General features: G+C 72.2%; 58 protein-coding genes (2 of these 58 only partly in view). 27 read left to right on the forward strand and 31 right to left on the reverse strand.

Annotated elements, in window-relative coordinates:
• From FHX82_RS31340 to FHX82_RS31355, 4 genes are all read right to left on the reverse strand, one after another.
• On the reverse strand, nt 1-939 hold the 5' portion of the coding sequence (locus FHX82_RS31340; RefSeq protein ID WP_145933820.1) for a putative bifunctional diguanylate cyclase/phosphodiesterase. The gene continues 882 nt to the left of window position 1, outside the view; 939 of the gene's 1,821 nt are visible here — the first part of the coding sequence; the start codon lies at nt 937-939; its stop codon lies beyond the left edge, outside the window.
• A gap of 489 nt (nt 940-1,428) precedes the next feature.
• The gene (locus FHX82_RS31345) at nt 1,429-2,853 is read right to left on the reverse strand and encodes a cytochrome P450 (protein WP_229880296.1); all 1,425 of its coding nucleotides are present in this window, start codon (nt 2,851-2,853) and stop codon (nt 1,429-1,431) included.
• Between the two features lie 69 nt (nt 2,854-2,922).
• Nucleotides 2,923-3,948, reverse strand: coding sequence for a ribonucleotide-diphosphate reductase subunit beta (locus FHX82_RS31350; protein ID WP_261377164.1), 1,026 nt, complete (start codon nt 3,946-3,948; stop codon nt 2,923-2,925).
• Between the two features lie 5 nt (nt 3,949-3,953).
• The gene (locus FHX82_RS31355; protein WP_145934507.1) at nt 3,954-6,713 is read right to left on the reverse strand and encodes a ribonucleoside-diphosphate reductase subunit alpha; all 2,760 of its coding nucleotides are present in this window, start codon (nt 6,711-6,713) and stop codon (nt 3,954-3,956) included.
• A gap of 260 nt (nt 6,714-6,973) precedes the next feature.
• On the opposite strand from FHX82_RS31355, the gene FHX82_RS31360 reads away from it, so the two are divergent.
• The 9 genes from FHX82_RS31360 to FHX82_RS31400 all read left to right on the forward strand — a co-directional run bounded on the left by FHX82_RS31360 (nt 6,974) and on the right by FHX82_RS31400 (nt 16,695).
• Entirely contained in the window at nt 6,974-7,756 is a 783-nt protein-coding gene (locus FHX82_RS31360; RefSeq protein WP_145934508.1) for a TIGR03084 family metal-binding protein, read from the forward strand.
• Nucleotides 7,753-9,429 (forward strand): acyclic terpene utilization AtuA family protein, encoded by a 1,677-nt coding sequence (locus FHX82_RS31365; RefSeq protein WP_145934509.1) that lies wholly within the window; start codon nt 7,753-7,755, stop codon nt 9,427-9,429. Before FHX82_RS31360 ends, FHX82_RS31365 begins: the two co-directional genes overlap by 4 nt.
• Nucleotides 9,426-10,565: an acyl-CoA dehydrogenase family protein gene (locus FHX82_RS31370; RefSeq protein WP_229880295.1), complete on the forward strand. Its 1,140-nt coding sequence runs from the start codon at nt 9,426-9,428 to the stop codon at nt 10,563-10,565. Before FHX82_RS31365 ends, FHX82_RS31370 begins: the two co-directional genes overlap by 4 nt.
• Nucleotides 10,562-12,160 (forward strand): acyl-CoA carboxylase subunit beta, encoded by a 1,599-nt coding sequence (locus FHX82_RS31375; protein WP_183176939.1) that lies wholly within the window; start codon nt 10,562-10,564, stop codon nt 12,158-12,160. Before FHX82_RS31370 ends, FHX82_RS31375 begins: the two co-directional genes overlap by 4 nt.
• A 7-nt stretch (nt 12,161-12,167) precedes the next feature.
• Entirely contained in the window at nt 12,168-14,045 is a 1,878-nt protein-coding gene (locus FHX82_RS31380; protein WP_145934511.1) for an acetyl/propionyl/methylcrotonyl-CoA carboxylase subunit alpha, read from the forward strand.
• The gene (locus FHX82_RS31385; protein ID WP_145934512.1) at nt 14,042-15,199 is read left to right on the forward strand and encodes an acyl-CoA dehydrogenase family protein; all 1,158 of its coding nucleotides are present in this window, start codon (nt 14,042-14,044) and stop codon (nt 15,197-15,199) included. The genes FHX82_RS31380 and FHX82_RS31385 overlap by 4 nt, the downstream gene beginning before the upstream one ends.
• A gap of 9 nt (nt 15,200-15,208) precedes the next feature.
• Nucleotides 15,209-15,865, forward strand: coding sequence for a TetR/AcrR family transcriptional regulator (locus FHX82_RS31390; RefSeq protein ID WP_145934513.1), 657 nt, complete (start codon nt 15,209-15,211; stop codon nt 15,863-15,865).
• A 64-nt stretch (nt 15,866-15,929) separates the two neighbouring features.
• Entirely contained in the window at nt 15,930-16,166 is a 237-nt protein-coding gene (locus tag FHX82_RS31395) for a hypothetical protein (protein ID WP_183176940.1), read from the forward strand.
• Between the two features lie 100 nt (nt 16,167-16,266).
• A complete protein-coding gene (locus FHX82_RS31400) occupies nt 16,267-16,695 on the forward strand; it encodes a hypothetical protein (protein ID WP_145934514.1) in 429 nt (142 codons plus the stop codon).
• On the opposite strand, the gene FHX82_RS31405 is transcribed toward FHX82_RS31400, so the two are convergent.
• From FHX82_RS31405 to FHX82_RS31415, 3 genes are all read right to left on the reverse strand, one after another.
• The gene (locus FHX82_RS31405; RefSeq protein WP_145934515.1) at nt 16,692-17,144 is read right to left on the reverse strand and encodes a nucleoside deaminase; all 453 of its coding nucleotides are present in this window, start codon (nt 17,142-17,144) and stop codon (nt 16,692-16,694) included. The genes FHX82_RS31400 and FHX82_RS31405 overlap by 4 nt on opposite strands.
• Nucleotides 17,145-17,154: 10 nt before the next feature.
• Nucleotides 17,155-18,240 (reverse strand): epoxide hydrolase family protein, encoded by a 1,086-nt coding sequence (locus FHX82_RS31410; protein WP_145934516.1) that lies wholly within the window; start codon nt 18,238-18,240, stop codon nt 17,155-17,157.
• A gap of 90 nt (nt 18,241-18,330) precedes the next feature.
• Nucleotides 18,331-18,879: a TetR/AcrR family transcriptional regulator gene (locus tag FHX82_RS31415; RefSeq protein WP_145934573.1), complete on the reverse strand. Its 549-nt coding sequence runs from the start codon at nt 18,877-18,879 to the stop codon at nt 18,331-18,333.
• Nucleotides 18,880-19,017: 138 nt separating this feature from the next.
• Here FHX82_RS31415 and FHX82_RS31420 point away from each other — a divergent pair, with 138 nt between their 5' ends.
• From FHX82_RS31420 to FHX82_RS31430, 3 genes are all read left to right on the forward strand, one after another.
• Nucleotides 19,018-19,770, forward strand: a complete 753-nt coding sequence (locus FHX82_RS31420; protein WP_145934517.1) for an SDR family oxidoreductase — start codon at nt 19,018-19,020, stop codon at nt 19,768-19,770.
• Nucleotides 19,767-20,552 (forward strand): SDR family oxidoreductase, encoded by a 786-nt coding sequence (locus FHX82_RS31425; RefSeq protein ID WP_145934518.1) that lies wholly within the window; start codon nt 19,767-19,769, stop codon nt 20,550-20,552. The genes FHX82_RS31420 and FHX82_RS31425 overlap by 4 nt, the downstream gene beginning before the upstream one ends.
• An 86-nt stretch (nt 20,553-20,638) precedes the next feature.
• Nucleotides 20,639-21,226: a TetR/AcrR family transcriptional regulator gene (locus FHX82_RS31430; RefSeq protein WP_145934519.1), complete on the forward strand. Its 588-nt coding sequence runs from the start codon at nt 20,639-20,641 to the stop codon at nt 21,224-21,226.
• A 24-nt stretch (nt 21,227-21,250) separates the two neighbouring features.
• Here FHX82_RS31430 and FHX82_RS31435 read toward each other — a convergent pair whose 3' ends face one another.
• The 7 genes from FHX82_RS31435 to FHX82_RS31465 all read right to left on the reverse strand — a co-directional run bounded on the left by FHX82_RS31435 (nt 21,251) and on the right by FHX82_RS31465 (nt 27,788).
• A complete protein-coding gene (locus tag FHX82_RS31435; protein ID WP_145934520.1) occupies nt 21,251-22,351 on the reverse strand; it encodes an acyl-CoA dehydrogenase family protein in 1,101 nt (366 codons plus the stop codon).
• Nucleotides 22,348-23,529 (reverse strand): acyl-CoA dehydrogenase family protein, encoded by a 1,182-nt coding sequence (locus tag FHX82_RS31440; RefSeq protein ID WP_145934521.1) that lies wholly within the window; start codon nt 23,527-23,529, stop codon nt 22,348-22,350. The genes FHX82_RS31435 and FHX82_RS31440 overlap by 4 nt, the downstream gene beginning before the upstream one ends.
• Complete coding sequence (locus FHX82_RS31445) at nt 23,526-24,743, reverse strand: acyl-CoA dehydrogenase family protein (protein ID WP_145934522.1); 1,218 nt, start codon at nt 24,741-24,743, stop codon at nt 23,526-23,528. Before FHX82_RS31445 ends, FHX82_RS31440 begins: the two co-directional genes overlap by 4 nt.
• Before the next feature lies 1 nt (nt 24,744).
• A complete protein-coding gene (locus FHX82_RS31450) occupies nt 24,745-25,764 on the reverse strand; it encodes a phosphotransferase family protein (protein WP_145934523.1) in 1,020 nt (339 codons plus the stop codon).
• A gap of 71 nt (nt 25,765-25,835) precedes the next feature.
• The gene (locus tag FHX82_RS31455; protein WP_145934524.1) at nt 25,836-26,288 is read right to left on the reverse strand and encodes a MaoC family dehydratase; all 453 of its coding nucleotides are present in this window, start codon (nt 26,286-26,288) and stop codon (nt 25,836-25,838) included.
• Nucleotides 26,289-26,292: 4 nt separating this feature from the next.
• Nucleotides 26,293-27,054 (reverse strand): beta-ketoacyl-ACP reductase, encoded by a 762-nt coding sequence (locus FHX82_RS31460; protein WP_145934525.1) that lies wholly within the window; start codon nt 27,052-27,054, stop codon nt 26,293-26,295.
• An 89-nt stretch (nt 27,055-27,143) separates the two neighbouring features.
• On the reverse strand, nt 27,144-27,788 hold the full coding sequence (locus FHX82_RS31465) for a DUF998 domain-containing protein (RefSeq protein ID WP_145934526.1): 645 nt from the start codon (nt 27,786-27,788) through the stop codon (nt 27,144-27,146).
• Nucleotides 27,789-27,842: 54 nt separating this feature from the next.
• Between FHX82_RS31465 and FHX82_RS31470 the strand changes: the two genes are divergently transcribed.
• A complete protein-coding gene (locus FHX82_RS31470) occupies nt 27,843-28,448 on the forward strand; it encodes a histone deacetylase (RefSeq protein WP_229880294.1) in 606 nt (201 codons plus the stop codon).
• Nucleotides 28,449-28,458: 10 nt separating this feature from the next.
• Entirely contained in the window at nt 28,459-29,436 is a 978-nt protein-coding gene (locus FHX82_RS31475) for an aldo/keto reductase (protein ID WP_145934528.1), read from the forward strand.
• A gap of 56 nt (nt 29,437-29,492) precedes the next feature.
• On the opposite strand, the gene FHX82_RS31480 is transcribed toward FHX82_RS31475, so the two are convergent.
• Nucleotides 29,493-29,942, reverse strand: coding sequence for a MarR family winged helix-turn-helix transcriptional regulator (locus FHX82_RS31480; protein WP_145934529.1), 450 nt, complete (start codon nt 29,940-29,942; stop codon nt 29,493-29,495).
• 54 nt (nt 29,943-29,996) lie between these two features.
• On the opposite strand from FHX82_RS31480, the gene FHX82_RS31485 reads away from it, so the two are divergent.
• Nucleotides 29,997-30,389, forward strand: a complete 393-nt coding sequence (locus FHX82_RS31485; RefSeq protein ID WP_373308549.1) for a DUF5313 family protein — start codon at nt 29,997-29,999, stop codon at nt 30,387-30,389.
• Between the two features lie 5 nt (nt 30,390-30,394).
• On the forward strand, nt 30,395-30,967 hold the full coding sequence (locus FHX82_RS31490; RefSeq protein ID WP_145934531.1) for an alpha/beta fold hydrolase: 573 nt from the start codon (nt 30,395-30,397) through the stop codon (nt 30,965-30,967).
• On the opposite strand, the gene FHX82_RS31495 is transcribed toward FHX82_RS31490, so the two are convergent.
• The gene (locus tag FHX82_RS31495) at nt 30,964-31,356 is read right to left on the reverse strand and encodes a YkvA family protein (RefSeq protein WP_145934532.1); all 393 of its coding nucleotides are present in this window, start codon (nt 31,354-31,356) and stop codon (nt 30,964-30,966) included. The genes FHX82_RS31490 and FHX82_RS31495 overlap by 4 nt on opposite strands.
• A 99-nt stretch (nt 31,357-31,455) precedes the next feature.
• Entirely contained in the window at nt 31,456-32,028 is a 573-nt protein-coding gene (locus FHX82_RS31500; protein WP_145934533.1) for a hypothetical protein, read from the reverse strand.
• Nucleotides 32,029-32,164: 136 nt separating this feature from the next.
• On the opposite strand from FHX82_RS31500, the gene FHX82_RS31505 reads away from it, so the two are divergent.
• Complete coding sequence (locus FHX82_RS31505) at nt 32,165-33,055, forward strand: universal stress protein (RefSeq protein ID WP_145934534.1); 891 nt, start codon at nt 32,165-32,167, stop codon at nt 33,053-33,055.
• A gap of 4 nt (nt 33,056-33,059) precedes the next feature.
• Here FHX82_RS31505 and FHX82_RS31510 read toward each other — a convergent pair whose 3' ends face one another.
• Nucleotides 33,060-34,793, reverse strand: a complete 1,734-nt coding sequence (locus FHX82_RS31510) for a sensor histidine kinase (RefSeq protein WP_183176941.1) — start codon at nt 34,791-34,793, stop codon at nt 33,060-33,062.
• Nucleotides 34,794-35,003: 210 nt separating this feature from the next.
• On the opposite strand from FHX82_RS31510, the gene FHX82_RS31515 reads away from it, so the two are divergent.
• Entirely contained in the window at nt 35,004-35,726 is a 723-nt protein-coding gene (locus tag FHX82_RS31515; RefSeq protein WP_145934535.1) for a GAF and ANTAR domain-containing protein, read from the forward strand.
• On the opposite strand, the gene FHX82_RS31520 is transcribed toward FHX82_RS31515, so the two are convergent.
• A complete protein-coding gene (locus FHX82_RS31520) occupies nt 35,720-36,124 on the reverse strand; it encodes a hypothetical protein (protein WP_145934536.1) in 405 nt (134 codons plus the stop codon). The two genes, FHX82_RS31515 and FHX82_RS31520, sit on opposite strands and share 7 nt — an antisense overlap.
• 126 nt (nt 36,125-36,250) lie before the next feature.
• Nucleotides 36,251-36,673: a DUF6292 family protein gene (locus FHX82_RS31525; RefSeq protein WP_145934537.1), complete on the reverse strand. Its 423-nt coding sequence runs from the start codon at nt 36,671-36,673 to the stop codon at nt 36,251-36,253.
• A gap of 169 nt (nt 36,674-36,842) precedes the next feature.
• On the opposite strand from FHX82_RS31525, the gene FHX82_RS31530 reads away from it, so the two are divergent.
• Nucleotides 36,843-38,066 (forward strand): MFS transporter, encoded by a 1,224-nt coding sequence (locus FHX82_RS31530; protein ID WP_229880292.1) that lies wholly within the window; start codon nt 36,843-36,845, stop codon nt 38,064-38,066.
• A gap of 3 nt (nt 38,067-38,069) precedes the next feature.
• Here the strand turns inward: FHX82_RS31530 and FHX82_RS31535 are convergent, their stop codons facing one another.
• From FHX82_RS31535 to FHX82_RS31550, 4 genes are all read right to left on the reverse strand, one after another.
• A complete protein-coding gene (locus FHX82_RS31535) occupies nt 38,070-39,119 on the reverse strand; it encodes an aldo/keto reductase (protein ID WP_145934538.1) in 1,050 nt (349 codons plus the stop codon).
• Between the two features lie 16 nt (nt 39,120-39,135).
• Entirely contained in the window at nt 39,136-39,354 is a 219-nt protein-coding gene (locus tag FHX82_RS31540; RefSeq protein ID WP_145934539.1) for a hypothetical protein, read from the reverse strand.
• 109 nt (nt 39,355-39,463) lie between these two features.
• Nucleotides 39,464-40,591 (reverse strand): DUF6297 family protein, encoded by a 1,128-nt coding sequence (locus FHX82_RS31545; RefSeq protein ID WP_145934540.1) that lies wholly within the window; start codon nt 40,589-40,591, stop codon nt 39,464-39,466.
• A 92-nt stretch (nt 40,592-40,683) separates the two neighbouring features.
• The gene (locus tag FHX82_RS31550; RefSeq protein ID WP_145934576.1) at nt 40,684-41,292 is read right to left on the reverse strand and encodes an ABC transporter ATP-binding protein; all 609 of its coding nucleotides are present in this window, start codon (nt 41,290-41,292) and stop codon (nt 40,684-40,686) included.
• Nucleotides 41,293-41,359: 67 nt separating this feature from the next.
• Between FHX82_RS31550 and FHX82_RS31555 the strand changes: the two genes are divergently transcribed.
• Together FHX82_RS31555 and FHX82_RS31560 are read left to right on the forward strand one after the other, a co-directional pair.
• Nucleotides 41,360-41,842 (forward strand): hypothetical protein, encoded by a 483-nt coding sequence (locus tag FHX82_RS31555; protein WP_145934541.1) that lies wholly within the window; start codon nt 41,360-41,362, stop codon nt 41,840-41,842.
• Nucleotides 41,843-41,899: 57 nt separating this feature from the next.
• Nucleotides 41,900-42,112 (forward strand): hypothetical protein, encoded by a 213-nt coding sequence (locus tag FHX82_RS31560; RefSeq protein ID WP_145934542.1) that lies wholly within the window; start codon nt 41,900-41,902, stop codon nt 42,110-42,112.
• Between the two features lie 40 nt (nt 42,113-42,152).
• Here FHX82_RS31560 and FHX82_RS31565 read toward each other — a convergent pair whose 3' ends face one another.
• Nucleotides 42,153-42,587 carry an Hsp20/alpha crystallin family protein gene (locus FHX82_RS31565; RefSeq protein WP_145934543.1) on the reverse strand — a complete coding sequence of 145 codons (435 nt, stop codon included), beginning with the start codon at nt 42,585-42,587 and terminating at the stop codon, nt 42,153-42,155.
• Between the two features lie 118 nt (nt 42,588-42,705).
• The gene (locus FHX82_RS31570) at nt 42,706-43,929 is read right to left on the reverse strand and encodes a threonine synthase (protein ID WP_145934544.1); all 1,224 of its coding nucleotides are present in this window, start codon (nt 43,927-43,929) and stop codon (nt 42,706-42,708) included.
• A gap of 76 nt (nt 43,930-44,005) precedes the next feature.
• Here FHX82_RS31570 and FHX82_RS31575 point away from each other — a divergent pair, with 76 nt between their 5' ends.
• Entirely contained in the window at nt 44,006-44,356 is a 351-nt protein-coding gene (locus FHX82_RS31575) for a nitroreductase/quinone reductase family protein (RefSeq protein WP_145934545.1), read from the forward strand.
• Between the two features lie 4 nt (nt 44,357-44,360).
• On the opposite strand, the gene FHX82_RS31580 is transcribed toward FHX82_RS31575, so the two are convergent.
• Complete coding sequence (locus FHX82_RS31580; RefSeq protein ID WP_145934546.1) at nt 44,361-44,741, reverse strand: MarR family winged helix-turn-helix transcriptional regulator; 381 nt, start codon at nt 44,739-44,741, stop codon at nt 44,361-44,363.
• A gap of 85 nt (nt 44,742-44,826) precedes the next feature.
• Here FHX82_RS31580 and FHX82_RS31585 point away from each other — a divergent pair, with 85 nt between their 5' ends.
• A complete protein-coding gene (locus FHX82_RS31585; RefSeq protein ID WP_145934547.1) occupies nt 44,827-46,281 on the forward strand; it encodes an MFS transporter in 1,455 nt (484 codons plus the stop codon).
• A 6-nt stretch (nt 46,282-46,287) separates the two neighbouring features.
• Here the strand turns inward: FHX82_RS31585 and FHX82_RS31590 are convergent, their stop codons facing one another.
• Nucleotides 46,288-47,757 (reverse strand): SulP family inorganic anion transporter, encoded by a 1,470-nt coding sequence (locus tag FHX82_RS31590; protein WP_221216780.1) that lies wholly within the window; start codon nt 47,755-47,757, stop codon nt 46,288-46,290.
• An 87-nt stretch (nt 47,758-47,844) separates the two neighbouring features.
• A complete protein-coding gene (locus FHX82_RS31595) occupies nt 47,845-48,234 on the reverse strand; it encodes a MerR family transcriptional regulator (RefSeq protein WP_229880291.1) in 390 nt (129 codons plus the stop codon).
• 142 nt (nt 48,235-48,376) lie between these two features.
• Between FHX82_RS31595 and FHX82_RS31600 the strand changes: the two genes are divergently transcribed.
• Complete coding sequence (locus FHX82_RS31600; protein WP_145934549.1) at nt 48,377-51,190, forward strand: penicillin acylase family protein; 2,814 nt, start codon at nt 48,377-48,379, stop codon at nt 51,188-51,190.
• A 5-nt stretch (nt 51,191-51,195) separates the two neighbouring features.
• Here FHX82_RS31600 and FHX82_RS31605 read toward each other — a convergent pair whose 3' ends face one another.
• Complete coding sequence (locus tag FHX82_RS31605; RefSeq protein WP_183176942.1) at nt 51,196-51,351, reverse strand: hypothetical protein; 156 nt, start codon at nt 51,349-51,351, stop codon at nt 51,196-51,198.
• Nucleotides 51,352-51,493: 142 nt separating this feature from the next.
• Here FHX82_RS31605 and FHX82_RS31610 point away from each other — a divergent pair, with 142 nt between their 5' ends.
• A complete protein-coding gene (locus FHX82_RS31610) occupies nt 51,494-51,910 on the forward strand; it encodes a hypothetical protein (protein ID WP_145934550.1) in 417 nt (138 codons plus the stop codon).
• A 6-nt stretch (nt 51,911-51,916) separates the two neighbouring features.
• Here FHX82_RS31610 and selD read toward each other — a convergent pair whose 3' ends face one another.
• Nucleotides 51,917-52,909, reverse strand: coding sequence for a selenide, water dikinase SelD (gene selD, locus FHX82_RS31615; RefSeq protein ID WP_145934551.1), 993 nt, complete (start codon nt 52,907-52,909; stop codon nt 51,917-51,919).
• 79 nt (nt 52,910-52,988) lie between these two features.
• On the opposite strand from selD, the gene selA reads away from it, so the two are divergent.
• Together selA and FHX82_RS31625 are read left to right on the forward strand one after the other, a co-directional pair.
• Nucleotides 52,989-54,269, forward strand: coding sequence for an L-seryl-tRNA(Sec) selenium transferase (selA, locus tag FHX82_RS31620; RefSeq protein WP_145934552.1), 1,281 nt, complete (start codon nt 52,989-52,991; stop codon nt 54,267-54,269).
• Nucleotides 54,257-55,472, forward strand: the 5' portion of a protein-coding gene (locus FHX82_RS31625; protein ID WP_145934553.1) for a selenocysteine-specific translation elongation factor. It continues 491 nt past the right edge of the window; only the first 1,216 of its 1,707 coding nucleotides appear in the window; its start codon is at nt 54,257-54,259; the stop codon falls past the right edge of the window. Before selA ends, FHX82_RS31625 begins: the two co-directional genes overlap by 13 nt.

Consider the following 55,472-nt stretch of genomic DNA (forward strand, 5'->3'; position numbering starts at 1 on the left):
GTCCTCGGGCCCGCCGTCGCCGACGTCGCGCACGACGATGCCGACGCTGGCGCTCACGCCGATCCCGTGGTCGCCGATGTAGATCGGCTCGCCGAGCTCCTCCAGCGCCTGCTCGACGAGCCCGATCACGTCGCTCGGGTTCAGCTTGCCGCGCAACAGAATGCCGAACCCGTCGCCGGAGAGCCGGGCGACGAGCGTGTCCGGGCCGGCGAAGACCTCCTTGAGCTTGCGGGCGATGCCGCGCAGGACCTGGTCGCCCACGCCGGCGCCGAGCCCGTCGTTGATGACCTTGAACCCGTCGATGTCCAGGTACACCATGGCGATCTGGTCGCGGGCGGACGGGCTGAGCGCGGATTCCAGCAGCGTGTTGAAGCGGGAGCCGTTGGACAGGCCGGTGAGCGCGTCGTGCACGCTCTGGTGGCGCAGGGTCTCCTGCAGGGAGTGGACCTCACCGGCGTCCAGCACCATCAGCACGGGGAACGTCGAGCCCGGGCGGTCGCCGGGCAGCGTGGTGAGCGTGACGTCGGCCCAGGTGCCCGCATCGTCGGCGTGGATCAGCTGGAGGCGTTCGCGGTGCTGCTCGGAGTCGGTCTCTTCGAGCTCTTCGAGGCCGTTGCGCAGGCCTTCGACGTCCCGGCGGGAGAACCCGAGCTCCGTGAGGTGCCGGCCGAGCAGCTCTTCGGGCTTGTAGCCGAGGAGCGCGCCGAGCGCCGCGTTCACCTCGACGATCTGTCCGGCGGGGTCGGCGAGCGCGATGCCCATCGGCGAGGTGGAGTAGAGCGCGCTGAACCGCCGGATGGCCGCCTCCCGCGCCGCCTCGACCGGCTGCACCACGTCGCGGACGACGTCGTGCAGCAGCTCCTCCAGCCGGTCGGCGGAAAGACCTACCCCATCCGTGTGAGCGAGCTGCGCCGCCCACCGTCGGACGGCTTCTCCCAAGCCTGGCGCCCCACCAGGTTCCGGCACGCTTCACCTCTTGTTGAACGGACAAAGGCCAGGTCAGCCGCAGTGCGCACGCCGCAGCGCCCGCACCGGACCTCCTCCGGCCCTGAGTGATGCCACGCCATCACCTGCCGTCGGCACTGTCTACCGGCTGAACGAGTGATGATCAGTGTAGATGTGGTCACTTCGCGTGATGATCCGCCCCACCGCGGTGTAGAGCAGGGCAGGTCGAGAAGGCAGGAACGCGGCAATGCACCAGAAGGGCCAGGACCACCGCCCGGATCTCCCCCGCCCCTCGTCCCCAGCTGCACTTGGCGGTTGACTCGGCGGGTCAAGGGTCGCGCAGCGATCGCGAAGCGACGCCGAAGGCGCCCTTGAGGCGGCGAGGCAACCGTCGAACACTCAACGGCGAGGGGCGGGGGTGGGCCGGGCAAGGAGGGCGGCCACGCCCGGCCCACATCGAGCGACCCACTGCGAAACGAGCGGTCAGCGTCGCTCCAACGTCACCGGCAACCCGTCCACCGGAACGGGCAGGGAGACGTAGTCCCACCGCATCCGGTACTGCTCCGGGACCGACCAGCGGTACGCGCGCAGCAGCTCGTGCAGCACGGCCTTCACCTCGAACGTCCCGAAGTGCAGGCCGATGCACTTGTGCGCGCCGCCGCCGAAGGGCATCCACGCGTAGCGGTGCGAGCGGTCCTCCCGGCGGCCCTCGGCGAAGCGCTCCGGGTCGAACTCGTGCGGGTTGGTCCAGTGGTCGGGCGAGAAGTGGTTGGTGTTGGGCGAAACGCTCACGAGCGTGCCCGCCGGGACGTAGTGGCCCAGCACCGCGACGTCCCGCAGCGCCTTGCGCGGCAGTGACGGGACCGGCGCCGTGAGCCGCAGGGACTCCTTGATCACCAGGTCCAGCGTCTTCAGCTCGTCGAGCGCCGCGAGGTCCGGCAGGTCGTCGCCCAGCGCCAGGGACTCCGCACGCGCCCGTTCCTGCCACTCGGGGTGCTTCGCCAGGTGGTAGGCCGCCGCCGTGCTGGTGATCGTCGTCGTGTCGTGGGCGGCCATCATCAGGAAGATCATGTGGTTGACGACGTCCTCGTCGCTGAACTGCTCGCCGTCCTCGCCCGTCGCGTGGCACAGCGCGGAGAACAGGTCGTCCCCGCGGGAACGGCGTTTCGCGGGCAGGTTCTCCGAGAAGTACTGCTCCAGCGTGCGGCGGCCCGCGAGCCCCGCCGCCCAGCGCCCGCCGGGCACCGGGAAGCGCACGAGGGCCGTCGCCGCACGGACCGAGTCCACGAACGCCCGGTTGATCCGCGCCGCGTTGTCGCCGCTCGGCATGCCCATGAACACGCGCGTCGCGACGTCGAGCGTCAGCCGCTTGAGCGCCCAGTACAGCCGGGGCCTCCCGCTGGCGCCCCAGCTGCCGACGCCCTCGCGCAGCGCCGGGCCCCACTGCCGCGCGTAGCTGGCCAGCCGGTCCCGCGTGAACGCCTCCTGCATGATCCGCCGGTGCAGGTGGTGCTCCTCGAAGTCCAGCAGCATCAGCCCGCGGTGGAAGAACCGCTCGATGAGGAAGTGCCAGCCCTCCTGCGAGAACACCTTGTCCTTGTTCACCAGCGCGAACTGCGTCGCCTCCGGCCCGCCGAGCACGACGAACCGCGTGCCGAGCGAGCCCATCCACGACACCGGCCCGAACGTCTCGTACCGCTGCAGCGCGAAGTCCACGCCGAACCGCATCGAGTCGAAGGTGTGCCCGATGAGCGGTGGCCCGTCGTCGCCGAGCACCGGGGCCAGCCCGCTGCCGGGCGGCGGCGAGGCGAGCTCCTTGACGGGCCACCGCTTGCCCAGCAGCCGCCGGTCGACGGCCGCGGGCAGCGGGAGCGAGGTGAGGGGCGGAACCCGGTCGCGGATCGTCACGATGCCTCCTTGCACGTGTCGAGCTGATCCCAGGTTGCCGCCCCTCGCCCCAACTGGCAAGCCCCGTTGTCAGTCCCAGTCGAGCGAGCCGCCGGTCTGGTACTCCGTCACCCGGGTCTCGAAGAAGTTCTTCTCCTTCTTCAGGTCCATGGCTTCCGACATCCAGGGGAAGGGGTTGCCGGTCTCCCCGAAGATCGGGGCGAGCCCGATCTGCTGGGCGCGCCGGTCGGTGATGAAGTGCATGTACTGCTCGCACTGCGCGGCCGAGAGCCCCAGCATCCCGCGCGGCATGGTGTCACGGGCGTAGGCGACCTCCAGCTCGCACGCCTCGACGAGCATCCCGCGGACCTCGGCCTGGAACTCCGGCGTCCACAGGTGCGGGTTCTCGATCTTGATCTGGTTGATGCAGTCGATGCCGAAGTTCAGGTGGATCGACTCGTCGCGCAGGATGTACTGGTACTGCTCGGCGATGCCCACCATCTTGTTGCGCCGCCCGAGCGAGAGGATCTGCGCGAACCCGGTGTAGAACCACATGCCCTCGAACACGACGTAGAACGCCACGAGGTCACGCAGGAAGTCCTGGTCGTCGGTCGCGCCGGTTTCCAGGTTCTGCGTGTACTTCAGCGCCCACGCGTCCTTCGCGGTGATCGACGGGACCTCCCGGTACATGTTGAACAGCTCGCCCTCGACGAGGCCGAGGCTTTCGCAGATGTACTGGAAGGTGTGCGTGTGCACGGCTTCCTCGAACGCCTGGCGCAGCAGGTACTGGCGGCACTCGGGGTTGGTGATGCGCCGGTAGACCGCGAGCACGAGATTGTTGGCCACCAGCGATTCGGCTGTCGCGAAGAACCCGAGGTTCCGCTTGAGCATCGCGCGTTCGTCCTCGGTCAGGCCGCCGGGGGACTTCCACAGCGCGAGGTCGGCCTGCATCGAGACCTCGGTGGGCATCCAGGAGTTGCTGCAGCCGGCGAGGTACTTCTCCCACGCCCAGTGGTACTTCAGCGGCAGCAGCTGGTTGACGTCCGCGCGGGCGTTGAGCATCGCCTTGTCGTCGATGCTCACGCGGGCGGCGCCGCTGTCGATCAGGGGGCTCACGCTGGTCACTGGCAGGCCTCGCAGTCGGGGTCGTCGATGCGGCAGGCGGCCGGTTCCGGTGCGGCGACCGGAACGGCCGGGACGGCGTTGAGCTTGCCGTCGGTGCCGCGCAGGGTGCTCTTCTCCACGCTGGTGGCGGCGCGGGCGCGCAGGTAGTAGGTGGTCTTGAGGCCCTTGTGCCAGGCGTAGCGGTAGAGCTCGTCGAGCTTGCGGCCGCTGGGCGCGTCCACGTACAGGTTGAGCGACTGGGCCTGGTCGATCCACTTCTGCCGCCGCGACGCCGCGTCCACGAGCCACTTCGGGTCGATCTCGAACGCGGTGGCGTAGCGGCGCTTGAGGTCCCCGGGTACGCGGTCGATCTGTCCGAGGCTGCCGTCGAAGTACTTCAGGTCCGAGACCATCGCCTCGTCCCACAGGCCGCGGGCCTTGAGGTCGCGCACCAGGTGCGGGTTGACGACGGTGAAGTCGCCGGACATGTTGGACTTGACGTACAGGTTCTGGAACTGCGGTTCGATCGACTGGCCGACGCCGCAGATGTTGGAGATGGTCGCGGTGGGGGCGATCGCCATGACGTTGGAGTTGCGCATCCCGTTGATGCGCACCCGTTCCCGCAGCGCATCCCAGTCCATTGTGGACGAGTAGTCGACGTCGAGCGAGTCGCCCTGGCGGGCCGCGGCGAGCAGGCGCAGGGAGTCGATCGGCAGGATGCCCTGGCTCCACAGGGAACCGTCGAAGGACTCGTACCGGCCGCGCTCGGCGGCGAGGTCCGAAGACGCGGAGATAGCGTAGTAGCTCAGGTGTTCCATGCTGCGGTCGGCGAACTCGACGGCTTCCGGGCTCGCGACCGGGAGCCCGAGCTCGAACAACGCGTCCTGGAAGCCCATGAGGCCCAGGCCGATCGGGCGGTGGCGCAGGTTGGAGCGGCGCGCCTCGGGGATGGTGTAGAAGTTGATGTCGATGACGTTGTCGAGCATCCGGACCGCGGTGCGGACGGTGCGTTCCAGCTTCGCGGTGTCCAGGCCGTCCGGCGTGACGTGCCGGAGCAGGTTCACGGACCCGAGGTTGCAGACGGCGACCTCCCCGGTGCTGGTGTTGAGCGTGATCTCGGTGCACAGGTTCGAGGAGTGGACCACGCCCGCGTGCTGCTGCGGGGAGCGCAGGTTGCACGGGTCCTTGAAGGTGATCCACGGGTGGCCGGTCTCGAACAACATCGTCAGCATGCGGCGCCACAGCTCCACCGCGCGCACCCGGCGGAACACCTTGATCTCCCCGCGGTCGGCGGCGGCCTCGTACTCGCGGTAGCGCTCGGCGAACGCGGTGCCGTAGAGGTCGTGCAGGTCGGGCGTCTCGTCGGGGGAGAAGAGGGTCCACGGGGCGTCGGCCTCGACGCGGCGGAGGAACTCGTCGGGCACCCAGTTGGCGGTGTTCATGTCGTGCGTGCGGCGCCGGTCGTCGCCGGTGTTCTTGCGCAGGTCGAGGAACTCCTCGACGTCGATGTGCCAGGTCTCCAGGTACGCGCAGGCGGCGCCCTTGCGTTTCCCGCCCTGGTTCACCGCCACCGCGGTGTCGTTCGCGATCTTCAGGAACGGCACCACCCCCTGGGACTTGCCGTTCGTGCCCTTGATGTGCGCGCCGAGGCCGCGGACCGGGGTCCAGTCGTTGCCCAGGCCGCCCGAGTACTTCGCCAGCAGGGCGTTGTTCTTGTAGGACTGGAAGATCGAGTCCAGCTCGTCGTCGACCGTGGTCAGGAAGCAGGAGGACAGCTGCGGGCGCGTGGTGCCGGAGTTGAACAGCGTCGGCGTCGAGGCCATGAAGTCGAATGACGAGAGCAGCTCATAGAACTCTATCGCGCGCCTTTCCCGGTCCTGCTCGCGCAGCGCCAGGCCCATCGCCACCCGCATGAAGAACGCCTGTGGCAGCTCGAACCGCGTGCCGTCGTGGTGCAGGAAGTATCGGTCGTACAGCGTCTGCAGGCCCAGGAAGCCGAAGTCGAGGTCGCGCTCCGGGCGGATCGCCGCCGTGATCTTCTTGAGGTTGAACTTCGCCAACTCGGGGTCCACCAGCTCCAGCTCGATCGCGCGCGCCAGGTAGTCGCGGAAGTAGCCGGGGTAGTTCAGCTCGTCGTGGCCGGCCAGCCGGGGCTCGCCCGCCAGGTACGTGAGCGCCTCGCCGCGCAGCTTGTCCAGCAGCAGGCGGGCCGTGACGTACGAGTAGTTCGGCTCCCGCTCCACCAGCGTGCGGGCGGCCAGGATCTGCGCCGTCGCCAGCTCTTCCGCGGTGATCCCGTCGTAGAGGTTGCGGCGTGTCTCGGCCAGCACCGGCTCCGCCGACACGTCGTCGATCCCGGCCACCGCCTCGGCGACGACGTGCTCGACGCGCGCCCAGTCGACGTGCTCGGCCGCGTCCTGGACCGCGGGCTTCTCGCGGGCCTTCGCCCGCTCCTCGCGGTAGAGGACGTACGCGCGGGCGACCTTGTGGTGCCCGCCGCGCATCAGCGCGAGCTCGACCTGGTCCTGGATCTGCTCGACGTGCAGCGCGGGCTCGGGTCCGGCGTAGCGCAGCAGCGACGTCTCGACCTGCGTCGTCAGCTCGGCCACGACGTGGTGGACGCGCGAGGACGCCGCGGCGCCGTCGCCTTCGACCGCGAGGAAGGCCTTGGTCAGGGCGACCGAGATCTTGTTCGCGTCGAAGGGCGACACGGTGGCGTCGCGGCGGATGACCTGCACGGCGGCGCGCACCGGCCGTGAGGTGGTCTCCACAGACATGCATCACTCCAAAAAAGGGCGCGGGGGATCGGCACGCCGCCCGGCGGACGACGTGCTGGAGGACAAGGCTTCACCGGGCCGCCAGCTCGGGGGCGCCGGTGATCCAGAGACTACATCTAGGGGTATCGCTCCGCATGGACCCCAATATGCGGGCGTGTCGGCGAGTCGTGCTAGCTCATCGGCGAGCAAAACAATCAAGCGTGCTTGATTTTTCCGGCCGCCGGTGCCAGGCTCCTCGCAGGCGCGAGGAGGCGAATGCGGTGGTGGACCTGCGACCGATCCTGGATGACCTGGCGGCCGAGAGCCAGGCGCTCGACGACGTCGTGGCGGAGGCCGACTGGGCCACGCCGACCCCGGCCGAGGGCTGGACGATCGCCCATCAGATCGGGCACCTCGCGTGGACCGACGCGAAGGCGCTGCTGGCGGTGCGGACTCCGGACGACTTCGGCGAGGAGGTCAAGCGGGCGCTGGCGGGCGGCGAGGGTTACATCGACGCCGCGGCGGCCGACGAGGCGGCCAAGCCTCGCGACGAGCTGTTGCGGGAGTGGCGCACCGGCCGGGAAGCGCTTTCCGCCGCGCTCGGCTCGGCGCCGCCGGGCACGAAGTTCCCGTGGTACGGCCCGCCGATGAGTGCGGCGTCGATGGCGACGGCGCGGTTGATGGAAACCTGGGCGCACGCGCAGGACGTCTACGACGCTCTCGGTCTCCCGCACGAGCCGACCGACCGGATCCGGCACATCGCCCGGTTCGGTGTCCGCACCAGGGACTTCGCGTTCGCGGTGCACTCGCTCGCGCCGCCGCAGGCCGAGTTCCGGGTCGAGCTGCGGGCACCGGACGGTACACTGTGGACATACGGACCGGAGGACGCCGAGCAGCGCGTCACGGGCAGCGCGGCCGGCTTCTGCCTCGTGGTCACGCAGCGCCGCCATCCCGCCGACACCGACGTGCGGGCCACCGGTGCCGACGCGGTGAAGTGGCTGGAGATCGCCCAGGCCTTCGCGGGACCGCCCGGAAGCGGCCGGAAGGCGGGGCAGTTCGCATGACCCTGCGCATCGGCAACGCGTCGGGCTTCTACGGCGACCGCTTCTCGGCGGTCCGCGAGATGCTCACCGGCGGCCCGCTCGACTTCCTGACCGGCGACTACCTCGCCGAGCTGACCATGCTGATCCTCGGCCGTGACCGGCTGAAGGACGCCAACCGCGGCTACGCCAGGACCTTCCTGCGCCAGCTGGAGGAAAACCTCGGCCTGGCCCGGGAAAAGGGCGTCCGGATCGTCACCAACGCGGGCGGGCTCAACCCGGCCGGGCTGGCGGACGCGATCCGGGAGCTGGCCGGCAAGCTCGGTCTCGACGTCGCGGTGGCGCACGTCGAGGGCGACGAGCTGCTGCCGTCCGCCGAACGGCTCGGGCTCGGAAAGCCCTTGACTGCCAATGCCTATCTCGGCGCCTGGGGCATCGTCGAGTGCCTGAACGCGGGCGCGGACGTGGTGGTGACCGGGCGGGTCACCGACGCGTCGCTGGTCGTCGGGCCCGCCGCCGCGCACTACGGCTGGCGCCGCGACGACTACGACCGGCTCGCCGGCGCCGTGGTGGCCGGGCACGTCATCGAGTGCGGCGCGCAGGCCACCGGCGGCAACTACGCGTTCTTCACCGAGCACGACCTGGGCACGCCCGGCTTCCCGATCGCGGAGGTCGAGGCCGACGGGTCCAGCGTCATCACCAAGCACCCGGGCACCGGGGGAACGGTCACGGTCGGCACCGTCACCGCGCAGCTGCTGTACGAGATCGCGGGTCCGCGCTACGCCGGGCCGGACGTCACGGCCCGCTTCGACACCATCGGCGTCGAGCAGGACGGCCCGGACCGCGTGCGCATCAGCGGTGCGAAGGGCGAACCGCCACCGCCCACCCTCAAGGTGTGCCTGAACTCCCTCGGCGGCTTCCGCAACGAGACGACCTTCGTGCTCACCGGGCTGGACATCGACGCCAAGGCCGCGCTGGTGCGGGAACAGCTGGAAACGGCGCTCAAGGACCGGCCGCCCGCGGAGATCCGCTGGACGCTGGCGCGGACCGACCGTGCGGACGCCGGGACCGAGCAGGAGGCCAGCGCACTGCTGCACTGCGCGGTCAAGGACGGCGACCCGAAGGTGGCGGGCCGGGCTTTCAGCGGCGCGGCGATCGAGCTGGCGCTCGCCAGCTACCCCGGGTTCCACGTCACCGCGCCGCCGTCCGACGCCTCACCATACGGAATCTACACGGCGTCCTATGTGGATGCCTCCGAAGTGGACCACATCGCAGTACTGCCCGACGGGACAAGGGGTTCCGTACCGCACGCTGACGAGACAAAGCCACTGTCCGAAGTGGAGGAGCCAACGCTGCCGGAGCCGTACACCGGGGCAACGAGGACAGCGCCGCTGGGCACCGTGCTCGGCGCCCGCAGTGGCGACAAGGGTGGCGACGCGAACCTGGGCGTCTGGGTGCGGACCGACGAACAGTGGCGCTGGCTCGCTCACGCCCTCACCGTGGCGGAGTTCCAGCGGCTGCTGCCGGAGACCGCGTCGCTTGAGGTGCGGCGGTACGCGCTGCCGAACCTGCGGGCGCTCAACTTCGTGGTTTCCGGGCTGCTGGGCGAAGGCGTCGCCTCGCAGGCGAGGTTCGACCCGCAGGCCAAGGCGCTCGGCGAATGGCTGCGGGCGCGGCACGCGGAGGTGCCGGCGTGATCGACACCCCGGAACGCGCGGAACTGCGCAAGACCGTCCGCCGGTTCGTCGAGGCGGAGGTGCTGCCGCACCTCGACGAGTGGGAGCGCGCCGGTGAGCTGCCGCGCGAGCTGCACCGCAAGGCCGGGAAGATCGGCCTGCTCGGAGTGTCCTTTCCGGAGGAAGCCGGCGGTGGTGGCGGGAACTACCTCGACGCGCTCGTCGTGGCCGAGGAGATCCTGTACGCGGGCGGCTCGGGCGGGCTCGTCGCGTCTCTGCTGACCAACGGGATCGCGCTGCCGCACCTGGTCGCCGCCGGAAACCGGGAGCAGCTCGACCGGTGGGTGCGCCCGACGCTCGACGGTGAGCTGATCGGCTCGCTCGCGATCACCGAGCCCGACGGTGGTTCCGACGTCGCCGGAATCCGCACGACCGCTCGGCGGGAGGGCGATCACTACGTCGTGAACGGGGCGAAGACCTTCATCACCTCCGGATGCCGCGCGGACTTCGTGACCACCGCCGTACGCACGGGCGGCCCCGGCGCCCACGGCATCTCGCTGCTGGTGGTCGAGCGCGGCACACCCGGGTTCACCGTGACCCGCAAGCTGGAGAAGATGGGCTGGCACTGCTCCGACACCGCCGAACTGTCCTATGTGGACGTCCGGGTGCCGGTGGCGAACCTGGTGGGCGAGGAGAACACCGGGTTCATCCAGATCGCCACGCAGTTCGTCGTCGAACGCCTGTCGCTCGCCGTGCAGGCCTACGCGACCGCGCAGCGGGCGCTGGACCTCACGCTCGGGTGGTGCCGCCTGCGGGAGACCTTCGGGCGCCCGCTGATCTCCCGGCAGGTCGTGCAGCACAAGGTCACCGACATGGCGCGCCGCACCGACCTCGCGCGGGTCTACACGCGACACGTCGCGGAACGGTACGTCGCGGGCGAGGAGGTCATCGCCGAGGCGTGCTTCGCCAAGAACAGCGCCGTCGAGGCCGCGGAGTGGGTCGTGAACGAGGCGGTGCAGCTGCACGGCGGTCTGGGCTACATGCGCGAGTCCGAAGTGGAGCGGCACTACCGCGACGTCCGCATCCTCGGCATCGGCGGCGGCACCAACGAGATCCTCACCGGACTGGCCGCGAAACGATTGGGGTACACCGCTTGAGCGTCATCAGGTCAGGAGTGGACACCGCGAGCGAGGAGTTCGCGGCGAACCGTGAGGCGATGCTGGCCAAGCTCGCCGAACTGGAGACGGAGCACGCCAAGGCCATCGCGGGCGGCGGCGAGAAATACGTGGCGCGCCACCGCAAACGCGGGAAGCTGCTCGCCCGCGAACGGATCGAGCTGCTGCTGGACGAGGACTCGCCGTTCCTGGAGCTGTCCCCGCTCGCCGCGTGGGGCACCGACTACCACGTCGGCGGCAGCGTGGTCACCGGCATCGGCACGGTCGAGGGCGTCGAGTGCATGATCGTCGCCAACGATCCGACCGTGAAGGGCGGCGCGAGCAACCCGTCCAGCCTCAAGAAGGGCCTGCGGGCCGCGGAGATCGCCGCGGAGAACCGGTTGCCGACGATCAACCTCGTCGAATCCGGCGGCGCGGACCTGCCCACGCAGAAGGAGATCTTCATCCCGGGCGGGCGGACCTTCCGCAACCTCACGAACTCCTCGGCCGCGCGCATCCCGACCATCGCGCTGGTGTTCGGCAACTCCACCGCGGGCGGCGCGTACCTGCCGGGCATGTCGGACTACGTGGTGATGGTCAAGGAACGCGCGAAGGTGTTCCTCGGTGGCCCGCCGCTGGTGAAGATGGCGACGGGGGAGGAGTCGGACGACGAGTCCCTCGGCGGCGCCGAGATGCACGCCCGCACGTCGGGCCTCGCCGACTACCTCGCGCAGGACGAGGAGGACGCGATCCGGCTCGGGCGCAGCATCGTGAAGCGGCTCAACTGGCACAAGCAGGGCCCGGCCCCGAAACCGGACTACGACGAACCGCTGCACGACCCGGCCGACCTGCTCGGCGTCGTGCCCGGAGACCTCAAGGTGCCGTTCGACCCGCGCGAGGTGATCGCCCGCGTCGTCGACGGTTCCGACTTCGACGAGTTCAAACCGCTGTACGGCCCGAGCCTCGTCACCGGCTGGGCGAGCCTGCACGGCTACCCGGTCGGCATCCTGGCCAACGCGCAGGGCGTGCTGTTCAGCGAGGAGTCGCAGAAGGCCACGCAGTTCATCCAGCTGGCCAACCAGTCCGACACGCCGCTGATCTTCCTGCACAACACCACCGGCTACATGGTCGGCCGCGAGTACGAGCAGGGCGGCATCATCAAGCACGGCGCGATGATGATCAACGCGGTGTCCAACTCGAAGGTGCCGCACCTGTCGGTGCTCATGGGCGCCTCCTACGGCGCCGGGCACTACGGCATGTGCGGCCGGGCGTACGGGCCGCGGTTCCTGTTCGCCTGGCCCAGCGCGAAGTCCGCGGTGATGGGGCCGCAGCAGCTGGCCGGGGTGCTGTCGATCGTGGCCCGGGCCGCCGCCGCGAACCGCGGGCAGGCCTACGACGAAGACGGCGACAAGGCCATGCGGGCCATGGTGGAGCAGCAGATCGAGGCCGAGTCGATGCCGATGTTCCTGTCCGGCATGCTCTACGACGACGGCATCATCGACCCGCGCGACACCAGGACGGTACTGGGGCTGAGCCTGTCCGCCATCCACAATGGACCAGTCAGGGGCGCCGAGGGCTTCGGCGTCTTCCGGATGTGAGGCGCGAGTGATCACCACGATTCTGGTCGCGAACCGGGGCGAGATCGCCCGCCGCGTGTTCCGCACCTGCACCGAGCTGGGCATCGGCCGCGCCGCGGTGTTCTCCGACCCCGACGCCGGTTCGCCGCACGTGCGGGAGGCGGACGCCGCCGTCCGGCTGCCGGGCGACGCGCCGTCGGACACCTACCTGCGCGCCGACCTGCTGGTCGAGGCCGCGAAGGCGACCGGCGCCGACGCCGTGCACCCGGGCTACGGCTTCCTGTCGGAGAACGCCGCGTTCGCGCGTGCCGTCCTCGACGCGGGGCTCACGTGGATCGGCCCGCCGCCCGCCGCGATCGAGGCCATGGGGTCCAAAGTGGAGGCCAAGCGGATCATGGCCGACGCCGGGGTGCCCGTACTGTCCGAATTGGACCCGGACGCCGTCACCGAAGCCGACCTGCCGGTGCTGATCAAGGCTTCGGCCGGAGGCGGCGGCCGCGGGATGCGTGTCGTGCGGGAGCTGGGTGAGCTGGCGGACGCCGTGCGCAGCGCCCAGGCGGAGGCCGAATCCGCTTTCGGTGACCCGACGGTGTTCTGCGAGCGTTACCTGGAGACCGGGCGGCACATCGAGGTGCAGGTGCTCGCCGACACGGCCGGTACCGTGTGGACGGTCGGCGAACGGGAGTGCTCCATCCAGCGGCGGCACCAGAAGGTCATCGAGGAAGCGCCTTCCCCGCTCGTCGGCGCCGAGATGCGCGCCGCGTTGTTCGACGCAGCCCGCAAGGCCGCGCAGGCCATCGAGTACGTCGGCGCGGGCACCGTCGAGTTCCTCGCCACGAACGACGGGCAGTTCTTCTTCCTGGAGATGAACACGCGCCTGCAGGTCGAGCACCCGGTCACCGAGCTGGTCGCCGGGCTCGACCTGGTGGCCTGGCAGATCCGCGTCGCCGAAGGCACGCCGCTGCCGCCCGAGCCGCCCGCGCCGAACGGGCACGCCATCGAGGTGCGCCTGTACGCCGAGGATCCCGCGGCGGACTGGCAGCCGCAGACCGGCACGCTGCACCACTTCGCCGTGCCCGGGGACGTGCGGGTCGACAGCGGGGTCGCCGACGGGTCGGTGATCGGCGTGCACTACGACCCGATGCTCGCGAAGGTCATCGCCTGGGCGCCGGACCGCGCCGGGGCCGCGCGCAAGCTGGCCGGTGCCCTCGCCGGAGCGGAGATCCACGGCGTGCGCACCAACCGCGACCTGCTCGTGAACGTCCTGCGGCACCCGGAGTTCCTGGCCGGGGACATCGACACCGCGTTCTTCACCCGCCACGGGCTGGAAGCGCTCGCGAAGCCGCTGGGCGACGAGCGGCTCGCCGCGGTCGCGGCCGCCTTCGCCGACGCCGCCGCGAACCGCGTGGGGCAGCGGATTCCCGGCGGCTGGCGCAACGTCCGCTCCGCCCCGCAACGCAAGCGGTACACGGCCGGGGACACCGAGTACGAGGTCGCGTACTCCGACAGCCGCGTCGAGGGCGAGGACATCACGCTCGTGTCGGCCACGCCGGATCACGTCGTACTCGACGTCGGCGGCGTGCACCGGAACTTCGCCGTCGCCCGGTATCCCGGGCTGGTGTGCGTCGGGCCGGTGTCGCTCACGCCGGTACCGCGGTTCACCGAACCGGGTTCGGCGCTCGCGGCGGGCTCGCTCGTCGCGCCGATGCCGGGCACCGTGCTGCGGATCGCCGTCGAGGCGGGCGCCACCGTGTCGGCGGGCGAACCCCTGCTGTGGCTGGAAGCGATGAAGATGGAACACCGGATCACCGCGCCGTCGGACGGCGTGGTCGCGGAGCTGCCCGTGTCCGTGGGGCAACAGGTCGAAGTGGGCGCCGTGCTGGCCGTAGTGAAGGAGCCGCAATGAGTTTCACCGAATCCGAGGAGCGGCAGGCACTGCGCAAGGCCGTCGCCGAACTGGGCCGCAGCTACGGTCACGAGTACTACGCGAAGCTCGCCCGCAGCGGCGGGCACACCACCGAGCTGTGGGACGAGGCCGGGCGGCTGGGCTACCTCGGCGTGGCCGTGCCCGAGGAGTACGGCGGCGGCGGAGCGGGGATCGGCGACCTCGCCGCGGTGTGCGAGGAGCTCTGCGCCGCCGGCACGCCGATGCTGCTGATGGTGGTGTCCCCGGCGATCTGCGCGACGGTGATCGCCCGCTACGGCACCGACGAGCAGAAGAGCCGGTGGCTGCCGCGGTTCGCCACCGGCGAGGTGCGGATGTCGTTCGCCATCACCGAGCCCGACGCCGGGTCGAACTCGCACCGCATCACCACCACCGCTCGCCGCGACGGCGGGGACTGGGTGCTGAACGGGCGGAAGGTGTTCATCTCGGGCGTCGACGAGGCCGAGGCCGTGCTGGTGGTCGGGCGCACGGAGGACGCGAAGACGGGCAAGCTCAAGCCCGCGTTGTTCGTCGTGCCGACCGGGACACCCGGCTTCGAGTACCGGCAGATCGAGATGGACCTCGTCTCGGCGGACAAGCAGTTCGGCCTGTTCCTCGACGACGTCCGGCTGCCCTACGACGCGCTGGTCGGGTCCGAGGACGCCGCGCTGGCGCAACTGTTCGCGGGGCTCAACCCCGAGCGCATCATGGCCGCGTCGTTCTCCACCGGCATCGCCCGGTACGCGCTGGACAAGGGCGTGGAGTACGCGAAGCAGCGCAGCGTGTGGGGCGCGCCGATCGGCAGCCACCAGGGGCTCGCGCACCCGCTCGCGCAGGTGAAGATCGAGGTGGAGCTGGCGCGCCTGATGACCCAGAAGGCCGCCGCGCTGTACGACGGGGGCGACGACTTCGGCGCGGGCGAGGCGGCGAACATGGCGAAGTACGCCGGGGCGGAGGCCGCGATCAAGGCGGTGGACACGGCGATCCAGGCCCACGGCGGCAACGGCCTGGCCTCGGAGTACGGCCTGGGTACGCTGCTCGGGGCCGTGCGGGTGGGCCGCATCGCCCCGGTGAGCAGGGAGATGGTGCTCAACTTCGTCGCCCAGCACACCCTCGGCCTGCCCAAGTCCTATTAGGAGGCACCACTGAGCACCCCCGCGCGCGAGCCCCGGCAGGAGCGCAGCCGCACGACGCGGCGGCGGCTGATCGACGCCGCCGTCGAGTGCCTCGGCGAGCTGGGCTGGAGCGGGACCACCGTCGCGGTCATCGCGCAGCGCGCGGGGGTGTCCCGGGGGGCCGCCCAGCACCACTTCCGCACCCGCGAGGACCTGGTGACCGCGGCCGTGGAGTACCTCGGTGAGGTGCAGGTCACCCAGTTGCGGGAACAGGCGGAGGAGCTGCCGGCGGGCGAGTCACGCATCGAGACCGTCGTCGACATGCTCCTCAACCTCTACACCGGGCCCATGTTCCGCGCCGCGCTGCACCTGTGGATCGCCGCGTCCACCGACGAGGGGCTGCGGGCGGTCCTGGTGCCGCTGGAGGCCCGCGTCGGCCGCGAGGCGCACCGCGTCGCGGTGGAACTGCTCGGCGTGGCGGAGACGCAGGGCGGCGTCCGCGAGATGGTCCAGGCCACCCTCGACCTCGCCCGCGGCCTGGGGCTCGCGAACCTGCTCTCCGACGACACCCGCCGCCGCGCCAAGATCATCCGACAGTGGGCACGCGTGCTGGGTTCGGCCCTGCCGGAACCGGGTAGCGCTGAAGAGCGTCCGAATGAACGCGAAACAACGGGCGTGGCGCGCTAACACTGATGGAGCAGCGCGCGATAACTTAGAGCAACAAGAGTTTTTGTCCGAGGGGGCGATACCCATGGCCGACGACCTGTCCCATCGCGCACTGGCGATGCTGCGAGCCGTGGCGGAAGGCCGAGCTGTCCTGTCCCGCAGCTGCGAGCCGGACCTGTTCATCGACGGCGTGCCGTGCTGCGACCAGATGACCGCGCACGCCCTGGCGCACGGCGGCTATGTCGCCGCCGGCCCGGACGGGCGCACCGCCGAGCTGACGGACGCCGGCCGCGCCGTGCTCTCGGTGACGCTGGTCGCCTGAGTAGCCGAACCGCAACCAAGATCGGCGTAACGCTAGATCATCTTCCGGCGACATCCCGGTCGCCGCTGGCACGGCGCACGTACCGGAAGGTGAGAAGACGATGGGGATCTTCGGCAGGAGCAGGGCGGAACAGACGATTCAGGCGCCCGGAGCCCGGGACGTCCCGAAGCTCAACCCGATGTGGTTCGCCGATCAGCTCGAACGCGCCGGCAAACCGCTCACCACCGCCAACGGCGCGGCCGTCGCGGGCCTGGTCGGCGCCACCCTGGCGCTCAGCGCGCAGCGGTGGCTCGACGTCGTCGGCACGCCTGAGATCCGTCAGCGCTGGGACAGCCTGTTCGGCGCCGCCGATCCGGACGCGTCGGCGCGGCTGACCCGGCCGGACCGGATGATCGACTTCCTGTGGGCCGTGAGCCCGCGCCTGCACCCGGGCCTGCGCGAGTTCCCGGACACCATGGTGCCCACCGTCCAGGCCAGGCTCGCGGAGTTCGGGCCGGAGCTGCCCGAGGACCTCGGGAGCGACACCTAGTCCGAGGTGCCGATGTCCTCGAACCACAGCTCGGGGCGCTCGGCGATGAACTCCGTCATCAGCGCCACGCAGGCCGGGTCGTCGAGCAGCGTGATCGCCACCCCGTGCTCCGCCAGCCACTCGTGACCGCCGGAGAAGGTGGTCGCCTCGCCGATCACCACGTGCGGGATCGCGAACTGCCGCACCAGGCCGCTGCAGTACCAGCACGGCGAGAGCGTCGTGACCATGACTGTGTCGCGGTAGTGCGGGCGGCGCCCGGCGTTGCGGAAGGCGGCGGTCTCCGCGTGCATCGACGGGTCGTCGTCCTGCACGCGGCGGTTGTGCCCGCGCCCCAGCAGCTCACCGTCCACTGTGAACAGTGCGGCGCCGATCGGCACACCGCCCTCGTCCTTGCCGAGCACGGCTTCCTCACGGGCGACGGCGAGCAGCCGGGCGGGGTCGAGATCCATGACTCCCACCCTAGAGCAGGAACTTCCGCAGGTCGGCCACCAGCAGGTCCGGCTGCTCCATCGCCGGGAAGTGCCCGCCCCGGTCGTGCTCGGTCCACCACACGACGTTCTCGGTGCGCTCGGCGAAGCGGCGCAGCGGCAGCGCGAGGTCCTTCGGGAACACCGACACGCCGGTGGGCACGGGGGAGGGCTCGCGCGGGGTCCGCCAGTGCGCCGCCGACTCCTGGTACAGCCGCGCGGACGAGCCCGCGGTGCCGGTGAGCCAGTAGACCATCACGTTCGTCAGCAGCTGATCGCGGTCGACGGCGTCCTCGGGCGCGTCCGTGGAGTCGGTCCAGTCGTGGAACTTCTCCACGATCCACGCGAGCTGGCCGACGGGGGAGTCGTGCAGCGCGTAGGCCAGTGTCTGCGGCCGCTGCGACTGCAGGACCGAGTAGCCGGACAGCTCCCGCTGGTACCGGCGGCGCGAGTCCAGCCGGCGCTGTTCGTCCTCGGTCAGCTCCTCGCCGTCGACGCCGCCGCCGGGCAGCATGGTGAGGTGCACCGCGGTGACGTGCCCGGCGTCGAGGCGTCCCAGCTCGCGGGTGACGAGGGCGCCCCAGTCCCCGCCGTGCGCCGCGTACCGGTCGTAGCCCAAGCGCCGCATCAGCTCGGCCCAGGCGCGGGCGATGCGCAGCACGTCCCAGCCCGCCTCGGTGGTCGGGCCGGAGAAGCCGTAGCCGGGCAGCGACGGGACGACGAGGTGGAAGTCCGCCGACAGCGGTTCGAGCACCCGCAGGAACTCCACCACCGACCCGGGCCAGCCGTGGGTCAGCACCAGCGGCCGCGCGTCCGGCTTCGCCGAGCGGACGTGCAGGAAGTGCACGCGCTGCCCGTCGATCTCCGTCGTGAACTGCGGGAACTCGTTGAGCCGCCGCTCGTGCCGGCGCCAGTCGTAGTCGTGGCGCCAGTAGCGGGCGAGCTCCTGGAGGTAGGCCAGCGGCACGCCGGAGCCCCAGCCCGCGCCCGGCAGCTCGTCCGGCCAGCGGGTGAGGTCGAGGCGGGCGTGCAGGTCGTCGAGCCGGTCCTGGGGGATCTCGATGCGGAAGGCGTCCATGCCTCTACGGTAACGGCGGCCACCAGAGGTTACCGACCGCTTAGTATGTGCGGTACGGTGTGCGGCGTGGCGGTGGTGCTCCCGGGAGGGTCAGACGGTGGCGCCGAGCATGCGCAGCACGAGGTCGCCGTACTCACGGCCCAGCGCCTTCGGCGTCTTGCCCGCGCGGTCGCTGTACCAGCGCGCCACGTCCACACCCAGCGACAGCACGGCGCGTGCCGCGGTGCGCAGGTCGGTCACGGTGAACTCGCCCGCCTTCACGCCCTCGGCGATCACGTCGCGGACCAGGTGCTCGATGCGGCGGCGCAGGTCCGCGACCACCGCGTACTGCTGTTCCGGCAGCGCCTGCAGCTCGTACTGCACGACGCGGGCCACGGTGTGCCGCCGCGCGTGCCAGGCCACGAAGTCCTCGACGATGCTGCGCATCCGCTGGCGGGGGCTGTCGGCGCGCCCGGCCACGCTTTCGACGAGGATGAGCGTCTGCTCGTGCCCGCTCTTGCTGATGGCGAACAGCAGCGCCGCCTTCGACGGGAAGTGCACGTACAGCGCGGCGGGGCTCATGCCCGCGGCCGCGGCGATGTCGCGGGTCGTCGTGGCGTGGTAGCCACGCTCGGCGAAGGACTCGACAGCGGCGAGCATGAGCCGGCGCGCGGCGTCGGGCTGGACGTCGGGCCACAGTTCGGCGGACAGGGTCACGCTCGCATCCTTCCAGGATCGGACCGTGCCTAGTGTAAGCGGGCGCTTAGCCCAGCTCCGGAGTGGAACAGGAGACCGTCAGTGAACTCTCTCAAGGACCGCGTCGCGATCGTGACGGGGGCGAGCCGGGGCATCGGTCTCGCCATCGCCCAGGAACTCGTGCAGCGCGGCGCGAAGGTGTGCATCACCGCCCGCAAGCCCGAGCCGCTCGCGGAGGCGGTCAACGTGCTCGGCGGCCCGGACGTCGCGATCGCCGTGCCCGGCAAGGCCGACGACGCCGCGCACCAGCAGGAGGCCGTCGCGAAGACGGTCGAGACCTTCGGCAGGCTCGACATGCTGGTGAACAACACCGGCATCAACCCGGTGTTCGGGCCGATCACCGACGTCGACCCCGGCGCCGCGGCCAAGATCTTCGCGGTGAACGTGCTCGCGCCGCTGTCGTGGGTGAAGCTCGCGCGCGACGCGTGGATGGGCGAGCACGGCGGCTCCGTCGTCAACGTGGCTTCCATCGCCGGGCTGCGGGCCTCGCTGGGCATCGGCATGTACGGCGTGAGCAAGGCGGCGCTGATCCGGCTCACCATGGAGCTGGCCGCCGAGCTGGGCCCGAAGATCCGCGTGAACGCCGTGGCGCCCGCGGTGGTGAAGACGCAGTTCGCGACCGCCCTGTACGAGGGCCGCGAGGAGGAGGTGGCCTCGCACTACCCCCTCAAGCGGCTCGGCGTGCCGGAGGACATCGCCGGCGCCGTGGCGTTCCTGCTGTCGGAGGAGTCGGGCTGGATCACCGGGCAGACGCTGACCCTCGACGGCGGCGTGACGCTGGGCGGTGGCCTGTGACCACACAGCTGCGGGGTGCGGGCGTCGTCATCACCGGAGGCGGCGGCGGGATCGGCGGCGCGCTGGCGCGGCGGTTCGCGGCCGAGGGCGCGCGGATCGTCGTCGCCGACCTGGACGGGGACGCGGCCGCGAAGGTGGCCGAGGAGGTCGGCGGCGCGTCGATCGCGGTCGACGCCGCGTCCGAGGCCGGGGTCGAGGAGCTGATCACCGCCGCGCGCGGCGAGCTGGGCGCGATCGACCTGTTCTGCGCCAACGCGGGGATCGCACCGCACGGCGGGGCCGACACGCCCGAGGACGTGTGGGCGAAGGCGTGGGACGTGAACGTGATGGCGCACGTGCGGGCGGCGAAGCTGCTGCTGCCGGACTGGCTGGAGCGCGGCCGCGGGCACTTCCTCGCCACTGTGTCGGCCGCGGGCCTGCTCACCATCCTCGGCTCGGCGCCGTACGCGGTGACCAAGCACGGCGCGCTCGCGTTCGCCGAATGGCTGAGCGCCACCTACCGGCACCGGGGGATCACCGTGCAGGCGATCTGCCCGCAGGGCGTGCGCACGAACATGCTCGCCGGCACGGGCGCCGCGGGCGACTTCATCATGGGCGCGACGGCGATCGAGCCCGGGCAGGTGGCCGACACCGTGATGGACGCCTTCGCGGACGGGCGCTTCCTGATCCTGCCGCACCCGGAGGTCGCGGACTACTACGCGGCGCGCGCCACGCAGACCGACCGCTGGCTGGCGGGCATGAACAAGCTGCAGCGGAAGGTGGAAGAGGCGACCGGGCAGTGATTCCGGCGACCCCGGCGATCCCGGTGACCAGCGCGGAACCCGCCACGGCTGCCTGCCGGGCGGGTGCGCCGCGCTAGCCTTGATCCATGGTCCGCCCCGCCGCCGAGGACTCGGTGCCGCGCCGCCTGCTCGCGGCCGCGACGAAGCTGTTCGCGCAGCAGGGGTACGACCGCACGTCCGTGCAGGAGATCGTCGCCGCGGCCGGGGTCACCAAGGGCGCGATGTACCACTACTTCGGCTCCAAGGACGACCTGCTGTCGGAGATCTACGGCCGCGTGCTGCGGCTGCAGACCGAGCAGCTGGAGAAGGTGGCGGCCACCGAGGCGCCGGTGGCCGAGCGGCTGCGCCGGGCCGCGCAGGACGTCGTGGTCAGCACGATCGAGAACCTCGACGACATGACCATCTTCCTGCAGTCGGTGCACCTGCTGGCGCCGGAGAAGAGCCGCGCGGTGCGGGCCGAGCGGCGCCGCTACCACGAGCGGTTCCGCGCCCTGGTCGAGGAGGGCCAGCGCGCGGGGGAGTTCCGCGCCGACAAGCCCGCCGACATCGTCGTGGACTTCTTCTTCGGCTCGGTGCACCACCTGGGCGCGTGGTACCGCAGCGGCGGGCGGCTCTCGGCGCGTGAGGTGGGGGAGCACTACGCCGACCTGCTGCTGGCGGGGCTCCGTCCCTGAAGGCCAGGGGCGGAGCCCCGGGCGTCAGGCCGGCAGGTCCACCAGCGCGGCCAGCGCGGCGCGGTGCCGTCCCGGCGTGCCGAGCGCGAGCTCGTCGCTCTTGGCGCGCTTGAGGTACAGGTGCGCCGGGTGCTCCCACGTCATGCCGATGCCGCCGTGCAGCTGGATGGCTTCCTCGGCCGCGTGCACGGCGACCGCCGCACACGTCGACTGCGCCACCGCCACGGCGATCGGCACGTCCTCGCCGGTCGCCAGCGAGTCGGCGGCGTGCCGCGCCGCCGCGCGGGCGGTGACCAGCTCCAGGTACAGGTCGGCCAGGCGGTGCTTGAGCGCCTGGAACGAGCCGACCGGCCTGCCGAACTGGTAACGCTGCTTGACGTAGGCCACCGTCTCGTCGAGGCACCACTGCGCCACCCCGAGCTGCTCCGACGCGAGCAGCCCGGCGCCGGTCAGCAGCGCCCGCTCCAGCGCGGCCGCGGCCCGGTCCGGACCGGCCAGCAGCTGCCCGCGCACGCCGTCGAGCGTGACGTCCGCGAGCCGTCGCGTCAGGTCGAGCGACGTGGTCTCGGCGGCCAGCGCGCCTTGCACCGCATACAGTTCCGGGCCGTCCGGGCCCGTCGCCGGCACGATCAGCACGTCGGCCACGGACGCGTCCGCGACCAGGCCGATCCGTCCACTGAGGACACCGTCACGCGCCTGCACCGTCTCCGGGAACGGTGCGCCCGGCCACGTGGTCAGCGGCACCGCGAGCGCCCCGGTGCGTTCCCCGCCCGCGAGCGCGCGCAGCAGACCGGCCACAGTGGACTCACCGGTGTCGCAGGCGAGCAGCGCCGACGTGGCGAGCACCGCGCTGCCCAGGAACGGCACCGGCACCACCGCGCGGCCCAGCTCCTCCAGCACCACGGCCAGCTCGCGGGCCGACGCGCCCTGCCCGCCCAGCTCCTCGGGCACCGCGAGGCCCGCGGTGCCCAGCTCGGCGGTCAGCGTGCGCCACAGCTTCAGGTCGTAGGGCTCGGTGCTCTCGGTCCGCCGGAGCACGGACGCGGCGTCCGCGCGGTCGCCGAACAGGTCGCGGACGCTGGCCCGCAGGTCCTCCTCGACCTCGGAGTAGAGAAGATCGCTCACCGCGGCAGGTCCTTCCAGGCGACGTCCTTGTCGACGCGGGGTTCCGAAGGCAGGCCGAGCACGCGCTCGGCGATGATGTTGCGCAGCACCTCGGAGGTGCCACCCTCGATGGAGTTGCCCTTGGCCCGCAGGTAGCGGTAGCCGGGCTCGCGGCCGATCATGTCGACGCGCTCGGGGCGGCGCATCGTCCAGTCGTCGTAGCGCAGCCCGTCCTCACCGGCCAGCTCCACCTCCAGCCCCGTCAGGGCCTGCTGCAGCCGCGCGAACGCGAGCTTCATCGCCGAACCCTCCGGGCCGGGCGCGCCCACCGCGAGCTGCTGGCGCAGCCGCTGCCCGGCGAGCCGGGCGGCTTCGGAGTCCACCCACAGCCGCAGCAGCCGCTCGTGCAGGTCCGGCGTGCGCAGCTCGGGGTGCTCGCGCCACGTCTTGGCCACCATGCCGAGCAGGCCGCCCTCGCGCGGCATCGCGTTGCCGCCGATCGCGACGCGCTCGTTCATCAGGGTGGTCTGCGCGACCTTCCAGCCCTCGCCGACCGCGCCGAGCCGGTTGGCGTCGGGCAGCCGCACGTTCGACAGGAACACCTCGTTGAACTCGGCCTCGCCGGTGAGCTGCCGTAGCGGCCGCACGTCCACGCCCGGGTCGGTCATGTCGCAGATGAAGTACGTCATGCCCTGGTGCTTCGGCACGTCCGGGTCGGTGCGCGTGACGAGGATGGCGAAGCGGGCGATGTGCGCGACCGACGTCCACACCTTCTGCCCGTTGACCACCCAGTCGTCACCGTCGCGCACGGCACGCGTGCCGAGCGCGGCGAGGTCGGATCCGGCGCCCGGCTCGGAGAACAGCTGGCACCACACCTCCTCGCCGGTCCACAGTGGACGCAGGTAGCGCTGCTTCTGTTCCTCGGTGCCGAACCGCAGGATCGTCGGCGCCGCCATGCCCAGCCCGATGCCGATGCGGCGCGGGTTGTTGTCCGGCGCCCCGGCCTTCGCGAACTCGGTCTCCACCACGGTCTGCAGCTCGCGCGGCGCGTCGAGCCCGCCCAGGCCCTGGGGGTAGTGCACCCAGGCGAGCCCGGCGTCGAAGCGCGCCCGCAGGAACTCCAGCCGGTCGCTCGTCTTCGGGTCGTGCGCGGAAAGGAACTCCGCGACCCTGCTTCGCAGGTCTTCCGCGGTCGTCACTGGGCCTCCCGGTACTTCTTCAGCTCACGGTGCGCCAGCGAGCGCTTGTGCACCTCGTCGGGCCCGTCGGCGAAGCGCAGCGTGCGGATGCCCGCCCACATCTCCGCCAACGGGAAGTCCTGCGACAGCCCGCCCGCGCCGTGGGCCTGGATCGCCTTGTCCAGGATCCACTCGACGGTCTTGGGGGTCGCGATCTTGATCGACTGGATTTCGGTGTGCGCGCCGCGGTTGCCGATGGTGTCCATCAGCCAGGCGGTCTTGAGCACCAGCAGCCGCAACTGCTCGATCTTCACCCGCGATTCGGCGATCCAGTCCTGCACCACGCCCTGCTCGGCGATCGGCTTGCCGAATGTGCTGCGCGAGAGGGTGCGCCGGCACATCAGTTCGATCGCGCGCTCGGCGATGCCGATCGAGCGCATGCAGTGGTGGATCCGGCCCGGCCCCAGCCGTGCCTGCGCGATGGCGAACCCGGCGCCCTCCTCCACCAGCAGGTTCTCCGCCGGCACGCGGGCCTCGTCGAAGATCACCTCGGCGTGCCCGCCGTGGGAGCTGTCGTCGTAGCCGAAGACCTTCATGCCGCGCTTGACCGTCACCCCGGGGGTGTCGCGTGGCACCAGGATCTGGCTCTGCTGGCGGTGCGGCTCGGCGCCGGGGTCGGTCTTGCCCATCACGATGAAGATCGTGCAGTTCGGGTTCATCGCCCCGGTGATGTACCACTTGCGGCCGGTGATGACGTAGGAGTCGCCGTCACGGCGGATGCTGGTGGCGATGTTGCGCGCGTCGGAGGAGGCCACGTCGGGTTCGGTCATCGCGAACGCCGAGCGGATCTGCCCGTCCAGCAACGGCTGCAGCCACTGCTTGCGCTGGGCTTCGGTGCCGAACTGCGCCAGCACCTCCATGTTCCCGGTGTCCGGCGCCGCGCAGTTGAGCGCGATCGGCGCCAGGTGCGGGCTGCGCCCGGTGATCTCCGCCAGCGGCGCGTACTGCACGTTGCTCAGCCCCGCGCCGTGCTCCCCGGGCAGGAACAGGTTCCACAACCCACGCCGGCGGGCCTCGGCCTTCAGCTCCTCCACCACCGGCGGCGGTGACCACGGGTTCTCCCGCTCGGCCAGCTGCTCCTCGAACACCGGCTCGGCGGGGTAGATGTGGGAGTCCATGAAATCGAGCAGCCGCACACGCAGCTCCTCGGTCCGTGCGTCGAACGCGAAGTCCATGTCAGTCCTTCAGTGTTTCGTTGCCGAGCGCCACGAGCGGCCCGACGGCCTCGCCGATCTGGTCGAAACCGGCGCCGACGGTCTGGCCCTGGCTGAAGCGGTAGTAGATGCCTTCCAGAATCACCGCGAGCTTGAAGAACGCGAAGCCGACGTACCAGTTGAGCGCGGAGATGTCCCGGCCGGACCGGGAGGCGTAGCGGGCCACCACCTCGTCGGTGGTGGGATAGCCGGGGGCGGTGCTGACGTTGGAGACGATGCTGAGGTCGATCTTGCCGCGTTCGGCGTACGCGACCAGCAGGGCGAGGTCGGTGAGCGGGTCGCCGAGCGTGGACATCTCCCAGTCCAGCACCGCCGTGATCCGGTCCTCGCCGTTCACCAGCACGTTGTCCAGCCGGTAGTCGCCGTGCACGATGGCCGGCGCGCCCGACGCCGGCAGGTGCCGGGCCAGCCGCTCGTGCAGCCGGTCCACGCCCTCGATGTCCCGGCTGCGCGAGGCGTCGAGCTGCTTCTTCCACCGGCGCAGCTGCCGCTCCAGGAACCCTTCCGGGCGCCCGAAATCGGCCAGCCCCACGGCTTCCGGGTCCACCGCGTGCAGGTCGACGAGCGTGTCGACGAGCGCGTTCGCGATGCCGGCCGTCCGCTCCGGGCCGAGCACCTCCAGCTCGGCCGCGGAACGGTACGGGGTGCCGTCGACGAACGCCATGACGTAGAACGACGCGCCGAGGACACCGGTGTCCTGGCACAGCGTGACGGTGGCGGGCACCGGGACCGGCGTGCCGCGCAGCGCGCTGATCACCCGGTGCTCGCGCGCCATGTCGTGCGCGGTCGGCAGGACGTGACCCAGCGGCGGGCGGCGGACCACCCAGCGGGAGCGGCCATCGCTCACGAGGTAGGTCAGGTTGGACCGGCCGCCCTCCACGACCTGCCCGGTCAGCGGTCCCGCGACCAGGCCGGGCGCCTGCTCGTCGAGGTGCGCGCGCAACCGGGCGAGATCCAGGCCCGGTGGGTCTTGCTGGGTCACGGATGGCCTCCTTGCCTGAAAGTACCGACCAGTCGGTATGTCCTACGGTAGCGGCAGCGGGCCGCGGGGTTTCAGGCGAGCAGGCGCACGACGAACTCGGCCACGCACGCGGGCTTGGCCTCGCCGTCGATCTCCACCGTCCACCGGACCACGGCCTGCTTGCCGCCCGGCACGTCGGTCACCTCGGCGAGCTCCGCGCTGCCGCGCACCTTCGCGCCGACCCTCACCGGCTGCGGGAACCGCACCTTGTTCAGGCCGTAGTTGATGCCCATCTTCAGGCCGTCGACGCGGTAGGTCTCGGAGCCGAGGACCGGCAGCAGGGACAGCGTGAGGAACCCGTGTGCGATGGGGCCGCCGAAGGGACCCTGGTTCGCCTTCTCGACGTCGACGTGGATCCACTGGTGGTCACCCGTGGCGTCGGCGAACGTGTTGACCTGGTCCTGGGTGACGGTGTGCCACTCACTGGTGCCCAGCTGCTCGCCGACGGCGGCGGTGAACTCGTCCAGGCTGGAAAAGACACGCATGGCCTCAGTCCTTCGGTCCGCCGGCGACGTAGATGACCTGGCCGGAGACGAACCCGGCGCCCTCGCTGACCAGGAACGAGACCGTGTGCGCGATGTCGTCCGGCGTGCCCACGCGCTGCACCGGAATCTGCTGCGCCGCGCCCTTCTTGAAGTCCTCGAACGGAATGCCGAGGCGCTCGGCGGTGGCCGCGGTCATGTCCGTGGCGATGAAGCCCGGGGCGATCGCGTTGGCCGTGACGTTGAACTTGCCCAGCTCGATCGCGAGGGTCTTGGTGAAGCCCTGCATGCCCGCCTTCGCGGCCGAGTAGTTGACCTGGCCGCGGTTGCCGAGCGCGGACGTGCTGGACAGGTTCACGATCCGGCCCCACTTCTGGGCGGTCATGTGCTTCTGCACGGCGCGGGTCATGAGGAACGAGCCGCGCAGGTGCACGTTCAGCACCGAGTCCCAGTCCTCGTCGGTCATCTTGAAGATCAGGTTGTCGCGCGTGATGCCGGCGTTGTTCACCAGCACGGTCGGCGGCCCGAGCTCCTCGGCGACCTTCGCGACGGCCGCCTCGACCTGCTCGGTGTTGCTGACGTCGAGGCCGACCCCGACGGCGCGGCCACCGCCCGAGGCGAGGTCCTCGGCGCCGGACTTGACGGCCGAGGAGTCCAGGTCCAGCAGGCCCACGGCGAACCCGTCGGCCGACAGCCTCCTGGCGACGGCGGCGCCGATACCGCGGCCGGCGCCGGTGACGATCGCTACGCGGGAGTGGGATTCGGTCACGTGCTTCCTCCTCGACGGTGAGAGCTAAGCGAGCGCTTAGAAAGCTACCGGTCCGGGACCGTGGTGAACACCTCTGTAATCCAAGTCACTCACGGTGAGCGTAGTAGCGGGACGGCGAGTGTCGCGACCGCGAGCAGGTCGGTGAGCGCCATCAGCCGCTGCACGAGTCCGAGCGGCACGAACGTCCACCACGGGCCGCCACCCGACAGCATGACCACGACGCCGGTGAGGATCAACGCGAACCAGCCCAGCGAGGTGAGCGCGAGGACACGCGCGACCCACAGCCAGGGGGTGTCGTCACCGAAGACGCGGCCGGACGCCAGCAGCAGGCCGACGGGCAGGCACACGAACCCGACGACGCTCGCGACGCGGTGCACGGTGCCGCCCGCACTCGGCCCGACCGCCCAGTTCGTCTTGGGAAACGCGACGATCACCAGCAGGCTCACCGTCCACACCGCACCGGCCAGCAGCGCGCTCGCCGGCAGCGTCCGGCGCAGGGCGTGCACGGCGAACAGCACGGCCGAGCCGAGCGCGACGAGCACCAGCGCGAGGTTGAAGATCCACTTGTTGGTGCTCAGGCCGTACTCGCTGATCGTGCGGCGCAGCGGGCTGATCTCGTTGGTGGGCGGCAGGAACTGCAGCAGCAGCACGAGCAGCGCCCCGGCGGCGATCGCGACGACGCCACCCACGCCGAGCAGGCCCGGAGCGCGGGCGGGGGAGACGGGGAAGCTCATGATCCGATGGTACGGACGGCGCGTCGGCGGGCCGTGTGCTCCAGAATCGGGACCGTGCTCGTCTGGTACGTCAGCTACGGCTCGAACATGAACGCCGCGCGGTTCGGCTGTTACCTCTCCGGCGGGATGCCGGACGGCGGCCGGCTCGCGTTTCCGGGCTGCCGCAACCCGGAATGGCCGCTCCGCTCGCTCGGCTGCGAGCTGCCCGGTGGCATCTACTTCGCCACGGAATCCCTGACGTGGGGCGGCGGCCGGGCGTTCTACGACCCGGCGCTGCCCGGCACCGCGGCGGCGCGGGCGTACCTGATCACGGCGGGGCAGTTCTCCGACGTCGTGGCGCAGGAGATGTACCGGGAGCCGGGGGCGGACCTGGACCTGACCGCGGCGCTGGCGACGGGCCGCGCGACTCTGGGGCCCGGCCGCTACGAGACCCTGGTGTGCGCGGGCGAGCTGGACGGGCATCCGCTGCTGACGTTCACCGCGCCGTGGGAGTGGACCGACGTCGAGCTGCTCGCCCCGTCGGCGCCGTACCTGCGGATGCTGGCGAGCGGGCTGTGCGAGGCGCACGGCTGGGACCGCGCGCGGGCGGCGGCGTACCTCGCGGCGCGGCCGGGTGCGGCGGGGACCTGGACGGCGGAGGGCATTCTGGCGGTCGTCTAGGCTTTCCCTTATGGAGCAGCGGGTACTGGGGCGGACCGGCCGGAGCGTGTCGGTGATCGGGCTGGGCACGTGGCAGCTCGGCGCGGACTGGGGAGACGTCAGCACCGAGGACGCGCACGCGGTGCTGGACGCTGCGGTCGAGGCCGGGGTGACGTTCTTCGACACCGCCGACGTGTACGGCGACGGGCGCAGCGAGCAGGTGATCGGGGAGTACCTGCGGGAGAACCCCGGCATCTTCGTGGCCACGAAGATGGGCCGCCGCGCGAGCCTGGATCCCGCGAACTACACGGTGGACAACTTCCGCGCGTGGACCGACCGGTCGCGGGCGAACCTCGGCGTCGACACCCTGGACCTCGTGCAGCTGCACTGCCCGCCGACGGCGGTGTACTCGTCGGACGAGGTGTTCGACGCGCTGGACACCCTGGTGGCGGAGAAGCGGATCGCGGCGTACGGCGTGAGCGTCGAGACGTGCGACGAGGCGCTGACGGCGATCGCCCGGCCGGGCACGGCGAGCGTGCAGATCATCCTCAACCCGTTCCGGCTCAAGCCGCTGGAGCGCGTGTTGCCCGCGGCGGCCGATGCCGGGGTCGGGATCATCGCGCGGGTGCCGCTGGCGTCGGGCCTGCTGTCGGGGCGGTACACGAAGGACACGGTCTTCGCGGCGAACGACCACCGCACGTTCAACCGCCACGGCGAGGCGTTCGACCAGGGCGAGACGTTCTCGGGGGTGGACTTCGCGACGGGTGTGGAGGCGGCGGCGGAGTTCGCGTCGCTGGCGCCGGAGGGGGCGACCCCCGCGCAGACGGCGCTGCGGTGGATCGTCCAGCAACCCGGCGTCACGTCGGTCATCCCCGGAGCCCGCTCACCGGAACAGGCGAGGGCGAACGCCTCGGCGGCGGCACTGGCCCCGCTGCCCGGCGAAACCCTGGACGCGGTGCGGTCCCTGTACGACCGGCGGATCCGGGCACAGGTCCACGACCGCTGGTAAGGGGCGCGGTGGCGGCCGCGTCCCGCGCCGCTGGCGGCGGGCGGAGGTAACGGGCGTCAGGAGCGGTCGGTCGCCGCGATCACGCGGGCCAGTGCGGTGTGCAGCTGCTCCAGCTCGGCGACGTCCATGCCGAGCTCCTCGACCACCCGGTACGGGATCTTCTCCGCCTCCTTGCGGAACTCCCGGCCGGCGTCGGTCAGCTCCACCACCAGCGCCCGCTCGTCGGCGCGGTTGCGTTCGCGCGTGACGTACCCCAGCGCCTCCAGCCGCTTCAGCAGCGGGGACAGCGTGGCCGGCTCGGCGCGCAGCGTCTCGCACAGGTCCTTCACCGTGCGCGGCGCCCTGTCCCACAACGCGAGCAGCACCAGGTACTGCGGGTGCGTCAGCCCGAACGGCTTCAGCAGCGGGCGGTAGATCGCGATCACGCTGCGGGAGGCCACCGACAGCGCGAAGCACACCTGCCGGTCCAGCGCCAGGGGGTCCTCGCCGAGGTCGATCGTCGCCATCGTCACTTCCGCTCAATTGATTAGCACGCTAAGAGTTAGTCTACTATCGGCAGCGTGAGACAACGACCGAACCCCGTGCAGTGGCTCTGGTACGCGCTCGGCGGCCGGCTGCCCGAGCGGTGCCGCGAATGGGTCCTGCACGACACCACCTCCCGCACCTGGGTGCTGCGGCACGCGGCGCGCTCGACGGTTCTGGTCGGGCCCCTGATGCTGGTGTGGCTGCTGCTCCCGGCGCCGATCGGGCTGCGGCTCGCGCTCGTGCTGATGGCCGCGCTGGTGGGCTACTTCTACTCGTTCGTGTACATGGAGGAAGCCGCCGAGAACCGCCTCGCCAAGCACGGCTACCCCCGCGGCACCGGCAAGCGGGTCCGCAAGGAGGCCACCGCCGAGGAGGACGAGGCCGCGCGCCAGCGGTACATCGCCCGGTACCGCACGCCGCTGGAGTGACGCCGGTGGACGACACCGAGCCGGTCCGGGCGGAGGACGGGTGTCGCTTGTGGACGGACGACACCGGTCACGGGAAACCGCTGATCCTCTGTCACGGCGGCCCGGGTCTGTGGGACATGTTCGGTGCTGTCGCAACGGTTCTGTCCGCCCGGATGCGGGTGATCCGCTGGGACCAGCGGGGTTGCGGGCGCTCGGAGCGCCGCGAGGCCGAGGACAGGGAACTCGCGGTGTTGCAGTGGTCCGCGGACTTCGCCGACCCGGCCACGGCGCGCGGCTACGCGGAACAGCTGGCCGACCCGTGGTTCGGGATCAACTACGAGTGCAATGCGGCGATCACCGCGGAAGAACGACAGGTGTGGCGGGAAACCGAGCTGGTCACCGCTTGCCGGGGGCTCGCGGTTCCGACGCTGATCGTGGACGGCGCCCAGGACATCCGGCCGCGCTGGGCGGTGGACTCGTTGCAGGAGGCGCTGCCGTCGGCGACGCGGGTGGTGCTGCCTCACGCGGGTCACGTCCCGTGGCTGGAAGCGCCGGACGAGTTCCGTACGGCGGTGGTGAATTTCCTCTGCCCGGCCTAGGTCTCCGCGCCGAGTAGCCGTTCCAGCAGCCTCGGGTCGCCGGGCCAGGCCGCGAGCAGCACGTCGCGGGGCACGCGGCGCCCGGCGTAGCGGAGGGCGAGCGCGACCACGACGATGTCGTCGAGCGGGCCGATCACCGGGAGGAACTCGGGGATCAGGTCGATCGGGGAGAGCACCCACAGCGCGGCGAACCCGATAACGGCCTTCGCCCGCCGGGGCACGCGGGGATCGCGGCGCAACCGCCGCGCGGCGACCACGCAGTCGGGCAGGAACCGCGCCAGCTCCCGCGGCAGACCGGGTGGCAGGGTGCGGGCGAGCAGGAGCAGCACGGCCCACGACGCGACCACCACGGCCACGGTGACCAGAACGGCCTGAAGCCAGCCGGGCATCCTTCCAGCGTAGTCAGCCCGGGCAGCCACTCAGGCAGGTGACCGCCCAGCCGCTCGCCAGTAACCCACTGGCCACTCGGGAGGCAGTCGCTCAGCCGGTCAGCCCCGGCACCGGGAGCGCCGGGCTACCCCGCTCGTCGCTTCGGCGTGCACGGCGTGCAGGATCTGCCGCGCGACGAGGCGGGCCGCGGGTTTGACGCGGTGCCAGTACACCTCCGCCCAGCGGCGGGCCACCGCGTCCCGCACGGTGAGCCGCGTCTCGAAGGTCAGCAGGCTTTGATCCCGGTCGCACGGCAGCACGCGGAACGCGAGCGCGACCGTTCCGCTGCGGGGCCTGGCGTACGTGCGGAACCCGTCGCGCGTGACGTCGTCCCACCTTGGCGTCGGGGTCCAGAACCGGCCGGCGGCGCCGAGCACCAGCTCCCTTCCCGGGCGTTCGCCCAGCAGCACCCAGCGGGCGCCGAGCAGGATCTCCTCGAACGCGGGGACGTCCTCATACGGCCGCAGCCGGACCGGCAGGCCGCGCGCCCACGTCAGCGCCCGCAGCGCGGGCGAGCGCAGGTCACCTCCGCGCACCTGGCCCGCCACCGCGTAGGTGGCGGCGGGCGGAGCCGTCACCAGCAGGTGCTCCGCGAACCCGAAGTCGCCGTCCGGGGCGTAGTGGTCGAGCAAGTCGCCCTCCCTCGATGGTCGTCCGGACTCCCCGACCGTAGAACGGTTCCACGCGGCGCGGGTGCGGTGTTTGGTCCCGCGGAACGGGGACCAAGGACATCTATCCCGCGTCCCGGCGGCGCGGGAGGGTGAGGGCATGGCGGACACAACGGCACGGCGGGCGGTCCTGGCGGGCGTCGACGGCTCGGTCTCCGCGCTGCACGCGACCCGGTGGGCCGCGCGCGAGGCCGGGCAGCGGCACGCGCCGTTGCACCTGCTGCACGCCTGCGCCCTGCCGCCGCTGGGCCCGCACGCCGACACGGGCACCGAGGCGGGCCTGCTGGAGGCACTGGTCGAGCAGGGACACCGCTGGCTGCGGCAGGCGAAGGCCGAGGCGCGCGACACCGGCGGCGAGGTGAAGCTGCGCACCGAACTGCGCGTCGGGCCTGCCGCGGCGGAGCTGGTCGAGGAGTCGGCGTACGCGCTGGTGGTCGTGCTCGGTTCGCGCGGTCTCGGCGGGTTCCGCGGCATGCTGGCCGGTTCCGTGTCCTCCGGCGTCTGCGCACACGCCCACGGGCCGGTCGTTGTCGTGCGCGGGCGGCTGCCCGGCAAACCCCCGCCCGAGGACGGCCCGGTGGTCGTCGGCGTCGACGGGTCCGAGGCCGGCGACACCGCGGTCGCGTTCGCCTTCGAGGAGGCCGCGCACCGGCGGGTGCCGCTGGTCGCCGTGCACACGTGGGTGGACCTGTCGGTGGCCGAGACCTGGTCGGCGCTGCCGTTCGACATCGACTGGGGCGCGGTGGCCGACGACGAGCGGCGGCTGCTGGCCGAGCGGATGGCCGGGTGGCGGGAGAAGTACCCCGACGTGCCGGTGCGCCAGGAGGTCGTGCGGGACCGGCCGGTGCGCGGGCTGCTGGCGTGCGCGGAGGAGGCGCAGCTGATCGTCGTCGGCTCCCGCGGCCGGCACGTGCCGCGCGGCATGGGGCTGGGCTCGACCAGCCAGGCCCTGCTGCACCACAGCGGCTGCCCGGTCGCCGTGGTCCGCTGACCGGTCAGGACACCGGGGCGCTCCACACGAGCTTCGTGCCCCCGGTGTCGAGACCGCCGGCGTGGAAGGTCCCGCCCGCCTGCGCGGCCCGCGTGGCGAGGTTGTGCAGACCACTGCGCGCGACGGTCGCGGGCAGGCCGGCGCCGTCGTCGGTGACGTCGATGACGAGGTCGTCGGCGACGGAGATCGTGACCGTGACGGTCTGCGCGCGGGCGTGCCGGACGACGTTGCTCACGGCTTCGCGCACCACCGCCTCGGCGTGTTCGGCGAGCGGCGCCGAGACGACGCCGAGTGGACCGGAGACCCGCACCGTGGACCGCAGCGGCGACTCCGCGGTCAGCTCGGCGATGATCTCGTGCAGCCGCCGCCGCAGCTGGGTGGTGCCGTGCATCCCGCCGTGCAGGTCGAAGATCGCGGTGCGGATCTCGGCGACGATGTTCTGCACGTCGTCGACCGCCTCCGACAGGCGCTGCTGGATGTCGGGGGAGCGGGTGCGCAGGCGGGTGCTCTGCAGCGCGAGGCCGTGCGCGAACAGCCGCTGGATGACGTGGTCGTGCAGGTCGCGGGCGATGCGGTCGCGGTCGGCGAGCACTTCGAGCTCGTAGAGGCGGCGCTGGTCATCGGCCAGCTGGAGGGCGAGCGCGGCCTGGTCGGCGAAAGACGCGGCCAGGGGCAGCTGGTCCTCGGCGAACGGTTCGGCCCCTGTCCGACGCAGTGCCACGAGGACGCCGGAGACGGTGTCGGCGGACGCGCGCAGCGGGAGCACGAGCGCGGGCCCGAACTCCTCGTCGAGGTCGCGGTCCAGTGCGTAGCGCAGCCGCGGGGTCCGGACCGGGGCCGCGGCGCGGAACGCCTCGCCGCAGCTGGAGCCGTCGACGGGGATCGGACGGCCGCGCAGCCCGTCGGAGTCCAGGCCCACGCTGACGGTGATCACCAGGTTGGCCACCTCGTCGGCGGGCAGCTCCGGGTCCTCCGGCCGCGCGACGAACGTGTAGTCGGCGCCGGTCAGCTTCAGCGTCCGGTCCGCGATGAGGTCGAGCACGTCCACGGGCAGCGCGCGGGAGAGCAGCTCCGCGCGGATCTCGCTGGTGGCCTCCTGCCACCGCTGGCGCAGCCGCGCCTCCTCGTACAGCCGGGCGTTCTCGACCGCGATGCCGGCGGCCGCCGCGAGCGCCTGCACGACGACCTCGTCGTCCTCGGTGAACGGCTGGCCGCCGGCCTTCTCGGTGAGGTAGAGGTTGCCGAACACCTTGTCTCGCACCGGGACCGGCACGCCGAGGAACGACCGCATGGGCGGGTGCCGGGCCGGGAAGCCGGACGACGCGGGGTGCTGCGACAGGTCGGCGATCCGGATCGGCTTGGGCTGCTCGATCAGCAGGCCGAGCAGCCCGTGGCCCTCGGGGAGGTGGCCGATCTGGGCGCGCGTCTCCTCGTCGATGCCCTCGTAGACGAACTCGGCAAGCCCGACGCCGTCGGCGTTGAGGACCCCCAGCGCGCCGTAGCGGCAGTCCACCAGCTCGATCGCGGCGTGCACGATCCGGCGCAGCGTCGCGTCCAGCTCCAGCCCGCTGGCGACGGCCAGCATGGCCTCAAGGAGCCCGGCCATCTGGTCGCGCGCCCCGACCAGCTGCTCGACGCGGTCCTGGACCTCGACGAGCAGCTCCCGCAGCCGCAGCTGGGAGAGTGTGCCCCGCAGCGAGGGGCCTGCCTCGCCGGACAAGGGCACCTCGACAGCCATACCGCCCAGCTTCGCACCACGCCGCGGGAAAGACCAGGGGAAACGCCCCGCGTGCCCCACGCGGCGCGGCACCGAAAGAGGCTTTCTTCCCTATCGGCGTTCCGCCAATTGCGGCAGGATGGACGCCCGGTCCGAGATCGAGGGGGGCGGCCGCCCGCGACCGCGCCGCCGCGGCCGGGCGAGACCCGTTCCGGAAGGGATGAGCGGGAAGTGGATCGCGACCGGGCGATGCGGGTCTGGGCCGCCGTGGCGCGCTGCGCGCGGGAACGGGACGAGCACGTGTCCTCGCGGCACGCGTGCCTCGCCTGTGTGAAAGCGCTTTCACTGCGCGGCGCGGGACTGGTGCTGGCCGGCGGGGTCGGCAAGCTGGAGCCCGTCTACGCCACGGGGGCCGAGGCCGGTGGCGTCACCGACCTGCAGCTCACCCTCGGCGAAGGCCCTGGCGTGGACGCGGCCGAGTCCGGCGCGCCCGTGGTGGTCGGGGACCTCGGCGCGGACGGCAGCGTCCGCCGCTGGCCGTCCTTCGCCCCGCAGGCGGCGCGGCACGGCGTGCGCGCGATGTACAGCGTGCCGCTGGCGCTGGGCGCGCTACGGCTGGGAGTGCTCGACCTGCACCGCGGGGAGCCGGGCGAACCCGACACCGACGAGCTGCTCGACGCCGTGGTGTACGCCGACACGGCGTTGATGCTGGTGCTCGACGACCTGGGTGACCTGCCCGTGACGTCCGGGGGCGACGAGTTCCTCGACGCGTACCCGGCGCTGTGGCGGGCGGAGGTCCACCAGGCCGCCGGGATGGTCTCGGTCCAGCTGGGCGTGCCGGTGCTGGAGGCGCTGGTGCGCCTGCGGGCGCACGCCTACCGCCGGGGCAGGCCGCTCGCCGAGGTCGCGCGTGCCGTGGTGGAGCGGCGGCTGCGCCTGCCGGGCGCTCACTGACGTGGTTCGGACCTTTCGGGCACCGGCGTCAGCTCGCCCGTCAACCGCGCGATCACGACGCGGACACCGACGGCGAAATCGACCGTACCGCCCGAAATCCGCGGCAGCGGGTCGGGCCGGTCCGCCGCCACCAGCGGCCGGGCCAGGCCGAGCCCGGTGACGGTCCAGCCCGCGAGCGCGGGCAGGCCCCGGTGGGTCACGGTGACGGTGACCGTGCGGCCGGCCGCGGCGCGCACGAGCGCCCGGTCGCCGGGCACCAGGAAGTCGCCGTTGTCGAGCACGAAACACCGCAGCGTCACCGGTTCCCGCCCGTCGACCGACAGGAGCGCGGGCCGGTAGCGCTCGGGCGAGCGGACCAGCTTGACGCACTCGTCGTGCGACAGCGCTCTGGTGGCCACACCACTCCTCGCCGGGCCGAGGTCCACAGTGGACGGCGGAATGGGCGCCGTCCCCCATGACGGAACTTAGCGCCTCGGCGCCGGGGCGCGCTATGCCCTCCCGGGAAGCGGACGGGGGTGGGGCTGCTACACGTCCTCCGTCACGTACGGGCCGAGGTCGGCGGCCAGCTCGGCGGAGGTGCGCGTCAGCACGAGGGTGCGCGGCGGGAGCTGCTCGCCCGCCCGCAGGCGCGTCAGGAACCGGGCCACGGCACGGGGTTCGGCGACCACCGAGCCGCCGAGGTGTGCGAGCGTGAGGTCCTCGCCCGACGGCGTCTCCAGCACAGCCGACCAGCCGCGGTCCTCGTGCCACAGCAGCGCGACGTCGCAGTCGAGGTGACCGGGCAGCCGGGTGTCGAGCGCGATGTAGGCGCTCAGCGGGGTGCCGGTGTCGACCGAGCACGACTCCCAGCCGGTGCCGACGGCGGTGCTGACGGCACGGACGTAGGCGCGCAGCCCGCAGTCGAGGGCGAAGTCGAGGTCGAGGTGGGGATCGGAAGCGAGGGTCACGGGCGGCAGCTTCTTTCGCGACGAGCCGGCGCCGTCCTCCTGGGACGCGGCCGGCGATGCGGCCAAACGATCAAGGACTTCCCGGCCCGGGTGAGGCGCAAACGTGCCCTCTGTCACGTGCGGGAAAACCGGCGGACAACGCGGGCGCGGCGCGGCAGACTGGCCCCTCGTGATCGGGAACGGGAAGGACGGCTGGCGGCGCCTGCAGGCGGTGGCGATCTCGGCGTCGACAGCGGAGGGGCTCACGCTCGCGGTCCTGCCGCTGCTCGCGGTGTCGATCACGACGGACCCGCGGGAGGTGTCGTGGGTCAACGTGGCCGGGCAGTCGCCGTGGCTGCTGTTCTCGCTCTTCGCCGGGGTGCTCATCGACCGCGTGCGCCGCACCACCGTGCTCGCGTGGGCGTTCGGCATCGAGGTCGTGGCCACCCTGGCACTGGGCACCACCGGGTCGGCGCACCTGCTGAGCCTGCCGCTGCTGATGGTGGTGGCCTTCGTGCTCACCTCCGCGCAGGTGCTCGGCGACGGGGCGAGCGGGGCGCTCGTGCCCGAGGTCGTGCCGCCGGACCGGCTCACCGCGGCCAACACGCGCCTCCAGTTGATCGACCGGGGTGTGGTGCAGTTCGTCGTGCCGCCGGTGACGGGGTGGCTCGTCGCCGTCGGCGCCGGACTGCCCGCGTGGGTGGCGTGCGTGGCCGCCGCGCTCGCGCTGCTGCTCGTCCGCGGAATCCCCTCGGCGCCGGTCGTGCCGTCGCAGGCGCATCCACTGCGCGACCTGCGCGAAGGGCTGCGTTACCTCGTGCGGACCCCGCTGCTGCGGTCGATCACGGTCACCGTCGCGCTCGGCTCGTTCGCGGCGAGCGCGGACAACTCGATGCTCGTGCTGTACGCGACGCAGGTGCTGCACCTCGGGCCGGTCGGCTACGGCGCGCTGCTCGCCTGCCTGGCGGCGGGCTGGATCCTGTCGTCGTTCGTGGTGCACCGGATCGTCGCGCGGTTCGGCTACTCGTGGTCGATGCGGGTCAGCCAGACCCTGGCGGCGGTGACCAGCCTGCTGATCGCGGTCGTGCCGCCGTGGCCGGTGGTGGTGGGTGCCGTGCTGCTGTTCACGACCGCGGTGGTGCTGGTGTGGAACGTGTGCTCGCAGTCGAGCCGCCAGCGGTTCACCCCGCGTGCCCTGCTGGGGCGCGTGCTGACGAGCCACCGCGCGCTCGCGTGGGGGCTCACGCCGCTCGGCGCGCTGGCCGGCGGGCTCGTCGCCGCGCACTGGAGCCTGCGGGGCGTGTGGTTCCTGGGCGCGGTGATCCACGGCATCGGCGCGGTGATCGTGTGGCGCTCACTCTCGCCCGCCGCGTTCCGCGAAGCCGAGGCCGCGGAGGCGGCGGGCGCGTCGTGAGTCCTACAGGTGCGGGCCCAGCAGGGACAGGTCGGCCGGGCCCAGCCGGTCCGACGCCGTCCGGGCCTGGTGCCAGTACGGGTACAGCAGCGGCGGGGCGCTGACCGCGTCCAGCCGCTTGCGATCCTCTTCGGACAGTCGCAGCCCGGCGGCGCCGAGGTTGTCCGCGAGCTGCTCCTCGGTGCGGGCACCGACCACGAGGGAGGTCACGCCGGGCCTGCCGAGCAGGTAGGCGAGCGCGACCTGCGCCGGGGACACCTCGTGCGCCCCGGCGATCGACACCAGCTCCTCGATGGTGTCGTAGAGCTTGTCCTCGTCCCGCACCGGCGGCTCGTTCCAGTCGGTCAGGTGCCGCGAACCCTCCGGCGCCTCCTGGCCGCGCCGGTACTTGCCCGACAGCAGGCCACCGGCCAGCGGGCTCCACACGAGGATGCCCAGCCCCTGGTCCAGCGAGATCGGCACCAGCTCGTACTCCGCCTCGCGCGCCTGCAGCGAGTAGTAGACCTGCTGGCTGACGAACCGGGGGAACCCGTGCTTCTCGGCCGTGGCGAGCGCCTTCATCAGGTGCCAGCCGGAGTAGTTCGACGCCCCCACGTAGCGCACCTTGCCCGCGCGCACGAGGTCGTCGAGCGCGGAAAGCGTTTCCTCCAGCGGCGTGAGGCCGTCCCACTCGTGCAGCTGGTACAGGTCGATGTGGTCGGTGCCGAGCCGGCGCAGGCTCGCCTCGCACTCGCGCACGAGGTGATGGCGCGACAGCCCCGCGTCGTTCGGCCCGTCACCCATCGGCATCCGCGCCTTGGTGGCGATCAGCGTGCGGTCCCAGCGCCCGGCCAGCACCTGCCCGACGATCTCCTCCGACACCCCGCCCGAGTACACGTTCGCCGTGTCGACGAGGTTGACCCCGGCGTCCAGGCAGCGGTCCACCTGCCGCCGCGCGTCCTCGACGCCGGTGGTGCCGACCTTGCTGAAGTTGCCGCGCCCGCCGAAGGTCATCGTGCCCATGGTGAGCACGGAGACCTTCAGCCCGGAACGGCCCAGTTGGCGATACTCCATGATCCGACAGTAGCCGTCAGCGACCCCGGAGGCGGGGCACGGCCAGGCCGACCACGGCGAGCACGATCAGTGCGACGGCCGCGACGGCGGCGATGATCGTGAACACGGGGACGCGGGCGTCCTGCGTGCTCAGCTGCCAGATGTCGGAGGCGAGCAGCAGCACGCCCACGAGCAGGAAGAGCAGGCAGCTGTTACGGGTGGCCGGGACGAAGCGGAACCGGGTCCTCTCGCTCATTCCATCTCCCTCGATCGGTGTAAAACGGAGTTACCCGGCCGGGTGACGGAGGAAACGGACACATGTCCGTAAGGGCACGCCGCGTGCCCGGTGTTCTCCCGGACGGGCGTCAGGTGCGCAACACGGCCGCCGCCGAGAGACCGAGCGACAGGGGCACGGCGAGCGCGATCCCGGAGACCAGCAGCAGGACCAGGCACACCACCAGCAGGTCGGGCCCGTGCCCGACCTGCCACAGCAGCCCCGCCGGCACGAGGATGCCCGCCACCGCCGTGGTCCCGAGGTTCCCGTAGTCCACTCCTGCCCTGGTGGCGGTGCGGACCACCGCCGCCGCGGCCACCACCAGCGCCGTCACGCCGGCCGCCGACACCGAAACGCCGAGCGCGACGGCCAGCCCCTCCCAGAGCGCGAGGAAGAGCACGAGCACGGCGGCGGCCGTGGCCCGCACCTCCCGGTCGCCGCGGCCGATCCACCGGCGCAGCCCGGGGGAGCGGGTCAGCTCCGCGAGCGCCGACGCGAAGGGCAGCGCCGCGCAGTAGCCGCCGAGGCCCAGCCACCAGGCGGGATCCACCGCTGGGAACAGGGCGTGGGCGAGCGCGACGGCCGCTGCGAGCAGCCCCGCCGTAGGCAGCGACCGGCGCCGGGACAGGATCACCGCGAGGGCGAACCGCGCCACGACCGCGTGCCCGGCGAGCGCACCCGGCCAGCGCACGGGCTGCCCCGCGGGCAGCAGGGCGAGGACGTCGAGGAACGTCAGCGCGGTCCGGCGCACGAGCCGTTCCCGGTAGCGGCGCACGAGCTCGGCCCGTCCCGACCGGACGGCGGGCGCGGCGGCCGCGAGCGTCCCCGCGGCGACGGTCGCGAAGGCCGTGATTTCCAGCACGGGCCATGAGAACCCGAGCAGTGTCCCGGTGGCCAGCACGACGTACGCGGCCGCCCCGAACCGCCCCAGCCAGGCGAGGAGCAGGCGGCGGCGCAGCAGCGCGGGGCGGGAGCCGTCGAAGTCCGCCCACGTCAGTTGCGCCGGGTCTGCCCACGCAAAACCCTTGTGCAGCACCGACCGCGTGGCCAGGAGCAGGCCCAGCCCCAGGACGGCGAGGCCGCCCCACGACGGCGCCGGATGCGTCCCGAGCAGCTGCGCGCGCAGCTCGGCGGTGTGGGACAACGGGATGCTCAGGAACCCCGCGACGAGCGCCCCGCCGAGCACCCAGGCGGCGAGGTCCCCGGAGGAGCGCTTCACGACAGCTCCAGGGCTGGGCTGGGGGTGCCTGTCGGCGGCCGGTGGCTCGCCACCGCGGAGGCGCCTCCGGGCAGGGGCGCCGCACGGCGGCTTCACGACAACTCCAACACGGCACTGGCCACCCCGTCGGCCAAGGGCTGGTGGTGACTGGCAACCACGACGGACGCCCCTTCGGTGAGGCTGCCGCGGATCAGTTCCGTCACCCACCGGCGTCCGGCGGCGTCCAGGGCTTGCTCCGGCTCGTCGAGCAGCAGCACCTCGTGCGGGCGGGCCACGGCCGCGAGCAGCAGCAGCCGCCGGCGCTGGCCCGCGGACAGCTGCCCCGCGGGCACGTCCGCGCGGTGGTCCAGACCTGCCCACGCCAGCAGCTCGACCGGATCGGCCATCCGCCCCGGGAAGGACCGCACGAGCAGGTCCAGGTGCTGGCGCGCGGTCAGCTCGGCGAACAGCGCGGAGTCGTCCAGCAGCACCGAAACGCGGCGGCGGAAGGCCACCGACCGTTCGTCCGGGGGCGCGCCGCCGATCGCGACCTGCCCGTCGTCCGGTGGCCGGATCCCATAGAGACAGTGCAGCAACGTCGACTTGCCGGACCCGTTCGTGCCGCGCAGCACGAGACACCCGCCCTGACCGACCGCGAAATCCAGCCCGCGGAACAACCATCCGCCTCCGGCCGCGACACCGAGGCCGTCCGCCACAATCATCACGCCGCGTTCAACTCCGCCCACGCGCACCGGGTTCCCCGCCGCGCGAAGGGGTAGCCCGGGGACCATGTTGAGGAGCGCGGTGTGGCAGGGCCTGGTCGCCGGAGCGGCGGGCACGGCCGTGATGACGGTGGCGGAGAAGATCGAGCAGCGGTTCACCGGCCGCCCGGACTCGCAGGTGCCCGGGGCGGTGCTCGCGCGGCTGACCGGCGGCCGGCTGCGGACCACGCTGCTCATGCACTTCGGGCAGGGCGCCCTCGTGGGCGGGGTCCGCGCGCTGATGGCGAACGCCGGGCTGCGCGGTCCGGTCGCGTCGGCGATGTTCACCGTGGTCCGGCTCAGCACCGACCAGATCCTGGAGAACGCCACCGGTGTCGGTGCGCCACCGCAGACGTGGCCGCGCTCGGAGCTGCTCGTCGACCTGCTGCACAAGACGGTCTACGGCTTCGCGACCGGTGCGGTGGCGGACGCGCTCGCGGCCCGCCGCGGTCCCGGCCCCGGGCAGCGGCACGCGGCGGAGCGACCGGGCAGGCGGTCCGGAAGGGAATAGCCAGCACTTCCGCCGCGCTCTACCCGGTACCCGGAGGTGCTGAGTGGGAGGTGCGGGATGTCGGGAGGCGGCCGGCGGAAGACGCTGGCGACCAGGTGCGGACGGCGGATCACGGTCAGCCGGGCCGAGCTGCCCGAGGTGCCCACCGGCTGGGTGGCGGTGCGGATCTCCTCCGGCCGCGACGACGGGCACGTGGAGTGGGTGAGCCTGTCCCGCGCGGAGGCCGCCGCGCTCGGGGAAGCGTTGCTGGAGCAGGCCCGCCCCCTCTGAGGCCGTCCGCTGTGGACAGTCTCAGAGGGGGCGCCGAGGTTCAGGCGTCGATCTGCTTCGGCTCGTCCGAGCGGCTCTCGATCGAGATCCGGCGCGGCTTGGCCTGCTCCGCGACCGGGATGCGCAGGGTCAGCACACCGGCCTCGTAGCTGGCGGCGATGTGCTCGGTGTCGAGGGAGTCGCCGAGGAACAGCTGGCGGGAGAACACCCCCAGCGGGCGCTCGGAGACCTGCATCTCGACATCGCCCTCGTGCGCCGGACGGCGCTCCGCCTTGACGGTCAGCACGTTGCGCTCGACGTCCAGCTCGATGGCGTCGGGGGTCAGGCCGGGCAGGTCGAAGGACACCACGAACTCGTCACCGGCGCGGTAGGCGTCCATCGGCATCGAGGTCGGGCGCGACCAGGTGCCGGGGGCGCCGAACACCTGGGAGGCGAGCCGGTCCAGTTCGCGGAACGGGTCGGTGCGCATCAACATTTTCTGTCCCTCCTCGTCGTTCTCTCTGTCAACGCGCACCACCAGTATAAGAAGTCGTCGTTGTGATGACAAGTGAAATGTCGTCCTCAGGATGACGATCTTCGGCTTGTATAACGACCTATACGGCGGGCTTCGGAATCGCCTCGTCCTTGGCGAGCAGGGGAGCGTCGACCTCGACGGTCTCCGGATACTTGATGCCCGCGCCGGTGTTGAGCACCACCACCTCGTCCGCCTCGCCGAGCCGGCCCGACTCCCGCAACCGGTCCACGGCGGCGAAACAGGCGGCGCCCTCGGGACAGACGAAAGCGCCGTCGAGCTCGGCGAGCCGGCGCTGCGCGGCCAGCAGCTCGTCGTCGGTGACCGCGATCGCCGTGCCTTCGGTGGTGTAGACCGCGTCCAGCACGAGGAAGTCGCCCAGCGCCTTGGGCACGGTGATGCCGAACGCGACCGTCCGGGCGTCGGGGAACGGCTCGCTCTCCCGCGCGCCGCGCTCGAACGCCTCGACGATCGGGGCGCAGCCGGCGGCCTGCACCGCGACGAGCCGGGGCAGTTTCCCGTCCAGCCAGCCCAGCTCCTGCAGCTCCCGGATCGCCTTGAAGATGCCGATGATCCCGACGCCGCCGCCGGTGGGGTACAGGATCACGTCGGGCACGCGCCAGCCGAGCTGCTCGGCGATCTCGTACCCCATCGTCTTCTTGCCCTCGATGCGGTAGGGCTCCTTGAGCGTGGACACCTCCTGGTAGCCGTCCCGCCCGGCGACCGCGGCGGCGACGAGCTTGCCCGCGTCGCCGATGAGACCGTCCACGCGGTACAGCTCCGCGCCGCTGGCCTGGCACTCCTTCATCGTGATCACCGGGGCGTCGGCGGGCATCGCGATGAGGTTCTTGAGTCCGGCGCGCGCCGCGTACAGCGCCCAGGCCGCGCCCGCGTTCCCGTTGGTGGGCATGGCGATTCCCCGCACCCCCAGCTCGGCCGCCCGTGACACGCCCACCGCGGCGCCGCGGGCCTTGAACGAACCGGTCGGGACCAGGCCCTCGTCCTTCATCAGCAGCCGGGGCACTCCGGCGCGCCTGCCGTAGCCCGGCATCGGCAGCAGCGGGGTCATGCCTTCGCCGAGGGTCACGACGTGCCCTGGGGAGCGGACCGGCAGGACCTCGTGGTAGCGCCAGAGGTTCGGCTCACGCGCCGCGATGTCCCGCGGCGTCACGGTTTCCCGCACGCGGTCGAGGTCGTACCGCGCCAGCAGCGGCGCCCCGGCGGGGGAGGTGCCCTGGACGACGTCGGCGTCGAGCCGCTCGCCGGTCCGCGAGCAGTCGAGGTGGCTGAGGAATGAGAAGGTCATGACCCGATCTTCCTCACTTCGGAACACCACGGCCCGCTCGTCCGCTGTCCGGACGGTAACCGGCGAAGGAGGACACATGCGGCACAGGGGAATACCGGCACGGCGAGCGGTCCGGGGGTTCAACACCGCCATCCTGGCGTTGCGCTCGTCGCGGTGCTGGGGTGCGCGGATCCGGCGGCACCTCACCGTCGTGACGTACACCGGGCGGCGCTCGGGACGGGTCTTCAGCACTCCCGTGGGGTTCCGCCGCAGCGGCGACACCGTCACGATCGGCGTGCGCCTGCCCGGCGCGAAGTCGTGGTGGCGCAACTTCACCGGCGACGGGGGGCCGCTCACGCTCGAACTGGACGGTGCCGACCGGATGGGCCACGCCGTGGCCCGGCGGGACGCGAAGGGCCGGGTCTCCGTCGTCGTGCGGCTGACCTGACGACTCAGGCGCGCGCCAGCACCTCGGCCAGGACCTCGCGGTGCGTGGGCTTGGCCTCGTCGTAGCGGCGGCGACCGGCGGCGGTGAGGTTGACGAACACGCCGCGCCGGTCGTCCTCGCACAGCGACCGCTCCACCAGGCCCTCGCGCTCCATGCGGGCGACCAGGCGGGAGGTCGCGCTCTGGCTGAGGTGCACCACCTCGGTCAGTTCGGTGCCGCGGCATTTCCGGTCGGCCGTGGCGAGCTGTTCGAGCGCCTCGAACTCGGTGACGCCGATGCCGTGCCGCTCCTGCAGCCGGGCCTCCAGCGCGCCGGACACGGCCGCGTGGAGCGCCTGCAGGTCGTGCCACTGCCGCACCAGGCCCCGTTCGGCTACGTCGCTCACGATCGCACCTTAGCATGCACGTGAATCTTATGCAAACACATTAAATCCCCTTGCATTAGATGCGTGTGCATGTAGTCTCGTCCGCATGAGACCGACAGCTCCTCTGTCCACCTCCTCCACCCACTGGGACGCCCGCCTCTGGGGCGTCCTGCTGACCGTGTCCACCGTCGTCGGCCTCGACGCGCTCGACGTGTCGATGGTCGGCGTCGCGCTGCCCGCCATCCGGGCCGACCTGGGCCTGTCGACGAGCGCGCTGCAATGGGTCGTCAGCGGCTACGTCCTCGGCTACGGCGGGCTGCTCCTGCTCGGCGGCCGGGCGGCCGACCTGCTGGGCCGCCGCCGCGTGTTCCTCGTCGCGGTCACCGTCTTCGCCTTCGCGTCCCTGCTCGGTGGCCTCGTCGACAGCGGCGCGCTGCTCATCGCCACCCGGTTCGTCAAGGGCCTCGCGGCGGCGTTCACCGCGCCCGCGGCGCTGTCGATCATCACCACGACGTTCCACGAGGGCCCCGCCCGCAACCGGGCGATCAGCATCTTCGCCGTGTTCGGCGCGAGCGGGTACTCCGCGGGACTGGTGTTCTCCGGCCTGCTGACCGAGGTCGGCTGGCGGTGGACCTTCCTGCTCCCGGTGCCGGTCGCGCTCGCCGCGCTCGCGTTCGGCAGCAGGCTCATCCCGGCCTACCGGGCCGAGCGCACGGGCGGCGGCTACGACCTGCCCGGGGCGATCACCGGTGCCGCCGGCTCACTGCTGCTGGTGTTCGCGGTGGTCGAAGCGCCCGAGGTCGGCTGGGCGGCTCCGCGCACGCTGGTGTCGTTCGTGGTCGCCGCGGCCCTGCTGGCAGCGTTCGTCCTGATCGAGAGGCGCAGCCGGAACCCGTTGCTGCGCCTGGGCATCCTGCGCTCGGGGCCGTTGGCGCGGGCGAACCTCGGCGGCGCGCTGTTCTTCGGCGCGTACATCGGGTTCCAGTTCGTGGTGATGCTGTACCTGCAGTCCGTGCTGGGCTGGTCGGCGCTGCAGACCGCGCTCGGATTCCTGCCCGCGGCGCTGATCGTCGCGTTCGCGTCGCCGCGGATCGAGCCGCTGATCGACCGCGTCGGCACGCCGCGCACGATCCTCGCCGGGGTGGTCGCGCACGTCGCGGGCTACGCGCTGTTCCTGCGCGTCGACGAGCACTCCGGCTACGCGGGGTCGGTGCTGCCCAGCATGATCCTGCTCGGCATCGGCTTCACGCTGGCGTTCTCGTCGCTCAACATCCAGGCCACGACGGGGATCGGCGACGACGAGCAGGGGCTCGCCGGTGGCCTGCTCAACACCTCGCTGCAGGTCGGCGGCGCGATCGGGCTCGCGGTGGTGACGGCCGTGCTCACGGCGAACGGCGGCGCGGACGCGTCGGCGGCGAGCCTGCTCACCGGGCTGCGCCCGGCGCTGAGCGTGGTCACCGGGATCGCGGTGCTCGGCCTGCTGGTGGCGATCTCCGGGGTGGTCCGCCGCCGGCGGGCGGCAGCGCCCGTGCCCGCGGTCGCCGTGGACGAACTCGTCTAGACCGGGTCAGTGGCTCCCGCTCAGCTCACCGGTGAGGCGCTCGTGCATCGCGGCACTGGCGGAGTTGAGCCCGGTGATCCGCACGGACTTGCCGCGCGCGGCGTACTTCTCGCCGATCGTGTCGAGCGCGGCGACCGTGGACGCGTCCCACACGTGCGATCCGGACAGGTCGATGACGACACTGTCCGGATCTCCCGCGTAGTCGAACCGGGACACCAGGTCGTTGCTGGAGGCGAAGAACAGCTGCCCGCTCACCGAGTACACGACCTCGGTGCCGTCCGTGACCGACGTGACCCGCGCCAGGTGCGCCACGCGCCGGGCGAAGATCACCATCGCGAGGACGGTGCCGGCGACGACCCCGATCGCGAGGTTGCCGGTCGCGACCACCACCGCCACCGTGACGACCATGACCGTGATCTCCCCGGCGGGCATCCGCTTCAGCGTCGCCGGGGCCACCGAATGCCAGTCGAACGTGCCGAACGCGACCAGCACCATCACCGCGACCAGCGCGGCCATCGGGATCCGCGCCACGACCGGCCCGAAGACCAGGCACAGGATGAGCAGGAACGCCCCGGCGAGGAACGTGGACAGCCGGGTGCGCGCGCCCGCCACCCGCACGTTGATCATCGTCTGCCCGATCATGGCGCAGCCGCCCATTCCGCCGAACAGGCCCGTGACGACGTTCGCCACGCCTTGGCCGATCGACTCGCGCGTCTTGTTCGAGCGGGTGTCGGTGATGTCGTCGACCAGCTTGGCCGTCATCAGCGACTCCATGAGGCCCACCAGTGCGAAGGCGACCGCGTACGGGCCGATGGTGGTGAGCGTGCCGACGGTGAACGGCACGTCCGGCAGCCCGGGCACCGGCAGTGACGACGGCAGCGCACCCTTGTCGCCGACGGTCGGCACCGCGATGCCGGCGCCGATCGTGACGGCGGTCAGCGCGACGATGGACACCAGTGGCGCGGGCACGGCCTTCGTCAGCCTCGGCAGCAGCACCATCAGCACCAGCCCCGCGGCGAACAGCGGGTACACCGGCCACGGCACGCCGACCAGGTTGGGCACCTGCGCCAGGAAGATCAGGATCGCCAGCGCGTTGACGAAGCCGACCATCACGCTGCGCGGCACGAACCGCATCAGCTTCGCCACGCCGAGCGCCCCGAGCACGATCTGCACGAGACCGCCGAGGAGCACCGTCGCGACCAGGTAGCCGAACCCGTGCTCGCGGGAGAGCGGGGCGACCACGAGCGCGATGGCGCCGGTCGCGGCCGAGATCATCGCCGGGCGCCCGCCCACGATCGCGATGACCACCGCCATCGTGAACGAGGCGAACAGGCCCACGGCGGGGCTGACGCCGGCGATGACCGAGAACGAGATCGCCTCGGGGATCAGGGCCAGCGCGACGACGAGTCCGGCGAGGACCTCGGTGCGCGCGACGCGGGGCGAGAGCCACGAGGGCCGGGTGAAGGGCAGTGACAAGGGAAGACCTATCCGGGAAGCGCGGGGACTGCGGGCGGCGCGTGCGGACACGCCGGTGTCACCTTCACGCTCGCCGTAACCCTACCCTTACGTGAGGGGAGGGTTGCCGTCGAGGTGCGCGCGCAGGGTGGCCGCGAACTCCTCGGCGATGCCGAGCTTCTTGCGCAGCTCGTCCCGGGAGCGCTCGGCGGCCTCGGTGAACTCCGCCAGGCGCCCGCGCGGGTCGGCGACCTCCGGATCACCCGGGAGCGGGTCGAGGATGGCCAGCAGCTCTCGCATCTCGTCGAGCTGGAACCCGAGCGGCTTCATCCGCATGATCAGCCGCAGCCGGTCGACCTCCGCCTCCCGGTACAGCCGGAAGCCGCCCTGGCTGCGGGCGCTGGGCACGACGAGGCCGACTTCCTCGTAGTACCGGATCGTGCGCAGCGACAGGCCGGTGCGCTCGGCGACCTGGCCGATCTGCAGCTGCCCGTCCACGCGGACCCACGGTAGTGCACCGCCGGTCGGACTGGCCCGTTCGGGCGGAAGTAAACGTGAGGGACTTTCGTGATTGCGGCGGCCCCGCGTACCGTTCCGGTCCGCACGATGCCGTGTCCCGCCGCGTCGAAGGAGCGTGCTCATGCGCCGGTCAGCCCGGAAGCGGATCGTGGGAGCCCTGCTCGCCGCCGTCACCGCCGTCGCCGTGGTGACCTCGCCCGCCGAGGCCGCGCCTCCCGCGGACTACTGCGGCGGCCAGTGCAACGACATCCTGCCGCCCGGCGAGAACGGCAACGCGACGCTGGCGGACATCCTCGGCAACAAGTTGTTCGGCACCCGCCCGGCCCACACCGACGATCAGCTCGGCCCGTACGCGGCGCTGGCAAACGACTACCAGTCGGTCACGAACGACACGATCGACCAGTACTTCAACTCCTCGGCTTTCGGTGTGCCGCCGGACCAGGTGGCCAGCAGCATCCAGCCACGCTCGGACGTCAGCATCGTCCGCGACAAGGCGACCGGCGTCCCGCACGTCTACGGCACCACCCGGTCGGGCACGGAGTTCGGCGCCGGGTACGCGGCGGCGCAGGACCGGCTGTGGCTCATGGACCTGTTCCGCCACGTCGGGCGCGGGCAGCTGACCAGCTTCGCCGGCGGGGCCGAGGGCAACCGGCAGCTGGAGCAGACGTTCTGGGCCGCCGCCCCGTACACCGAGCAGGACCTGCAGGACCAGGTGAACCGCATCGCGGCGAGCGGGCCGGCGGGGGCGCAGGCACTCACCGACATCAACGCCTACCTCGACGGGGTGAACACCTACATCCGCCAGGCGTACCAGGGCCGTTACTTCCCGGGGGAGTACGTGCTCACCGGGCACGTCGACGCGATCACCAACGCCGGGTCGATCGACCCGTTCCAGGCGACCGACCTCATCGCGATCGCCGGGGTCGTCGGCGCGCTGTTCGGCACCGGAGGTGGCGGCGAAGTCCAGTCGGCGCTGGTGAAGCAGGCCGCGGAGGCGAAGTACGGCCCGGCGCTGGGGGAGCAGGTGTGGCAGTCCTTCCGGGAGGAGAACGATCCCGAAGCCACGCTGACGGTGCACAGTGGACAGTCCTTCCCGTACGCCGCCAGTCCCGCGAACCCCGAGGGAGTCGCGCTGCCGGACGCCGGGTCGGTGCGGCCCCAGCAGGAGGTCTACGACCCGACCGGCTCGGCGGTCACCAACGCGAAGGCGCCGGTCGCGGCACCGGCGTCGCTCGCGCCGGCGAAGGGGATCTTCGACAACGGCGTGTTGCCGGGAAACCTGTTGTCGGACAAGCACGGCATGTCGAACGCGCTCGTGGTGTCGGGTCAGCACACCGACGACGGGCACCCGCTCGCCGTGTTCGGCCCGCAGACCGGCTACTTCGCGCCCCAGCTGCTGATGCTGGAGGAGCTGCAGGGGCCGGGGATCAGCGCCCGCGGGGTTTCCTTCGCGGGCACCAACTTCTACGTGCAGCTGGGCCGGGGTCAGGACTACGCGTGGAGCGCCACCTCCGCGTCACAGGACATCACCGACACCTTCGCGCTGCAGCTGTGCAACCCGGACGGCTCGGCACCGGGTCCGGATTCGACGTCCTATGTGGACAACGGGCAGTGCGTGCCCATGGAACCGCTGGAGGTGAGGAACTCGTGGAAACCGACCATCGCTGACACCACCGCGGCCGGGTCGTACCGGCTCGTCGAGTACCGGACGCGCTACGGGCTCGTGCAGTACCGGGCCACGGTCGGCGGGAAGCCGGTGGCGTACGCGGCGCAGCGCTCCACCTACCGGCACGAGGCCGACTCGATCCTCGGCTTCCAGAAGTTCAACGACCCCGCGCAGATGGGCACGGCGGCGCAGTTCGAGGCCGCGGCCGCGGACATCAACTACACCTTCAACTGGTTCTACGTGAACTCGTCGGAAAGCGCTTACTACAATTCCGGGTGGAACCCCGTCCGGCCATCCACTGTGGACCCGAACCTGCCGGTGCTCGCCGACCCGCGGTACGAGTGGCTCGGCTGGGACCCGGCGCTCAACACCTCGCAGCGGACGCCGGACTCCGCGCACCCGAGCTCGGTGGACCAGGACTACTACGTGTCCTGGAACAACAAGCAGGCGCGGGACTACACGTCGGCGGGGTTCGGCGAGGCGAGCGTGCACCGCGTCGACCTGCTCGACTCCCGGCTTTCGGCCCTCGTGGCGCGCGGGAACGTGAGCCGGGCGGACGTCGTGCGGGCGATGGAGGACGCGGCGGTGACCGACCTGCGCGGCGAGGACGTGCTGCCGACGCTGCTGCGGGTGATCGACACCCGGCCCGTCACCGATCCCGCGCAGGCGGCGGCCGTGAGCCAGCTGCGGACGTGGCTGGCGCACGGGGCGAAGCGCGTCGAGACGTCGCCGGGCAGCAGGACCTACGCCGACGCCACGGCCATCCAGGTGATGGACGCGTGGTGGCCGCTGCTGGTGCAGGCCGAGTTCCAGCCGGCGATGGGTAACGACCTGTTCACCGCGCTGGTCGGCGCCCTGCAGATCAACGAGTCCCCGTCGAACGGCCAGACCGGCCCGACGAGCGGGGGAGCGTCGGCCAACGAGTCGGCGCCACACCGCGGCTCGGCCTTCCAGCACGGCTGGTGGTCCTATGTGGACAAGGACCTGCGGGCGGTGCTGGGGGAGCCGGTGGCGGGCGGGCTGGCGCAGCCGTACTGCGGCGGCGGGAACCTCGCGGCGTGCCGGACGGCACTGCTGGCGAGCCTCGCGCAGGCGGCGGCCGAGCCCGCGACCACGGTGTACCCGGCCGACGACAACTGTTCGGCGGGGCAGCAGTGGTGCGCGGACTCGATCGTGCAGCGCCCGATGGGCGGCATCACCGACCCGGCGATCGGCTGGCAGAACCGGCCGACGTTCCAGCAGGTGGTGCAGTTCACCGGCCACCGGTGAGGGAGTCAGGAGTCTTCGCGGTCGTCCTCGCCGCCGGCACTGTCGTCGCTGCCGGGCGGACCGAAGCCGTCGGCCGTGTTGGGTGCTCCCTGCCCGGGATCGGCGGCGGCGATGCGTTCCTCGCCGAGGTGCGGGTCCGGTTCGAACGGTGAGGTCGTCATGGGCGCGGGAGTACCCCGCGGTCGGCGGATCATGCCGTATAACGACCTATACGGTGGTGCTTCACAGCGAATTTTCAGCGTGGCCGCAGGTTTCGTTCAGCCTTCCGGCTCAAGATCACCGCAGGGAAGCGGAGGGAGCAGGATGGGGAAGGACGAACCGCGGCCGGAAGCCCACGACCCGGCAGCGGCGAAGGAACCACACGCGGAGAACTCGGCCGGGGCATCGCAGACGGGGAACGCCGCCAGCACGCCGCAGCCCGGCGAGGCAGCGGCGACGCCCCAAGTCGGTGCGCCGTGGCCGGGGCAGCCCTGGACGCCTCCGCCGGGCTGGCAGGCCACCGCGCCGCCGAAGCGGGGGGCGCGGGTCGCCGTCACCGTGGTCGCGGTCGTGGCCGCGTTGCTGGTCGGCGGGGTGGGCGGGTTCGCCATCGGGCACGCCACGGCCGGGAACAGCGGCGCAGGTCAGCACCAGTTCCGGGAGCGCCCTAACGGCGGGTACGGCTTCCCCGGCTTCCCCGGGCGCACGAACGGGCAGAACCAGGGCGGCAGCAACACCTGACGGGCATCACCGGACGACGATGGTCCGGCCTTCCCACGGCACGAGCTCCCCGATGACCGGCGCGCCGGGGATCTCTCCGGCAATGAGCAGCCCGCCGGAGGTCTGGGCGTCCGCGAGCAGGAGGGCCTCGTCCTCGCTCACCGCCGACAGGTCGACGTGCGGGGCTACCCAGTCGAGGTTGCGCCGGGTGCCGCCGCTCACGTAGCCCGCCGCCAGTGCCTCCCGTGCACCCTCCACATAGGACACCGCTGTCGAGTCGAGCACCGCCGTCACACCGCTCGCCCTCGCGAGCTTGTGCAGGTGCCCCAGCAGCCCGAAGCCCGTCACGTCCGTCGCGCACTCCACCCCGGCCGCGAGCGCCGCGCGCGCCGCCGCGGCGTTGAGCGTCGTCATCACCTCGATGGCCTCCGGAAAGCGCTCTCCGGTGGCCTTGTGCCTGCTGTTGAGCACGCCGATCCCCAGCGGCTTCGTCAGCGACAGCGGCACGCCGGGTTTGCCCGAATCGTTGCGCAGCAACCGTTCCGGGTCGGCGATACCGGTGACCGCGAGCCCGTACTTCGGCTCCGGGTCGTCGACGCTGTGCCCGCCGGCGAGGTGGCAGCCCGCGGCCGCGCACACGTCGAGCCCGCCCCGCAGCGTCTCGGCCGCCAGCTCGAACGGCAGCACCTCCCGTGGCCAGCCGAGCAGGTTCACCGCGACCACCGGCCGGCCGCCCATCGCGTACACGTCGGAAAGTGCGTTCGTCGCGGCGATCCGCCCCCAGTCGTAGGGATCGTCCACCACCGGGGTGAAGAAGTCCGTGGTCGCGATCAGCGCCGTCCCGCCCTCGATCCGCACCGCCGCCGCGTCGTCGCCGTCGTCGAGGCCCACCAGCAGCTCGCCGGCGGGGTCCCGCGGGCGCGCGGCGACGAGGCCGCGGACCACGTCCTCCAGCTCACCGGGCGGGATCTTGCACGCGCAGCCGCCGCCGTGGGCGTACTGGGTCAGTCGGTAGGCCATGCGCCCATGCTGCCCCCGCCCGGTTCGCACGGCAGCGGCAGGCTTGCCATGATGGTCGCCATGCTCCCCGGGACCGGCCGTGGGTGACCCGCGGCGGCGGGTACCCCGCACCGACGTGCTGCTCACGCACCCGCGCCTCGCCGAGGCCGAGCGCGTACTCGGCCGTGCGCTCGTGAAATCCGTGATCGCCCAGGCGCAGCAGCGGGCACGCGCGGGGGAGATCGAGCCGGAGCAGGTCGCCGAGCACGCGGTCGCCGCGCTGCCCCCGACGGCGGCGAGCCTGCGGCCCGTGGTCAACGCGACCGGCGTCGTCGTGCACACCAACCTCGGGCGCGCCCCGTTGTCGCGGGCGGCGCTCGACGCGGTGGTCACCGCGGGCCGCGCGACGGACGTCGAGTTCGACCTCGCCACCGGCCGCCGCGCCCGCCGCGGCCGGGGCGCGCTGGTGGCGCTGGCCCGCGCGGTGCCGGCCGCGGGCGGCGTGCACGTCGTCAACAACAACGCGGCCGCCCTGCTGCTGACGGCGCTGACTCTGGCGCCCGGCAAGGAGATCGTGCTCAGCCGGGGCGAGCTGGTCGAGATCGGCGACGGGTTCCGCATCCCCGAGCTGCTGGAGTCGGCGGGCTCGCGGTTGCGCGAGGTCGGCACCACCAACCGCACGAGCCTGCGCGACTACGCGGACGCTCTCGGCCCGGAAACCGGTTTCGTGCTCAAGATCCACCCGTCCAACTTCCAGGTCACCGGGTTCACCTCCGCGGTGGAGGTCGCCGAGCTGGCGAAGCTCGAAGTCCCGCTCGTGGTGGACATCGGCTCCGGCCTGCTCGCGCCCCATCCCGTCCTGCCGGACGAACCCGACGCCGCCACGGTGCTGCGCGACGGCGCGGACCTCGTGACGGCGAGCGGCGACAAGCTCCTCGGCGGGCCGCAGGCCGGGCTGCTGTTCGGGGACGCGGGCCTCATCGAGCGCCTGCGGCGGCATCCCGCCGCGCGCGCCCTGCGCGTGGACAAGTTGACCCTCGCCGCGCTCGAAGCGACCGTCGCGGGCCCGCCACCACCGGTCGCCCAGGCGCTGACGGGCGACGTGGCCGGGCTGCGGGCGCGGGCGCGGCGGCTGGCCGAACGGCTGCCGGAGGCGCGTGCCGTGGACTGCGTCGCGGCCGTCGGGGGCGGTGGCGCGCCGGGCGTGGAGCTGCCCAGTGCGGGCGTGAGCCTGCCGGAGGCGTACGCCGCCGCCCTGCGCACGGGCACACCGCCGGTCGTCGGGCGGCTGGAGGGCGGCCGCTGCGTGCTGGACCTGCGCACGGTGGCGCCGGAGGAGGACGAGCTGCTCGTGACGGCGGTGCTGGCGTGTTCGTCGTAGCCACCGCCGGGCACGTCGACCACGGCAAGTCCACGCTCGTGCACCGGCTCACCGGGATGTGGCCCGACCGGCTCGCGGAGGAGCAGCGGCGGGGCCTGACGATCGATCTCGGCTTCGCCTGGACGGAGCTGGCCGGGCGGCAGCTCGCGTTCGTCGACGTGCCGGGGCACGAGCGGTTCGTCGCGAACATGCTCGCCGGCGTCGGCCCGGTGCCGGCGGTGCTGTTCGTCGTCGCGGCCACCGAAGGCTGGATGCCGCAGTCCGAGGAGCACCTCGCCGCCCTGGACGCGCTCGGCGTCCGGCAGGCGTTGCTGGTGATCAGCAAGGCGGACCTGGCAGATCCGGCGCGCGCGATCGCGCAGGCGCGGGAACGGTTCGCCGCCACGTCCATGGCCGATCCGCCGGTCGTGCTCGGCACCGACCTCGACCAGGTGCGCGCGGAGCTGGTCGCGCTGGTGGACCGGCTGCCGCAGCCGGAACGGGACGCCGACGTGCGGCTGTGGGTCGACCGGTCCTTCACCGTCCGCGGCGCGGGCACCGTGGTCACCGGAACGCTGGCGGCCGGGACGATCGCCGTCGGCGACGAGCTGGAGCACGCCGGGCGCCGCGTCACCGTCCGCGGGCTCCAGTCTCTGGGCGAGGACCGCACGGAGGTCGGCGCCGTCGCCCGCGTCGCCGTGAACCTGCGTGGTGTGGAGCGCCAGCGCATCGTCCGCGGCGACACGGTGCGGACCCCGGGCGCGTGGCTGGACACCACGGAGGCCGACGTCGCGCTGCGGGCGGCGGGGGAGCTGCACCGGGAACTGGTGCTGCACCTGGGATCCGCGGCCGTCCCCGTGCACGTCCGTCCACTGGGGACGGTCGCCGCGCGGCTGCGCCTGGCCCGGCCGCTGCCGCTGCGCGTCGGTGACGTCGGCCTGCTGCGCGATCCGGGGGAGCACCGCATCGCCGCCGGGTTCGAGGTGCTCGACGTGCGGCCGCCGCGGCTGCGCCGCCGCGGCGCGGCGCAGGCCCGGGCCGAGGAGCTGGCCACCGGGCGCGTGCGGCCGCCCGACTACGCCCGGGCGGCCGAGCTGAAAGCCATGGGGCTGCCCGGAACCGGGCAGCGCGTGGGGGAGTGGGTCGTCGATCCGGACTGGTGGGCCGCGCGGCGGGAAAGCGCTGTCTCCGCCGTGCGCCGGTGGGCCGCCGAGCACGACGTCG

Source organism: Amycolatopsis bartoniae, assembly GCF_014191255.1.
In the GTDB taxonomy this organism is placed as follows: domain Bacteria; phylum Actinomycetota; class Actinomycetes; order Mycobacteriales; family Pseudonocardiaceae; genus Amycolatopsis_E; species Amycolatopsis_E bartoniae.

What these genes read in the sequence shown, in the direction of transcription:
- FHX82_RS31355 (WP_145934507.1), bottom strand. Translation starts at nt 6,713, where the DNA reads ATGTCTGTGGAGACCACCTCACGGCCGGTGCGCGCCGCCGTGCAGGTC.
- FHX82_RS31365 (WP_145934509.1), top strand. Translation starts at nt 7,753, where the DNA reads ATGACCCTGCGCATCGGCAACGCGTCGGGCTTCTACGGCGACCGCTTC.
- FHX82_RS31385 (WP_145934512.1), top strand. Translation starts at nt 14,042, where the DNA reads ATGAGTTTCACCGAATCCGAGGAGCGGCAGGCACTGCGCAAGGCCGTC.
- FHX82_RS31395 (WP_183176940.1), top strand. Translation starts at nt 15,930, where the DNA reads ATGGCCGACGACCTGTCCCATCGCGCACTGGCGATGCTGCGAGCCGTG.
- FHX82_RS31400 (WP_145934514.1), top strand. Translation starts at nt 16,267, where the DNA reads ATGGGGATCTTCGGCAGGAGCAGGGCGGAACAGACGATTCAGGCGCCC.
- FHX82_RS31405 (WP_145934515.1), bottom strand. Translation starts at nt 17,144, where the DNA reads ATGGATCTCGACCCCGCCCGGCTGCTCGCCGTCGCCCGTGAGGAAGCC.
- FHX82_RS31410 (WP_145934516.1), bottom strand. Translation starts at nt 18,240, where the DNA reads ATGGACGCCTTCCGCATCGAGATCCCCCAGGACCGGCTCGACGACCTG.
- FHX82_RS31415 (WP_145934573.1), bottom strand. Translation starts at nt 18,879, where the DNA reads ATGCTCGCCGCTGTCGAGTCCTTCGCCGAGCGTGGCTACCACGCCACG.
- FHX82_RS31430 (WP_145934519.1), top strand. Translation starts at nt 20,639, where the DNA reads ATGGTCCGCCCCGCCGCCGAGGACTCGGTGCCGCGCCGCCTGCTCGCG.
- FHX82_RS31445 (WP_145934522.1), bottom strand. Translation starts at nt 24,743, where the DNA reads ATGGACTTCGCGTTCGACGCACGGACCGAGGAGCTGCGTGTGCGGCTG.
- FHX82_RS31455 (WP_145934524.1), bottom strand. Translation starts at nt 26,288, where the DNA reads ATGCGTGTCTTTTCCAGCCTGGACGAGTTCACCGCCGCCGTCGGCGAG.
- FHX82_RS31465 (WP_145934526.1), bottom strand. Translation starts at nt 27,788, where the DNA reads ATGAGCTTCCCCGTCTCCCCCGCCCGCGCTCCGGGCCTGCTCGGCGTG.
- FHX82_RS31475 (WP_145934528.1), top strand. Translation starts at nt 28,459, where the DNA reads ATGGAGCAGCGGGTACTGGGGCGGACCGGCCGGAGCGTGTCGGTGATC.
- FHX82_RS31480 (WP_145934529.1), bottom strand. Translation starts at nt 29,942, where the DNA reads ATGGCGACGATCGACCTCGGCGAGGACCCCCTGGCGCTGGACCGGCAG.
- FHX82_RS31495 (WP_145934532.1), bottom strand. Translation starts at nt 31,356, where the DNA reads ATGCCCGGCTGGCTTCAGGCCGTTCTGGTCACCGTGGCCGTGGTGGTC.
- FHX82_RS31505 (WP_145934534.1), top strand. Translation starts at nt 32,165, where the DNA reads ATGGCGGACACAACGGCACGGCGGGCGGTCCTGGCGGGCGTCGACGGC.
- FHX82_RS31510 (WP_183176941.1), bottom strand. Translation starts at nt 34,793, where the DNA reads ATGGCTGTCGAGGTGCCCTTGTCCGGCGAGGCAGGCCCCTCGCTGCGG.
- FHX82_RS31535 (WP_145934538.1), bottom strand. Translation starts at nt 39,119, where the DNA reads ATGGAGTATCGCCAACTGGGCCGTTCCGGGCTGAAGGTCTCCGTGCTC.
- FHX82_RS31540 (WP_145934539.1), bottom strand. Translation starts at nt 39,354, where the DNA reads ATGAGCGAGAGGACCCGGTTCCGCTTCGTCCCGGCCACCCGTAACAGC.
- FHX82_RS31550 (WP_145934576.1), bottom strand. Translation starts at nt 41,292, where the DNA reads ATGATTGTGGCGGACGGCCTCGGTGTCGCGGCCGGAGGCGGATGGTTG.
- FHX82_RS31555 (WP_145934541.1), top strand. Translation starts at nt 41,360, where the DNA reads ATGTTGAGGAGCGCGGTGTGGCAGGGCCTGGTCGCCGGAGCGGCGGGC.
- FHX82_RS31560 (WP_145934542.1), top strand. Translation starts at nt 41,900, where the DNA reads ATGTCGGGAGGCGGCCGGCGGAAGACGCTGGCGACCAGGTGCGGACGG.
- FHX82_RS31565 (WP_145934543.1), bottom strand. Translation starts at nt 42,587, where the DNA reads ATGTTGATGCGCACCGACCCGTTCCGCGAACTGGACCGGCTCGCCTCC.
- FHX82_RS31570 (WP_145934544.1), bottom strand. Translation starts at nt 43,929, where the DNA reads ATGACCTTCTCATTCCTCAGCCACCTCGACTGCTCGCGGACCGGCGAG.
- FHX82_RS31575 (WP_145934545.1), top strand. Translation starts at nt 44,006, where the DNA reads ATGCGGCACAGGGGAATACCGGCACGGCGAGCGGTCCGGGGGTTCAAC.
- FHX82_RS31585 (WP_145934547.1), top strand. Translation starts at nt 44,827, where the DNA reads ATGAGACCGACAGCTCCTCTGTCCACCTCCTCCACCCACTGGGACGCC.
- FHX82_RS31600 (WP_145934549.1), top strand. Translation starts at nt 48,377, where the DNA reads ATGCGCCGGTCAGCCCGGAAGCGGATCGTGGGAGCCCTGCTCGCCGCC.
- FHX82_RS31605 (WP_183176942.1), bottom strand. Translation starts at nt 51,351, where the DNA reads ATGACGACCTCACCGTTCGAACCGGACCCGCACCTCGGCGAGGAACGC.
- FHX82_RS31610 (WP_145934550.1), top strand. Translation starts at nt 51,494, where the DNA reads ATGGGGAAGGACGAACCGCGGCCGGAAGCCCACGACCCGGCAGCGGCG.
- selD (WP_145934551.1), bottom strand. Translation starts at nt 52,909, where the DNA reads ATGGCCTACCGACTGACCCAGTACGCCCACGGCGGCGGCTGCGCGTGC.